The following is a 55,456-nucleotide window of genomic DNA, read 5'->3' as shown; positions in this document are numbered from 1 at the left end:
AGGAGGTCGTCATGGAGAACCCGACGGTGGTGCACGAGTCCTACGCCTTCGTTTGTATGTCGTGTGGTCGAGGCTGGGAGCGCGACTACGAGATCCACCACGCGACCGATCTGCACGGATTGCGTCTCTGCCGTTACTACTCCGAGGGGGCGCTGGTCCCGTCCCCGTTCACCAAGCCCGCATGCGAGCACTGCGAGGGCACCCGCCTGCGCATACTCCCGGCCGGCCGGGTCGCCTCGGCGACCGGCACCTCGGGTGCCGGGGCGGTCAGGGCCGGCAAGTCGATCAAGGCGGTGAAGCCGGTCAAGGCCGCGAAGGCCGACAAGCCGGCCGCGGTGCCCGCTCCGCGCGGGGCCTCGCGGTGGCACCTGCCGTCGTTGCACCGCTCCGCCTGATCCCGCTCCGGGTCGCCCGCACGCCGTCGCCCGCCCCCGCCGATACTCGGGGGCGGGCGCCGTCGCGCCGGCCGTAGGATTCCGGGTATGGCGGCCACTGGAACCACTGACATCACTGCGGGCGAGCGCGAGAAGGCGTTCTATGTCACAACGCCCATTTACTACGTAAATGACGCCCCGCACCTGGGCCACGCCTATACGACCGTCGCAGGCGACGTGCTCACCCGTTGGCACCGCCAGCGCGGCGAGAAGGTGTGGTTCCTCACCGGCACGGACGAGCACGGTCAGAAGATCATGCGCACGGCCGAGGCGAACGGCGTCACTCCGCAGGAGTGGTGCGACAAGCTGGTCACGGAGGCGTGGAAGCCCCTCTGGGAGCACCTCGAGATCGCCAACGACGACTTCATCCGCACCACCGAGAAGCGACACACCGACCGGGTCCAGGAGTTCGTCCAGGACCTGTACGACAAGGGCGAGATCTACAAGGGCGGCTACGAGGGCCCGTATTGCGTGGCGTGCGAGGAGTACAAGGCGCCGGGCGACCTGCTCGACGGCGAGGACGGGCAGAAGTTGTGCCCGATCCACAAGCGCCCGGTGGAGATGCTCAAGGAGGAGAACTACTTCTTCAAGCTCTCCGAGTACGGTCCCCGGCTGATCGAGTTCTACGAGGCCAACCCGGACTTCATCCAGCCGGCCTCGGCCCGCAACGAGGTCCTCCAGTTCGTCCGCCAGGGCCTGCAGGACCTGTCCATCTCGCGGTCCACGTTCGACTGGGGCATCCCGGTTCCGTGGGACCCCAAGCACGTCATCTACGTGTGGATCGACGCGCTGCTCAACTACGCCACCGCGGTCGGCTACGGCGCGGACGAGGCGAAGTTCGAGGGCACCTTCCCGGCGGACGTGCACCTGGTCGGCAAGGACATCCTGCGCTTCCACGCGGTGATCTGGCCCGCGATGCTGATGGCCAACAGCCTGCCGGTGCCCGGCCGGGTGTTCGCGAACGGCTGGCTGATGGTCGGCGGCGAGAAGATGAGCAAGTCGAACCTGACCGGCATCTCGCCCCAGCAACTCACCGACCACTTCGGCGTGGACGCCTACCGCTACTACTTCCTGCGCGCGATCCAGTTCGGCCAGGACGGGTCCTTCTCGTGGGAGGACTTCTCCGCGCGGTACACCTCGGAGCTGGCCAACGATTTCGGCAACCTCGCCTCGCGCGTGGCGGCCATGGTCGGCAAGTACTTCGCCGGCGCGCTGCCCGCCTCCACCGCCGACGGGGACGCCGAGGGCGCGCTGCACAGCGCGCTGATCGAGACCGTGTCGGTCGCCGACGACCGGGTCCGGGCGCTGGACTTCCAGGCCGGTCTGGACGCGGTGTTCGGCTACGTGAAGCTGGTCAACGGCTACATCACGGAGCAGGAGCCGTGGAAGGTGGCCAAGGACGACAGCCCCGAGGGCCGGGCCCGGCTGGCCACGATCCTGTACACCTCGGCCGAGTCGCTGCGTGCGCTCGCCGTGCTGCTGAACCCGGTGATGCCGGCGACCGCACAGAAGTTGTGGGACTCGCTCGGCGCCGAGCCGCACCTGGGCCCGCTGGCCGCGCAGCACGTGCAGGACGCGGGCCGCTGGGGGCAGTTGCCGGCGGGGGCGACGGTCACCAAGGGCGCGGTCCTGTTCCCGCGCCTCGAAGAGAAGAAGGACGCGTGATCCGTTGAGCAAGCGCAAGCGTCGGGACGGCGGGGCCCGGGACACCACCCCGCCGCCCGCGCCCGAGCCACTGCGGGTGCCCGTCTGGGACGCGCATACGCACCTGGACCTCCAGGAGGCGAGCGTGGCCGACGCGTTGGCGACCGCCGCCGAGGTCGGCGTGGACACGCTGGTCCAGGTCGGCATCGACGTGCCGTCCTCGGTATGGGCGGCCGAGACGGCCGCCGCACACGAGCGGGTGCACGCGACGGTGGCGCTGCATCCGAACGAGGCGCCGCGGATCGTGCTCGGCGACCCGGACGGCTGGTCCGGGCAGCGCCGGGCACCGGGCGGCGCGGCCGCGCTGGAGGCGGCGCTCGCCGAGATCGATCGGCTGGCCGCCCTGCCGCACGTGCGCGGGGTCGGCGAGACCGGCCTGGACTACTTCCGGACCGGCGACGAGGGTGTGGCCACGCAGCAGGAGTCCTTCCGCCGGCACATCGAGATCGCCAAGCGGCACCGCAAGCCGCTGGTGATCCACGACCGCGAGGCGCACGCGGACGTGTTGCGGATCCTGGCCGAGGAGGGCGCACCGGAACGGGTGGTCTTCCACTGCTTCTCGGGCGACGCCGAACTGGCGAAGACGTGCGCCGAACTCGGCTACGTGATGTCCTTCGCGGGCAACGTGACCTACCCGAGCGCACAGCCGCTGCGGGACGCGCTCGCCGTCGCGCCGATCGACCTGATCCTGGTCGAGACCGACGCGCCGTTCCTGACCCCGGTGCCGTTCCGCGGCCGACCGAACGCCCCCTACCTGGTGCCGATCACCGTGCGGGCGATGGCCGCGGTCAAGGGCCTGGCCGAGGACGAGTTGGCCGGCGCGCTCGCGGCCAACGCCGAACGTACCTTCGCGCGGCACTAGTTACCTCTGTTTGCCGCCCGTCACCCGGACGACCGGGGGACGGGCGGCGCACGCTCCGCGCCGGTGTACAGTCCGATGCTCGTCGGGCGGAACAGCGCCCCGGCGCCCGGATCACCCCCGGAACCAGTCCCCTCGGAATCCCTCAGGAGCACCGTTGAGTCGTTCCGCCGGCTCCGCCCGCAGGCGCAACACCGCCCGGGCGGGCAGGGGCGGCAGTCGCCCCGGACCCTCTCTGCGCACTCTCGTTCCGCAGGCCCTCGTGGTCGCCGTCCTGGTCGGCGGCACCACGGCCTTCGTCGCCTACGACAAGACGGTGAAGCTCGTCGTGGACGGCGAGGAGCGTACCGTGCACACGTTCGCCTCGAACGTCTCCGGGCTGCTCGACCGCCAGGAGGTCAAGGTCGGCGAGCACGACATCGTGGCGCCCGGACGCAAGGCGAGCCTGGAGGACGGCGACCGCGTCGCGGTGCGCTACGGCCGACTGTTGACGCTGACCGTCGACGGCCGGCCACAGCAGGTCTGGGTGACCGCGAAGTCGGTGGCCGAGGCGCTCGAACAGGTCGGCGTGCGGGCGGACGGCGCCTACCTGTCGGTCTCCCGCGACCTGCCGATCGGCCGGCAGGGGCTCAACCTGGACGTGCGCACCGAGCGGGCGATCACCTTCCTCGTCGACGGCAAGACGGTGCCGCTGCGGACCAACGCGGCGACCGTGCAGGCCGCGCTGGAGCAGGCCGGGATCTCGATAGGGCCGCAGGACCGGATCGACACGCCGACCGACTCGTATCCGCAGCAGGGCCAGACCGTCTCGATCCTGCGGGTCACCGGCACCACGGTGACCAAGGACGAGAAGATCCCGTTCAAGACCACCAAGCAGGACGACCCGACCCAGTACAAGGGCACCGACACGGTCGTCACCAAGGGCGAGACCGGACTGCGCCAGATCACCTACTCGTACGAGACGATCAACGGCGTCAAGCAGGAGCCGCGCAAGATCTCCGAGAAGGTGGTCAAGGAGCCGGTCACCCAAATCGTCAAGGTCGGCACCAAGGAGAAGCCGGACTCGGTGGCCGGGGCCGATCAGCTCAACTGGGGCGCGCTCGCGCAGTGCGAGTCGGGCGGCCGGGCGAACGTGGTGGACGCGTCGGGGACCTATCACGGGCTCTACCAGTTCGACGCGCAGACCTGGCAGTCGATGGGCGGCACCGGGGTGGCGAGTCAGGCACCGGCATCGGAACAGACATATCGGGCAAAGCTCATGTTCGTCCAGCGGGGGGCCAGTCCGTGGCCGCTGTGCGGCAGTAGGCTCTACTCGTGAGTGATCTTCCCGCGGGACCGGGACTGCTCGGTGCCGCGGACATCCGTGCGCTCGCCGAGGCCCTGGGTGTGCGCCCGACCAAGCAGCTCGGCCAGAACTTTGTGATCGACGCCAACACGGTGCGGCGCATCGTGCGCACCGCGGGCGTGCGACCCGAGGACGTCGTCGTCGAGATCGGCCCCGGCCTCGGCTCGCTGACCCTGGCCCTGCTGGAAAGCGCCGCACGGGTGGTCGCGGTCGAGATCGACCCGGTGCTCGCCCGCCACCTGCCGACCACCATCGCCGCCCGGATGCCCGAGCGGGCGGCCGACTTCGCGCTCGTGCACGCGGACGCGATGACGGTGACCGAGTTGCCCGGCCCGCCGCCCACCGCGCTGGTGGCGAACCTGCCGTACAACGTGTCCGTGCCGGTGCTGCTGCACATGTTGCAGACCTTCCCGTCGCTGGAGCGGCTCCTGGTGATGGTGCAGTCCGAGGTGGCCGACCGGCTCGCCGCGACGCCCGGCGGCAAGGTGTACGGCGTGCCGTCGGTCAAGGCCGCGTGGTACGCCGACGTCAAGCGCGCGGGCGCGATCGGGCGCAACGTGTTCTGGCCGGCGCCCAACGTCGACTCGGGCCTGGTCTCGTTCGTGCGCCGCGAGCCGCCGGAGACCACGGCGACCCGCCAGGAGGTGTTCGCGGTCGTGGACGCGGCGTTCGCCCAGCGGCGCAAGACGCTGCGGGCGGCCCTGGCGGGATGGGCCGGCTCCCCCGCCGGCGCCGAGCAGGCGCTGCGCGCGGCCGGGATCGATCCGCGCACGCGCGGGGAGGCGCTGGGCGTCGAGGCGTTCGCCAGGATCGCCGAGCACCGCCCCGGGGCCGGCGAGCGTCCCGCGGCGGGTGACCGTCCCGAGGCGGGTGACCGTCCCGACCCGGACGACCGCACGTCGCCGGGTGAAGCCGTACCTCCGGCCGGGTCGAACGAGCCCCGCGACTGAGGGCGCGCCGGCACCGTCGATACCATCGACGACGGTGCCGAGGAGTTCGCACGGCCCACGTCCGAAGAGGCCCGGCAGGGCCACGAAGGAGTTCCACGAGCCGTGTCTTCCGTCACCGTCAGTGTTCCCGCGAAGGTCAATCTGCAGCTCGCGGTCGGTGGGGTGCGGCCGGACGGCTTCCACGAGCTGGTCAGTGTCTTCCACGCCGTGTCCCTGTACGACGAGGTCACCGTCACGCCCGCGGACCGGCTGAGCCTGGCCTGCGAGGGCGAGGGCATCGACGAGGTCCCGTTGGACCACAGCAACCTGGCCGCGCGCGCGGCGATCCTGCTCGCCGACCGGCTCGGCCGCGAGCCGAACGTGCGCATCCACATCCGCAAGGGCATCCCGGTCGCGGGCGGCATGGCGGGCGGCAGCGCGGACGCGGCGGCGACGCTGCTCGCGTGCGACACGCTGTGGCGTGGCGACACGCCTCGCGAGATGTTGCGCCGACTCGGCGCCGAGCTGGGCAGCGACGTGCCGTTCTCCGACCTGGGCGGTACCGCGATCGGCACCGGGCGCGGCGAGCGGCTGGCCTCGGTGCCGACCACGGCGCGCTTCCACTGGGTGTTCGCGCTGGCCGACGGCGGGCTCTCCACGCCGGCCGTGTACGGCGAGTGCGACCGGCTGCGCGAGGCGGCGGGCGAGGCGGTCGGACGCCCCGCGCCGCGCGAGGAGCTGATCGCCGCGCTGCGCGCGGGCGATGCGCACGCGCTGGGCGCCAACCTGGTCAACGACCTGCAACCGGCGGCGCTGTCGCTGCGGCCCGCGCTGGGCGCGACGCTGGCCGCGGGGATGGCCGCGGGGGCGGTCGGCTCGCTGGTGTCCGGGTCCGGGCCCACCTGTGCGTTCCTGGCGCCGGACCGGGAGACCGCGCATGTGGTGGCCGAGCGGCTGACCGAATCGGGCACCTGCCGGGCCGCGCGGGTCGCGTTCGGCGCGGTGCCCGGGGCCCGGGTGCTGCCGCGCCGAGTCGTTCCGGTGGAGCGCGAGAACACGGTGTAGCGCGGACCGTTAGAGTTGGTCGAATGCGAGCGTTGCGGTACGGCGGTTCGGTCTGATGGCGAACCTGGTCAATCTTGAGTCAGTCGGCAAGGCGTATGTCATGCGCACCCTGCTCGACGAGGTGTCCCTCGGCGTGGCCGAAGGCGACCGGATCGGCGTCGTGGGCCGCAACGGGGACGGCAAGACCACGCTGATCCGGGTGATGGCCCAGCGGGAGCCGGTCGATTCCGGCCGGGTCACCCACGTGGGCGGGCTCAGCCTGGGCATCCTGAGCCAGCAGGACGACCTGGATCCGGCGGCGACCGTGCGCCAGGAGATCGTCGGCGACCGCCCGGAGCACGAGTGGGCGGGCGATGCGCGCATCCGCGACGTGCTGACCGGGCTGTTCGGCGGGCTGGCCATGCCCGGCTTCGAGAGCGGCATCGACTCGGTGATCGGCCCGCTGTCCGGCGGCGAGCGGCGCCGGATCGCGCTGGCGAAGCTGCTGATCGAAGAGCACGACCTGATCATCCTGGACGAGCCGACCAACCACCTCGACGTCGAGGGCATCGCGTGGCTGGCCGGCCACCTCAAGACCCGGCGCTCCGCGCTGGTCGTGGTCACCCACGACCGCTGGTTCCTGGACGAGGTCTGCACCCGCACGTGGGACGTGCAGGGCGGCAAGGTGCACGACTACGAGGGCGGCTACTCGGCGTACGTGCTGGCCCGGGCCGAGCGCTCGCGGATCGCGAGCACCGAGGAGACCAAGCGGCAGAACCTGGTCCGCAAGGAGCTCGCGTGGCTGCGCCGCGGTGCCCCGGCTCGCACCTCCAAGCCCAAGTTCCGGATCGAGGCGGCGAACGAGCTGATCGCCGACGAGCCGCCGCCGCGCGACACCCTGGCACTGCGCGGCTTCGCCAACGCCCGGCTGGGCAAGACCGTCTTCGAGCTGCTCGACGTGCGGATCGAGGCGGGCCCCAAGACGCTGCTGGAGCACCTGACCTGGAACCTGGGCCCGGGCGACCGGATCGGCCTGGTCGGGGTCAACGGCGCGGGCAAGACCTCGCTGCTGCGCGCGCTCAAGGACGCGGCGTACGAGGAGAAGCAGCCGGCCGCCGGCAAGGTCGTGGTCGGTCGTACCGTCAAGCTCGCCTACCTCTCCCAGGAGGTCGCCGAACTCCCGCCCACGCTGCGGGTCCTGGAGGCGGTGTCGCAGATCCGCGAGCGGGTCGAGATCGGCAAGGGCAAGGAGATGACGGCCGGTCAGCTGTGCGAGCAGTTCGGTTTCACCGGCGAGAAGCAGTGGACGCCGGTCTCCGACCTGTCCGGCGGCGAGCGGCGCAGGCTGCAGTTGCTGCGGTTGTTGATGGACGAGCCGAACGTGCTGTTCATGGACGAACCGACCAACGACCTGGACATCGAGACGCTGACCCAGCTGGAGGACCTGCTCGACGGCTGGCCGGGTTCGTTGGTGATCGTCAGCCACGACCGGTACTTCATCGAGCGCACCACCGACACCGTGCTCGCGCTGTTGGGCGACCGCACGCTGCGGATGTTGCCGGGCGGCATCGAGGAATACCTCAAGCGTCGCCGGGATGCGGTCGAGGCGGGGGCAACCGCCGCGCCGACCCGGCGCGGTGGCGGCGACACCCGCGCGGCCAAGAAGGAACTCCAGCGGGTGGAGCGGCAGTTGTCCAAGCTGGCCGATCGGGAGAAGAAGGTGCACGACGGCCTGGCCGAGCACGCCACCGACTTCGACAAGGTCTCCGCGCTGGACACCGAACTACGGGCGATCCGGGACGAACGCGACGAGTTGGAGATGCGCTGGCTGGAGCTCGCGGAGGAGACCGAGTAGCCGGATCCCGGGCGAATCCTCCCGGCGAAGAGTGCTCCGGCGGTTCATCGAATCGATATCCGGAGCGGGGTCGACGTGAGGGTTGTCCCGTACCCATGGGTCACATCCGCTATGTAGTCTGAGGAGACCGATACGGGTGTGCCGCAATGCGGCGCCTCGGAAAACGGGGCAACGTGCGGCGCGTTGGCAACTAGCTGCGTGGTGACGGGTGAGGTATCGGCTCCACGCACGGGGGAGTGTGGCAGATGCTCATCGCGGATATCGGGGACGGTGGACCCACGGGGGTGTCCTCGTCGGACATGCAGGCGCTGTCCGTCGGGCTGGAATCGATGGTGCAGTTCCAAAAGGACGTCCAGCGCGCGCTGGACGACCTGGACGCATCCACTGCGGCACCGCACAAGCTGGTCGACAACCGCGTGGAACTGGACGCCTCGGGCAACTTCGGTGAGGCGATCCGGCTGTGGTCCGCGTACGTCGACGTGCGCCAGGAGCTGATCGATCTGTCGACGCAGCTCAAGCGCCAGATCGAGGCGATGCAGATGACCGTCCAGTACGTGCGGGGCACGTACGAGGGCAACGAGGCGGAGTTCACCGCCAAGTACAAGGCTCTGCAAGAGGACTACGCGAACAACGCGCCGGCTCCCGCACCGCCGGCGAAGAAGCCCTGAGCGGCTCGGGATTCGACGTGACGGGAACTACGGGGACGGGGTGACGACATGCTGGATGCCGGCGGTGGCGGTGGCGGGTGGGGAAGTGGACCCACCAACTTCGAGGAATACTCGCACGAAGCGCTGAAGGGCATGATCGACGGCGCACGGCCTGCCGAACTGACGGCGTCGGGAAAGGCGTTGCTCGATGCCAAGGAGACGCTGGAGACGCTGACGACGGCACTGGAGACGCGGATCAGCCGCCTCGAGTGGACCGGGAAGTCCGCGGAGAGCTTTCGTGAGTGGACCGGCAAGGTCATGGTCGCGACCCGCAAGTTCGCCGAGCACTCGGGCAAGGTCGGCACCGCGATGGACCACGCGGGCAGCGAGCTGAGCTTCGCGCTGCTGACCATGCCGGAGGTGCCCGCGAACGCCAAGACGATCGTGGACAGCAACGGCGAGAAGCGGCTGGTCTGCCAGCCGGGGGACACCCCGGACAAGAAGGCCATGGTGGCCTCGGCGAAGACCGAGCTGGAGAAGGCGCGCCAGGAGGCCATCCGTCGGATGGAGAGCCTGAGCAGCACCTACACGGTGACCACCGAGACGCTGACCAAGCCGCCGGCCATCGACTTCCCGCCGCTGCCCGCGTTGCCGACGGTGTCGCACGGCGGCGGTGGTGGAACATCCAACGGCCCTCGCCGGACCTCGAATCACTCGACGGTCAAGACGACCGTGGGCAAGGACGGCGGGACACTGATCCCCGGCCACGGCCCTTCGGGCAACGGTGGCGACAACCTGATCGACGGGTCGAACGGCTCGGGGGTCGTCGGTTCGGTCGGCGGCGGCATCGACGGCGGCGGGTACGTGCCGCCGAAGGACACCGGTCTGCTCGGTCAGGAGCCGTTCCGGAACGGCCCCGCGACCTTGCCCGATCCCGGTCCGACGGCTCCGGGTCCGATCGGCACTCCGCCCGGCGGCGGCAACCCGCAGGGGCAGCCCCCCGGCCTGCCGATGTTCCCCGGCGGCAAGACCGGCGGCTTCCCGCCCGGTGGCAAGACGGGTGGCTTCCCGCCCGGCAAGTCCGGCGGTTCGAAGGCGCAGTTGACCTCGAACCCGACGGCCAACGGGCGCGGTCCGAACATGACCTCCAACGCCGAGGGCCTCACCGGCGGCCGGCCGACCGGGCGTGGCCCGACCGGCGGTGGCGCCGGTCACAACAACCCCGGCGGCGGCACCGGCCCGCGTGGCGCCGGTGGCGGTCGGCGGTTCACCGGGCAGAGCGGTGGCGTGGTCGGCGGGACTCCGCGTGCCGCGGGCGCGGGCCAGTTCTCCTCCGGCGGCAGCGGCCTGGCCGGCCGGGGCGCGGCGGGCATGCGCGGCGGCGGCGGGACGGGCACGGACGGCGGGCGCGACCAGCGCAACCGGCGGCAGCGCGCGGACTACCTGCACGAGGAGGAGGAGACGTGGGTGGGCGACCGCACCACGGCTCCGCCGGTGGTCGACTGATCGATCGGGTTCTGCCGGCGGGGGACCGATCGGGATTTGTCGACCGCGGCCGACCATGGGCCTGTCGGCAGGGGTCGATGCGTCGAGGTCGATGCGTCCGGGTCGGCTCGTCGGGGTCGACCGGCCGGGTGAGTACGGCCGAACAGCGGTGATAAGTCCGGGATTTCGGGTCGGCCCCATTCGCGATTGTCGCGAGTGGGGCCGATTCGTCGTATGGCGGGGCCGATTCCGCAGCGCTCCGCGGGAGTTCGGGGCCGGGCGAGCCGCGCGATACGCCCGTCTCGGCGGGTCTGGTGGGTGACCCGGCGGCATGACGGCATGACGGCACGGCGGCACGGCGGCACGGCGGCAGGGGAACGGGCCGGGAAAACCCCGGCGATCACGCGGTGATCCTTTGCGGACACGGAAAAGGCGAAGTTGCGGGTGTTTGGGCAAAACCGCGACGGGGGCCGAGGGTGGGCCGTACGCTGAATCCCGAGTGCCGGTGGTTGCCTGCGCGGCTGTTGGTCCATCCGATGCGTCTGGGCCGCAAGTGACGTCGCGGGCTGTGGGGCCACCGGGGTCGTGGGGCAATTGGAGCAGTCGCGTACGACCGCCGGGGTGGGCGTGGTGCGATGGGGGACGCCTGTCCGCACCGGCGTGTCGATGCCGCGTGTGGTCGGTGCACGATCCGATGCCGATCACGCTGCACCTGACCGAGGGGGGCTTGATGGGTCGGAGTTCTGCAGCGACGGACATTTCGGGAGCGGGTCTGCGGACCCTGGTCGTGGGGGCCGGGTCGGCGGGCAGCGCGTTGGCGCGAGATCTGTTGCGGACACCCGATTTCGGGTTGCGTCCGATCGGATTTCTCGACGACGACCCCGACAAGGACGGGATCCGGGTCGCCGACGCGGACAACCCGCAACATCTGCTTCCGGTTCTGGGCGGCCTGGCCGCCCTGACCGACGTGGCACTGGAGCATGGCATCGAGGTGGTCGTGCTGGCCATCCCGGGGCTTCCGCACGAGGAGTTTCGCAAAGTGGCCGCCGGGGCCGCCGCGATCGGCGCGGCCGTACGGTATCTGCCGTCCTTCCTGGTCGCGTTGCGGCGCGACGTGGTCGGCAGCGACATGCGCATGCTCGACGTCAACCGGCTGATCGGCCGGCAGGAACTGCATGTGGTCTCCGCGTCGGTGCGTGAGGTGATCGCGGGCCGCCGGGTGTTGATCACCGGCGCGGGCGGCTCGATCGGCAGCGAGTTGTGCCGTCAGGTGTACGGCTTCGGGCCGAGCCGGATGTACATGCTCGATCACGACGAATCCAACCTGCACCGTCTCCAACTGGACGTGTGGGGCGAGGCGTTGCTCGACGACGAGACGCTGGTCATCGCGGACATCCGGGATCGCCCGCGGATCGAGCAGCTCTTCCACGATCTCAAGCCGGAAGTGGTCTTCCACGCCGCCGCGCACAAGCACCTGCCGCTGCTGGAGCGGCATCCGTGCGAGGCGGTCAAGTCCAACGTGCTGGGCACGGAGAACCTGGTCCGGGCCGCGCTCGACGTGGGGGTCGAACGTTTCGTACTGATCTCCACGGACAAGGCGGCCGACCCGGTCTCGGTGCTCGGGGCGACCAAGCGGCTGGCCGAGTTGATCGTGCAGGCGAACACGCAGGCGCCCGGGGTGTTCGCGGGTGTCCGGTTCGGCAACGTGCTGGGCAGCCGGGGCTCACTGCTGTCCGTACTGGCCGAGCAACTGCGCGCGGGTGGCCCGGTCACCGTCACCCATCCGGACGTCACCCGGTTCTTCATGACGATCGAGGAGGCCGTGGGACTGGTCCTGGAGGCCGGTCGGATGGCCCAGGGCGGCGAGATCTTCGTGCTCGACATGGGCGAGCCGGTGCGGATCGTGGACCTGGTGCACAAGTTCGCCGAGCAGGTGAACCTGCCGAACGTACCGATCCGCTTCACCGGCCTGCGGCCCGGCGAAAAGCTGAACGAGGCGCTGTTCTCGACCACGGAGGAACGCCTGCCCACCGAACACCGGCGGATCCAGGCGACCGTGCCGCCGGGCCAGGCACTGGACGCGGTGGTGCGGCTGCCGGAGCTGTACGACGCGGCTGCGGTCAACGACACGAAGGCGGTGCGGGCGCTGTTGTCCGAACTGCTGCCGGGCTACGTCACGCCGGAGCCCGCCGGGGCCGAGGTGTTGTCGGCGCCGTACCCGGACGACTTCTAGAGGATCCTCGTGCGCCGGTGGGCGGTCTCCGTGCACCGGTAGACGATCTCGGCGCACGTCGAGTCGATCTCCGTAGACCTCGAGATGATCTCGGCGCACCTGGAGACGATCTCCGTTCACCTCGTGGACGGTGATCACGTGACCGGTGGGGCGAAGGGCGCAGTACGGTGACCATGAGGCCCCTGTGCTGCGAAAGGCGGATCCTCCATGATCGACCCCGAACTGAGGACGGCTCTGGACGCGATGCTCGGCGATCCGGAGCACTGGGTGCACGTGGGCACGGTGACCCCGACGGGGGAGCCGCACGTGACGCCCGTGATGCTCGCGTACGACGACGAGTATCTCTACCTCAGCCTCACCGGCCGCACCAAGAAGGCGAATCTGGAGCACGACCCGCGCGTGTGCCTGTCGATGGCGCGGGACGGCGACATCGCGCACGTCATCGTGTGGGGCGAGGTCGCCATGCGCGAGGACGAGTGGGCCCAGGAGCGCTGGGAGTTCGCCATGCGGCACATCCTGGGCGAGGCGGGCCTGGCCCAGCAGCGCCGCCCGCTCTCCCGCGAGGGCACGAGCCTGGGCGTGGTGACGCCGAAACGCTGGCGGGTCTTCGGACTGGGGCTGGGTCCGGGGTCGTAGGGGGCGGCGGCTGGGAGTTGCGTGGCTGCGCAGATCTATCCCTGGGCGGTGGGGCGAACGACGATGTCACCCACGTCGACCCCGTCCGGCTGCTCGATGGCGAAGGCGATGGCGCGAGCCACCGCGTCCGGCGAAAGAGCGATCTCCATCAGCTTGTCGACCTGGTCCCGCACAGCCGGATCCATGCGCTCCGCGAAATCCGTGCGGACGGCACCGGGTGAGACGACGGTCACGCGGAGGCTGTCGCCGGCCTCCTGGCGTAGGCCCTCGGAGATGGTGCGCACGGCGTTCTTCGTGCCGGCGTACACCGATTGGAGCGGCACGATGCGCAGTCCGGCGGTGGACACGACGTTGACGAAGTGTCCGAAGCCTTGCTCCCGGAAGACGGGAAGGGCGGCGGCGATTCCGTACAGGACGCCTTTGAGGTTGACGTCGATCATCTCCTCCCAGTCGTCGACGCGCAGGTCATCGAGACGGGAGAGCAAACCGACTCCGGCATTGCCGACGAGGACGTCGAGCTTGCCGTACCGATCGCGTGCCAGCTTGACCAGGCCGGACATGTCCGCTCGTCGCGTCACGTCCGTGCGAACCCAGGCGGCATCGCCGCCGGCCGTTTCGATGCGGGCGGCCAGAGCCTCGAGGCGCTCCGGACGGCGTGCCCCGAGGACGATCTTCGCGCCGCGCTCGGCAAGCAGAAGCGCGGTCGCCTCGCCGATGCCGCTGCCGGCGCCCGTGATCGCCACGACCTTGCCTTCGATTCCCGACATGATGATCGTCCTTCCGGAAGAGGAATGAGGGCGGGCCATGCCCATGCCCTAAAGTGAAAGTGGAGGCCCCGCCACTTCACCCAGGCTAAGTGGCGCCGCCTCCACTTAGCAAATGGTGACGAGGGGAGAGCCGCAGATGGCCCGAGACGCAGGACGCCCACTGCGGGCCGACGCGCAGCGCAACCGGGACAAGATCCTGGCCGCCGCGGTGCGCGTGTTCACCGAGGAGGGACTCGACGCGCACTTCGAGCGCATCGCCAGGGAAGCGGGCGTGGGAACCGGCACCCTCTACCGCAACTTCCCCACCCGGGAGGCCCTGATCGAGGCGGCCTACCGCAACGAAGTGGCCCGGTTGTGTGACGCTGTGCCCGGTCTCCTTGCCACGATGCCGCCGCCCGAGGCCCTGCGGGCCTGGACTCGCCGCTTCATCGACTACGCCACGGCCAAACTCGGCATGGCCGAGGCCCTGCGAGCCGTCGTCAATACGGGAGCCAACCCCTACGCCGACAGCCACGAGATGATTCAGGCCGCGCTCTCTGCCCTCATGGACGCCAATACCGCCGCCGGAACGATCCGGTCCGACATCAGCGCGACCGAGATGTTCGCCGCCCTCGCCGGTATCGCACTCACCTCGGCCAAGCCCGAGCAGCGAGGACAGGCCGAACGCCTCCTCGACCTCACCCTGGACGGACTGAAACCCGCGCCACCGCGGCTCCCCGAAGACTGACGGCACGATCCGGCCGAGTCGGTCGCGTCAGCCGTGGAGGGCCTGGTCGGCTTCCCGGTGGATCTCCGCCTGCGCGAACAACACCGAGGCCACGTAACACGGCAGGGCGATCAGCGCGGCGACCAGCACGACATCCTCGGCCTGAAACAAGCTGGTGGCGACCCCGACCAGGGCGAGCGCGAACGGCAACCACCGCCGCCAAGCCGCCAGTTCATACATACGAGCCACTCGCGCGGCCCGGACCAGCACGCCTCCGCCGATTCCGGACACCAGGACAATCGCGAGCAACTCCACGGCAGTACAGAGCCTTTCCGGCTTCGGAGACGACACGGTTGCCCCCAGCAAACCAGAAGTGGCCTGATTATGCGGTCGGTTCAAGCCGCGAGTGCTGTCGGTCAATCCCGATCGAGGTCCTCGGCCGCCCGACCGGCTCGAAGGCAGCGAACCGGATCCGCCTGCGGCACACGAAGAGCGAACCAGATTCGCTTGCCGCGCACGAGCGGCTTGCACCCGTGCGCCTGGGACAACTCCTCCAGCAGCGGTACACCTCGGCCGTGGTCGGCGAGCCCGCCCATCGGCAGCCCGGTCCGCGCCGGCAGGGCGCGGCTGCCGTCCTCGACGTCGACCACGATCCGTGCGCCGGGGCGGTCGTAGGACACTCGCACCCGGACCCGCGTCCGCGGGGCGTGCCGCACGGCGTTGGCAAACACCTCGGTGGTGAGCAACTCGCCCAGCCGGAGCAACTCTTCGTCCGCGATCCCGAGTCGAGTCAGTGCCGCCACGACGACCCCGCGCACGGCCGGGGCATACGGCGCGTCCGCCGTACACGTCAGCGAGGCGATCGGCACGCAGCCCTTGAGGATGGATGTGGACATGCGCGTCTCCAATGGGATCGATGCATGTCGCTTCGCGCAGAGTGGATAAGGCTCCACACAGCGTGAGCGGCTTTCGGTGGACGATAGTGCGCGCGCACATGTGCCCGCCAGGTTGCGCAGCTCGATCAGGTGGAACTTTCGTAACCGGACAAATGGAAGCGGACGTCCGACGTACCCTGCCGCAGGATTCGAGCCCATCGGATTGATCAGTGGGGGTGGTTCGGGATGGCTTTGACGCCTACCTACGCACGTCGGAGACTCGGCGCCGAGCTCCGGCGCCTGCGAGTTCGCGCGGCCTTGACCGGTGAGTCGGTCGCGGAGACATGCGGCTGGAGCCACACCAAGGTCGTCCGGATCGAGACGGCCAAGGTCTCCTTGTCGCGCCACGACCTCAGCCGGTTGTGCGGACTGTACGAGGCAACCGAGGATGAGACGGCACGTTTGGAGGGCTGGCGCGAGGACACTCGCGGCTCGCGCTGGTGGTTGGAGTACGAATCGATCCTCAGTGCCCGACTTCAGGAGTACATCTCGCTGGAGGCTCAGGCATCCTCCATTCACGCCGCAGGGTCGAGCGTGATGCCTGGATTGCTTCAGTCGAGAGGCTATGCACAGGCGCTGTTCGACACCGCCCCGTTGGTACCCGATCCCGATGAAGCCGACGTCCTTCTCGAAGTGCGGATGCGCCGCCAGAAACTACTGGCGGGAGATGTGACAGTCTCCGTAACGATGGCCGCGGCACTGCTCTACGTGTACACCGGTGGGCGGGAGGTCTTGCGCGGGCAACTCGAACACCTGCTGAAGATCGGTAAGTTGCCGAACGTCGAACTTCACGTCGTTCCGTTCGAGTCCGCGTCTCGACCGATCGAAGGAGGGATCACACTCTTCGACTTCGCAAGCGCTCACGAACCGAGCGTTGCCGTCTCGGAGCACCAAGGCGGTCTCGTGATTCGTGACGGCGACATCGAAGTCAGACGCTTCCGTCGCATTCTCGACCACCTGAAGATGCATGCCTTGTCGGCGGAGGCCACCGAGAGCTTGATCCGCCGACGACTGGAGGAACTGTGAGCAACGAGATCACCGGACCCTGGCGGACTTCGTCCTACTCGGCCGCCAGCAACGAGAATTCATGTGTGGAGGTGGCCCCGGCGCCCCTGGCCACCGCCGTACGGGACACCAAGTGCCGTGAGCGCGGCCATTTCTGCGTCCCCGCGGCGTCCTGGGCCACGCTCGTGCGAACCCTCAAGGGTGCGCGCGGCCGCTGAGCAGCGCACTTCGCCCGCAGCCGGGTCGTGGTCAGAACGGCGGTGCCAGTGTGCCGCCGTAGCGCGGTTTGCAGGTCGTGCACGGGATCGGGCGGCCCTCGTGGTCCTCGCCGCGCCAACCGCCCTTGCAGTCGCAAGGGGGTGGTGCCGCCGAGGTGGGTGTCGGGTCTCCGCCCAGGGATCGGCGGAAGGTCTCGCGCATCGTGGCGTGTATCGCGATCGCCTCGTCGAGGCGGTACAGCAGGACGGCCAGTGGTGAGCGGATTCCGGGGCCGGTGAGTGGTCCGCAGGTGCGGATGGTGTCGGCGAGATCGTGGATCAGGACGTCCCGGTCGGTGCGTTGGGCGAGCTTGAGCGCGACGCGGTGCAGGCCGGGCATCAGGAATTCGTGCGACTCGGGCGGGAGTTGTTCGACCAAGGCCTTCGCCGCTCGGAACGACGCGTTGTCCGGCGGGCTCGCGCGGGAGGGAGTGGGGGGAGACCCCGTTCCTTCCCTGATAGAGGTAACTACAGGGAGCGGCTCATCCGGGTGAACCGTTGAGGCGCCGTGGTGAGCGCTCGAGCGCCTGTGAGTGGTGTCGGGCGAAGGGCTCAACGGCTCGTCTCCGTGGGCAGTTGAGCCGATGCTCAACGGTCCGTCCGGATGATCCGTTGAGGGGATGAGCAGGGCGTACTCGCTGAGCGACGAGTTGCCGTTCCCGAGCCGATGGCCGCGGTGGACCTGAAGCAGGAGCCCGCGTCGCTGCAACGTGTCGAGGGCGCGACGAACAGTGGAGAGATGGAAACCACCGTCGTCGGCGAGTATGGCGTGCGTGACGCGGATGCCGGTGCCGTCGGACTTCGCGTAGGAAGCGAGCAACAGTGCGAACAACAGCAGCGTGCGCTTGAGCTCCGGATCACGGCGCACGGCACCCAACCACACGGCGCGACGCGCATTCGGGGGAATCCTGGCCGGATCGGTGGTCGAAGAGGGGTAGTTCAGGCATGCTTGTGCCTGAGGATGCGCCGGGACCACGGCGTTGCCTTTCGGTTGGTCCGCTGCGTTGTACAGCGGGTTGACTAGCGGCGATCACCTTCTGAGGGGTGATCGCCGCTTTCCGTAGTCGAACCGTAACGGCCGCTTAATCGCCGATGCCCAACTTTCACCCGATCGAGCGACCAACCATTTTTTGACGCCCCGTCACGGATGGGCGGGGCAGTCGATGTGGTCCTGAGGCGCACACCTGCACCCGTCGAACTGCCGTGGACGGGCTGGAGTCGTGTGGCCCTCCATCTGAACGTGACCCATCGGCGTCCCCGGCGCCCAGCCGCGGCGATTCCTCCGGGACCTTCGGTCCGGTTGCATCATTCCTGCTGGGACCATCTCTTGGATTGTTTTGCGGCGCGATGTCTAAGTGCTTGAGGCATAGATGTATCGACGCGAATCATCCGAAGATGCGAGGTCAATAGAATCTCATCAAAATCGGATTTTGGCATATCTGATATCCACGCGACGGCCCGCTCGACCCAGTAAGGAGACCCGGAGCCCATGGCCGACACAATGATTTTCTCGATGAGTTGCTCTGGTCTGGATCTGCCCGCAGGTTCCAGGCGGGGCCACTCTGAGACCAGCAGCTCGTGAACTGATCGAAAATCTCTCTCAAGGAGCGGCCACAGCGGAACGGGGTTCGAAATCGGAACCTTCGCCTTGATGTGCTCCTGCGAGCCTACGCCGATATCGCCGCTTTCGTCGACGCCGACCCATGTGCCATCCCCGCGATCGAATAGCGGAGTCCAATTTTTCATTGCTGTTCCCATGCAATATGCTCGGCGGGGATGCCGTGGTCCTTGAGGAATTTGTCGAACTGTTGTGCTATGGCCGGGGTCCAGTTCTCGCCGTAGTGCCCACTGTTCTCCGTCATTATGAATTTGCCATCCTTATCTCTGCTCAGAGTACCTCCGACGACCTTTCTCGGATTGCCATCGATGGTTGCTGCGAGCTGTTGATGAGGGCTTCCGTTCATATTCAAATGGGAAGAGGGCTTTCCGGTGACCAGGATTCCGCGTTCGGGGTCGAATACGTACTCCATTGCTCCTCTCTTCGGGAAATAGTTGAGGAAAGCGGCATTTGACTTGACTCTGTCACTCACCTCCAAAACTCCGGGGACGGGACCGCTTCCATCCTGGAGCCCGTACGGAGCCAGGCCAAGGGGGTCGAATTGCTCGGTCGGATTGGTGACATAGCCATGGTGATTTGGAGACGGCGCGAGGCCCAGCGGGTCCGGCGAGAGGTATTGCGCCGTTGCCGGCTCGTAGTATCTGAAGTAGTTGTACTCAAGCCCTGTTTCATCATCCAGATAGTGGCCGGGTCGGGGTATACGGCAAGGATTCGTCTGCCTGGGGTCATTGTGGGTTTGGTTTCCCCATAGGGACTGAAGCCGGACAGGAGTAGGGGGTCCATCCGTGTGGAGCAACCGCAGGACGGCTCCGACCCTGTCGGTCAAAATGGCAAACGATTGCGTGTCGTCTCCCTGCGGCTTTCGATTTTCGACGAGCAGCCGCCAACTGCTCGGAGCGTAATCCCACGTGGTTATATCTGAATTGTGATCCTGTTCGACCAGTTGAACGCCATCCCAGGAAAATATTATTTCAGTGCTTGATTCCACGTGCATCTTGCTAATTCGACGCGCCATCGGATCGTATGTATAGCGCCAGGTAGTGCCATCGGGTATAACAGTCTCTATGAGGCGATCTTCAGCATCCCAGGTGTAAGTCCATGTTTTCAACTTTCCGGACAGCGTTTTCTGGGTGCGTCGCACGATTCGCCCTTGTGCGTCGTGCGCATAGAAAATCTTCCCGGCCCTTGCTATGCGGGTTCCTACTACTTCGCGACTGCCTTGCGCTGTCTTGTCTTCCCCGGGCCAGGAGCCATTAGATTGATTCCCGGCAAGGTCATAAGCATACCGTTCGATCCACCCGTGACCCCTGACGGTCGTAACCCGACCGGACTCGTCCGAATCATACGTTGCCAAACCGGTAGTGCTGTCCTCTATCGTGGCAATCAAGCCGCCGGCTTGATAGGTGTATTTCCTGTGGTGGGCTTCTCGAACGCCTGAAGTCGGATCAAAAATTGCAGCCAGCGCACTGATGGGATTGTCGAGCGTGACCGATTCCTCGGTCAAGCGGTTCAAATTATCCCATGATCGATGAAATGTGATCCGCTTATCGAAGCGACGTTCTATTTCGCGACCGGCGGCGTCATGGGTGAATTCGAGAGTGCGGTCGGCAGTGCGCAGAGAAAGAGGCTGCCCGGCGGGATTCGATGACCATTCACTGATGTGGCCACCGGGGGTTTCTCGTCGCACCCGGCGACCGAGCAAATCGTACTCGTTCGAGAGGGTACGACCGTTGGTGGTCTCGGATGTGATGCGGCCGGTTGCGTCTCGCGTGAAGAGAAGGTCCACGTCTGGAGTGACGGCTTGGAGCAGGCGTCCTGCGGCGTCGTGGCGATAGGTTGTCGTGTGGGTGGTTGCTTCCTGGCGCTGGGAGACGACTTGCCCCACCGCATTGCGGACGTAGGAGACGATCTCGCCGGCGCCGTTGATCCGCTGGATCAGTCGGCCCGCTGCGTCGTGGCGGTAGGTGAGTTCTCGGCCGTTGAAGTCGGTTTCGGACGTGAGGCGGCCGGCCGGGTCGTATTCGTATTGCCAGGTCAGGCCCATGGGGTTGGTGACCTTGGTGAGGCGGAGTTCGGGGTCGTAGGTGAACTCCAGCCTGGCGCCGTCGGGGCCGGTTTGGGCGGCCGGGAGGTCGAAGTGGGTTGATTCGTAACTGGTGGTGAAGCCGGCCGGGTTCACGTGGTGGCGGAGGTTGCCTTCGGCGTCCCAGGTCCAGGATTCGTGGGTGCCGTCGGGGCGTTGGCGCCAGGCGGGCTTGCCTTCCACGGTCCAGGCGGTTCTGGTGGTGCTGCCCATCGGGTCGGTCAGGGTTGTGGCTCGGCCGAAGGCGTTGCGGGTGAGGCTTGTGGTGGCGCCGAGGGGGTCGGTTACCGACACCGGGAGGCCGGCGGGATCCGAGGTGACCTCGGTGGTGTGGCCCAGGGCGTTGGTGGTGGCCGTCAGGTGGCCGGACGGGTTGTAGGCGTAGGACGTGACGGCGCCCAGTTCGTCGGTGGCGGTGAGGAGGTTGGCGCGCTCGTCGTAGGTGTAGCGGCGCCGGCCGCCGTCCAGGCCGGTGACGAGGGTGGGGCGGCACAGGAGCGGGTCGAAGTCGGCGACGGTGAAGGTGCCGTTGGGGAGGACGATGCCGACTGTGTTGCCCAGGGCGTCGTACGAGTACCGCGTGGTGTGGCCGAGTTCGTCGGTGACGGCCACTCGGCGGTTGTAGGAGTCCCACTCCGTGAACCGGGTGCCGCCGAGGGGGTCGGTCTCGCGGACGACCTGGGACCAGTCGTTGTATTCGTATTCGCGGACCGCGCCGAGGGCATCGGTCATCCGGGTTGTTCGGGCCGCGTCGTCGTAGTCGAACGAGTTGTCCATGACGCCGTCGATGCCGGAGCCGCGTACGCAGCGGCCCGCCTCGTCGTATTCGTACTGGTACCAGGTGCCGTTGCGGTCGGTCCAGGACGTCATGCGGTGGTGGTCGTCGTAGGTGAAGCGGAGCGGGCGGCCGGAGGAGTTGACGACCTCCGACAGGTCGCCGGACTCGCCGTAGACGAAGGTGACCAGGGGGATCGAGGCCGTCGGGTCGTCGGATCTCATGTGGGTGACGGGGTCCGCGCCCAGCAGCCGAAACCCCGTGATCAGCCCGCCCGCCGTGTCCACCGCGACCCGGTACCCACCCGAGTGGGTGACCTCGAACGGCACGCCCGCGTCGTCGTAGAGATAGTCGATCCGGCTCCCGTTGCGATCGACCAAGGAGCGCACCGGTATTCGCCGCGAGAGCACCTCCGGCAGCGCCGCGAAGGACCAAATGCGGCCCCGCTGCGGATCGGTCACCGTGAACGTCCCGTTCGGCGCCCCGTCCCAGACCAGCGGCCACCGATAGCCGCCCATCGGCATGACCGGCTCGCCCGGCCGCGGCACCGGATATCGCAGCACCATCCCGTCGGCGGCCGTGAACGTGACCCTCTCCGCGCCCAGTTGCAGGTACTGGTCGAGCGTCGATGCCCACCGTTCGCCGAACCACCGCCCGCCGCCGAACGCCGTCCGGTGATGCCGCTCCAAGACCAACGGCAGCGCCCCCGCCAGCGTCACATCGGTCTGCGGCAGCACCATCTCGCCGGTGACCACGTCGATCGGCTCGCCCTCGCGCGTACACGCATCCGCACCCCGGCAGCGCGGGTTGTCCCGCTTGGCGATGGCCTTCTCGGCCTGCTCGGCGGGCGTCAACGCCTTGTTGCCGCCGCGCGTCGCCAACGTCAACGCCAGGTCGGGGGCGAGGTGGCCGAGGAAGCGCGCCGGGTTCTTCTTGAAGTCCTCCCACGAGGTGACGACGGTGTCCTGCGCGAACCCGATCGGGTCTCGGGCGATGCCGAGCATGCCTCCTGCGATGCCCTTCAGGTCCGTGGCGTAGGCGATCGGGTCCACGAAGATCCGGCCCGGGTCGAGCGTCCACGCGAAGCTCGCGAGTTCGAAGACCCCGGCGGCCCCACCCTTGACGAAGTCGATGCCCGCATTGCCGAGCGTCTTCCGGATGTCCGGGTCCAGATCCAGCACACCCGCCGACTTCCGCAGCTCCAACATCGCGTGCGCGTCGGCCTTTTCCACCCGCTCCCGGACCCGCTGCAACTGCGCCTGCGCCTCGCGCAACAGGTCGGCGCCCGGGTTTCCCTCGGGCTTGTGCGGTAGTTGCGGCAGGCACTCCTTGCCGACGCCGTTGGCCTTCTGTACATCCTGGTTGCGTTTGGCGAGGTCGTACGACTCCTGTTCCCTCGCCTGCGCCTCGATCAGCCAGAACGCCTGCTTGGCCTTGGGGATGATCTCGTTGGCGCACTCGCCCTGGGCGAACCGCAGCACCTCGGCGAACTCGCGCAGTTTCTTGGCGACGCTCGGGTATTCCTTGCCGTGCAGCTTCAGGACGTCGGTGACCAGCTTCAGATCCTTGCGGAACCCCTCGGCGGCATCGCCCCGCCAGAGGTCCTTGCCGTCGACCTTGCCCAGCCGGTCCTTGGCCTCCAGCGCCTGGACCGAGAACCGGGTGAACACGTCCGCGACGGTGTGCAGCACCTCCCAGTCACCCGGTATCAGCCCCCGAGGCTGCGAATCGGGCGTGAGCGGTTCGCCTGACACCAACACCGTGCAACCCCCGTCAGTCGGTCGATCCATCAGCCGGTCGGTCGGTCCGAGCAGTTCTTCAGCCGTCAGCCGTCAGCCGTCAGCCGTCAGTTCGTCAATCCGTCGTACTCATGTCGTCGCCCGCGTGGATCGAGGCCGCGCCACCCGGCGTGAAGAACCTGGCCTCGGCGTCCCGTTCCGCCGCCTCGTACTGCTGTGCGGCCATCTCCAGCGAGATCGCGATGCTCTCGCCGAGGCTGACCAGCGCGGCCATTGCCTGGGCGGACTTGAGTACGATCTCGCCGGCCTGGTACGGCGAGGTGTAGTGCTTTTGCAGCGCCGCCAGTTGCCCCTGCAACGGCTGCTGCTTCTGGGCGATTTCCCGGGCGATCAGCAGCGCGTCGATCAATTCGGTACTCGCCCCGCGCACGAACGCGCTGTCGACCTTGAATCCGTCGTCACCCACCCGTGGCCTCCGTCTCCGGCTCGCCGTTCCACAGACTCGCCCGCAGCCGCACCGGTTGCGGGCCGGCCAGGTCCACCGCGATGTCGTAGCCCGCAGGCAGCAGCCGCACCAGGTCCCCGCCCTCCGTGGCGAACCAGTCGCACGCCCCGCCGACGAACAGCGCCAACTGCTCCTCGGAGGTGAAGACCGGTACGACCCCGCCACCGGGCGGCCCGATCGCGGCAAAGCCCACCTGCTCCAACCGCTCGCAGTACAACCGGGCCGCGAGCAACGCGGCCAGCAACGCGGGCGGATCGCCGTCCCCCGCGAGCAACCGGGCAATCTCCCGCTCCAGCGGCGAAGCAGCGCCGGCGCCTGACGCGCCCAACCCATCCGACGCCTCCGGCCCGCCCGATCCACCCGACCGGTCCGACGTACCCAACCCGCCCGACCCACGCGAAGCCTCCGGCCCACGCGAAGCCTCCGGCCCACGCGAAGCCTCCGGCCCGCCCGAAGCGCCCCCGCCCCCCGGTTCGATCATGTGTGCGCCCCCGCCTCTCGACCGAGCGTCACCCTAGCGAATTCGTTCACATCCGCGTCACCGACCGGTTGCCCACAGCTACCCGTTCCCGGGCGAACCGCACCGCAGGCTGCTACTAGGCTGGCCGAGCAGACCAGCGTGCCCCTTGATCAAGGAGAAACTCGTGCCGTCCATCGACGTCATCCACGCCCGGGAGATCCTGGACTCCCGAGGGAACCCCACGGTTGAGGTCGAGGTCGTCCTCGACGACGGCAGCTCGGGCCGTGCCGCCGTACCGTCCGGCGCTTCCACCGGTGCCTTCGAGGCCGTCGAACTGCGGGACGGCGACGAGGCCCGGTACGGCGGCAAGGGTGTGCAGAAGGCCGTCGACGCGGTCAACGAGCGCATCTACGAGGAGATCGCCGGCACCGAGGCCGACGACCAGCGGCTGATCGACCAGGCGATGATCGACCTGGACGGCACCGAGAACAAGGCCGAGCTCGGCGCCAACGCGATCCTGGGCGTCTCGCTTGCCGTCGCGCACGCCGCCGCCGAATCGGTGAACCTGCCGCTGTTCCGCTACCTCGGCGGCCCGAACGCGCACGTGCTCCCGGTGCCGATGATGAACATCCTCAACGGTGGTGCGCACGCCGACACCAACGTGGACATCCAGGAGTTCATGATCGCGCCGATCGGCGCGGAGACCTTCGCCGAGGCGGTGCGCTGGGGCACCGAGGTCTACCACTGCCTCAAGTCCGTGCTCAAGGCCCGCGGCCTGGCCACCAGCGTCGGCGACGAGGGCGGCTTCGCGCCGAACCTGGAGAGCAACCGCGCCGCGCTCGACCTGATCGTCGAGGCGATCGAGATGGCCGGCTACACCCCGGGTTCGGACATCGCGCTGGCCCTGGACGTGGCCGCGAGCGAGTTCCACTCGGACGGCGCGTACGTGTTCGAGGGCGCCAAGAAGACCTCCGCCGAGATGTCGGCGTACTACGCCGAGCTGGTCCAGGCGTACCCGCTGGTGTCGATCGAGGACCCGCTGGACGAGAGCGACTGGGAGGGCTGGGTCGCGCTGACCGCGCAGCTCGGCGACAAGGTCCAGCTGGTCGGCGACGACCTGTTCGTGACCAACCCGGAGCGGCTCGCGCGCGGCATCGAGGAGAAGGCGGGCAACGCGCTCCTGGTGAAGGTCAACCAGATCGGCACCCTGACCGAGACCCTGGACGCCGTGTCGCTCGCCCACCGCAACGGCTACCGGTGCATGATGAGTCACCGGTCCGGCGAGACCGAGGACACCACGATCGCGGACCTCGCGGTGGCCACGGACTGCGGCCAGATCAAGACGGGCGCCCCGGCGCGCTCGGAGCGGGTGGCGAAGTACAACCAGCTGCTGCGCATCGAGGAGATCCTCGACGACGCGGCGGAGTACGCCGGCCGTGGCGCGTTCCCGCGCTTCGACGGCTGACACCGGGTCGAGCGGAACACCGCCGGCGCCGAATCGACGGAACGGCGGGAGGACGGGTGAGCGAGCAGCGCGAGGGCGGCCGCAGGACGACCGCTCCGATCGGGGCCGCTCGCGCGTCCCGGGCCGTCGCACCGCCGCGTCAGGCGCGCGGTGACCGTCCGGCACGCGGAGAGCGTCCGGCGGCACCGGCCACGCCGAAGGTCGTCGCCGCGGTCGGGTCCATCAGGGACTCGGCCGCGGCGGCGCGCCTGGGTCGGCTGCGCCGGCGCGGCGGCGGCAAGTGGATCGTGCTGACCCTGGTGGTGCTGAGCCTGGCCGTCGCGCTGGTGTACCCGCTGCGGCAATACCTGGACCAGCGGGCCGAGGTGGACGACCTGCGCGAGAGCACCCGCAAGCAGCAGGCCGAGACCGAACGTATGCGGTCCGACCTGGAGCGCTGGAACGACCCGGCGTATGTACGCCAACAGGCACGCGAGCGGCTGCACTTCGTCTACCCGGGGGACACCGCCTACCTGGTGGTGCCGCAGCCGGGCGATCCGGGCAACCCGGCGCCGCCCACGCCCGCCCGGGCCGGTTCGCCGCCGTGGTACCGCGACCTGTGGGAGTCCACGCGCGACGCGGACGGGGCCGGCATGCCGACCGCGAGCGCGACGCCCACACCCACCAGGACGCCGGCCGCCTCGATCGGGTAGCCCGCCGATTCCCGCGTCGTGCGGGACCGGGACCGCACGCGTCGAGCGAGTCCGGGACGGCATCCGGATCGAACGTCGGTCCGAGTCACTCAGCGAAGCAGGAATACTTCCCTTCATGGATCAGCACGACATCGACGCCGTCAAGGCGCAGCTCGGCCGTACCCCGCGTGGTCTGCGCGGCGTCGCACACCGGTGCCCGTGCGGGCTGCCCGACGTCGTGGAGACCGCTCCGCGCCTGGAGGACGGCTCGCCGTTCCCGACGCTGTACTACCTGACCTGCCCGCGGGCGGCCTCCGCGATCGGCACGCTCGAGGCGAACAACGTCATGCGCGAGATGAGCGCGCGCCTGGCCGAGGACGAGGACCTCGCGGCCCGCTACGCCGCCGCGCACGAGGACTACATCGCCCGCCGGGACGCGATCGAGGTGCTGGAGGGCTTCCCGTCGGCCGGCGGCATGCCGGATCGGGTCAAGTGCCTGCACGTGCTGGCCGGCCACGCGCTGGCCGCCGGGCGCGGCGTCAACCCGCTCGGCGACGAGACGTTGGACGCGCTGCCCGACTGGTGGGCCAAGGGCCCGTGCGTGTGTGTGGACGAGCCGGCCGACGCCGCAGCCCCGGAGGACGAGACCCGATGACCCGACGCGTCGCCGCGATCGACTGCGGCACCAACTCCATCCGCCTGCTCGTCGCCGACCTGGACCCGGCCGCCGGGACGCTGGTCGACCTGGACCGCCGGATGCGGATCGTCCGGCTCGGCCAAGGCGTCGACCGGACCGGCCGGCTGGCTCCCGAGGCGCTGGAGCGCACCTTCGCCGCGTGCCGCGAGTACGCCAAGGCGATCGGCGAACTGGGCGCCGAGCGGGTGCGTTTCGTGGCCACCAGCGCGAGTCGGGACGCGGAGAACCGGGAGGTGTTCCGGGCCGGCGTGCGCGAGATCCTGGGCGTCGAGCCCGAGGTGATCTCCGGCGACGAGGAGGCCGCGCTGTCCTTCGCCGGGGCCACCCGGGAACTCGCCGGGACCGGCGCCGTCGAGACGCCGTACCTGGTGGTCGACATCGGCGGTGGGTCCACCGAGTTCGTCCTGGGCACCGATCGGCCCGAGGCGGCGCGGTCGGTGGACATCGGCTGCGTCCGGATGACCGAGCGGCACCTGCGAGCGGACCCGCCGACGCAGGACCGGATCGCCGCCGCGACCGCCGACATCGAGGCCGCGATCGCCCGGGCCGCGGAAGTGGTCCCGATGGACCGCGCCCGGACTCTGGTCGGCCTGGCGGGCTCGGTGACCACGGTCGCGGGCATCGCGCTGGAGTTGCCCGAGTACGACTCGACGGCCATCCACCACTCGCGTTTGACCCTCGACCAGGTCCGCACGGTGACCGCCCGCCTCCTGGCGAGCACGCACGCCGAACGGACGGGCATCCCGGTGCTGCATCCGGGTCGGGTGGACGTGATCGGCGCGGGTGCACTGGTGCTGCGCACGATCATGGAACGCACCGGCCTGACCGAGGTCGTGGTCAGCGAGCACGACATTCTGGACGGCATCGCCTGGTCTTCGGTGGAAGCCCCCGGTGCGGTGGGTGACTGGTAGCCGTGCCCCGAGCGCACCGCCACGGGCCGGTCCGAGGTGTCAGAGATTTCGGTAGTCGTCGCGGCGGTCGCCGACCTTGACCACGAGAATGACCAGCTCACCGTCTCGAACGTCGTAAGCGATGCGGTAGTTGCCGACTCGAAGTCGATACAGGCCGGAGGGGCCGGTGAGCTTCTTGATGTCGGCATCCTCGCGATAGGGGTCGTCACCCAGTGCGGTCAGCGCAGCCAGAATCCGCATTGCCGCAGGCCGGTCGATGGCTCGCAGTTGGCGTTGCGCGGCGGTGGTGAATCGGAACGCGTACTTCATGCGCTGCTTTCGCCGCGCTCGGTGAAAAGATCCGCCAGCAACTCGGCCATCGTCACGCTCGGGCCGCCCTCGGCCAGGACCGCCTCGGCCTCGCGCGCCAGCATTTCGTCGGCGGCTTCCTCCAGCGCGTCGAAGTCCGCAATCGGTACCAGCGCGGCCACCGGAGTCCCATTGCGGGTAATTACCGTCGAGGTGCCGTTTTCGGCACGATTGATGTGGTCCGCGAGGTGTGCGCGGGCTTCGCGTATGGTCACTGCGCTTTCGGTCATACCTCGCAGTGTACGCACGAGTGTGTACACGCGCTTCGCCGTCGTCCGGGGATTTTTGGCCGACAGGGAACCAAGGAACCATGTCCAACGTTCGGACACTCGAAAAAGTTTGTGAATCCCTTCACATGGTCCGGGAGGCAAAACTTGGCCATGTGAGGCCGTTTTCCCCTTGTCGGACCGGTCGGGTGGCGGTATCGCCTTCGAATGCGGGGGTTGCCGCCGGTTCGAGGTGGAGATCACATTGCGCCGTCCCCGGGGTCCTCGGGCAGGATCGACGCAGGTCATCGGGACCGGGTCGGCGGACGAGCCGGCCGAAAACGGTCGAGTGGATCTTCCTCGACGGCACACCGTGCACAAATGCACAAGCAAAAGGACGAAGGGTACCAGACGACCCCTTCGGTACTGCGCGCGGCCTCAGGGCACCGGTGGGTTCGATCGGTGGATACTTCCAAACATGAGCAACACGGATCGCCCTCGCATCCTTATCGTCGGCGGCGGCTACGTTGGTCTGTACGCCGCGCAGCGCATCCTCAAGAAGATGCGCTACGGCGAAGCGACCGTCACGGTCGTCGACCCGCGGTCGTACATGACCTACCAGCCCTTCCTCCCGGAAGCGGCCGCCGGCAGCATCTCACCGCGCCATGTCGTGGTGCCGCTGCGCCGTGTCCTGCCCAAGGCCGAGATCGTCAACGGCCGGGTCACCTCCGTCGACCACGACCGCAAGGTCGCGCTGGTCGAGCCGCTCGCGGGCGACTCCTACGAGCTCGGCTTCGACTACATCGTCATCGCACTCGGCTCGATCTCGCGGACCTTCCCGATTCCCGGCCTGGCCGAGAACGGCATCGGTCTCAAGACCATCGAAGAAGCCATCGCGCTGCGCAACCACGTGCTCGGGCAGCTCGACCTGGCCGACTCCACCACCGACGCGGAGATCCGCCGCAAGGCGCTGACCTTCTGCTTCGTCGGCGGCGGGTTCGCGGGGATCGAGGCGCTGGCCGAGGTCGAGGACATGGCGCGCGACGCGGTGCGCTACTACAAGAACCTCAAGCGCGAGGACATGCGCTTCGTGATGGTGGAGGCGGCCAACCGCATCCTCCCCGAGGTCGGTCCGGAACTCGGCGCCTGGACGCTGGAGCGCCTCAAGGCCCGGGACATCGAGTTCCACCTGGAGACGTCGCTCAAGTCCTGCGTCGACAAGCACTGCGTGCTCTCCAACGACATCGAGTTCGACGCCTCCACGATCCTGTGGACGGCGGGCGTCAAGCCGAACCCGGTGTTGTCGGAGTACGGCCTGCCGCTCGGCCCGCGCGGCCACGTCGACACCCGCACCACCCTCCAGGTGGTCGGCATGGACAACGTGTTCGCCGCCGGCGACAACGCGCAGGTGCCGGACCTCGCCGCGGGTGAGGGTGCCTGGTGCCCGCCGAACGCGCAGCACGCGGTGCGGCAGGCGCGGGTCCTGGGCGACAACGTCGTCTCGGTGATGCGTGGGTTCCCGCCGAAGGAGTACAAGCACAAGAACCTCGGCGCGGTGGCGGGTCTGGGCCTGCACAAGGGCGTCGCGGTGATGTTCGGCAAGTTCAAGCTCAAGGGGCTGCCCGCCTGGTTGTTCCACCGCACGTACCACGGGGCGATGGTGCCGACGTTCAACCGGAAGTTCCGGGTGTTCGCCGACTGGACGCTGTCGGCCTTCTTCCGCCGGGAGATCGTCTCGCTCGGGGCGATGGAGCACCCGCGGGACGAGTTCGCCGAGGCGGCACTGCCGGCGCCGCGACCCGCGGTCGAGCCTGCCGCGAAGGCCTAGCTTTCGGCAGGGGCCCGGCACACGCACCTGGTGCGTGTGCCGGGCCCCTTTGCGTTCGTCCTCAGACCGTTCGGGCGGCTTCGAAGCGTTTCATGCGTTCGAGGACGAGGTCCGAGGTGGGGGAGAGCATCTCGTCGACGATTTTGCCGTCGGCGAGGAAGAGCACCCGGTCCGCGTAGGACGCGGCGTTGGGATCGTGGGTGACCATCACGATGGTCTGGCCGCTTTCGCGCACCGAGGTACGGAGGAAGCCCAATACCTCGGCGCCCGAGCGCGAGTCCAGGTTGCCGGTCGGCTCGTCGGCGAAGATGATCTCCGGCTTGCTCGCCATCGCGCGGGCACACGCCACGCGCTGCTGCTGACCGCCGGACAGTTCGCTCGGGCGATGCTTGAGCCGGTTCCGGAGGTCGACCGTCTCGATCACGTGGTCCAGCCACGCCTGATCGGGCTTCACGCCCGCGATGTCCATCGGCAGGGTGATGTTCTCCAGCGCGGTCAGCGTCGGCAGCAGATTGAACGACTGGAAGACGAAGCCGACCTTCTCTCTACGCAGCAGGGTCAACTGCTTGTCGCTCAGCGAGGACAACTCCACGTCGCCCAGCCGGACCGAGCCCCCCGAGATCGAGTCCAGGCCCGCCATGCAGTGCATCAGCGTGGACTTGCCCGACCCGGACGGGCCCATGATCGCGGTGTACTCGCCCCGCCGGAATCCGACCGAGACGCCGTCGAGCGCTGTCACCTGCGTCTCGCCCGTGCCGTAGACCTTGGTCAGGTCGGTGGCGACGGCGGCGGCGGGCGCGCCGTTCGTCCCGACGCCCCTGTTGGGTTCGGTGGCGGTCACAGGAGACCTCTTTCGTCGCGATCGGATCCGATGCGGGGGGCGGCGTACGCACTCCGTTGGTGCCGGACGACGAAGGTCCGGATCCGGACGATGGTGATCACCGCATGACGGTCGATCCGAGCGGACCCTCGACCCGGTGGTCCTACCCGGGTTCGGCCGCCGAATGCGGGATGTCCCCTGCTCAGCCGCCCCAAAACGCCCATTCGGGATCATCCGTATTGCATGCGGACGGGTCGCCTTCCGTTGCTCTCCGCGATCGAACAGGCCGACGGAAGGGGTCCGCAGGCCCTCGAAACGCTTGGGGCACACCCGGTGCGCCGAGGCCGCTACGCTCAGCATCGCCCCCGGGTGGTGGAACGCAGACACGAGGAGCTTAAACCTCCTTGGCCGCAAGGCCGTGCGGGTTCGAGTCCCGCTCCGGGGACAACTCGAAGTAGCGGTTGACCTGCAAGAACGCCGTTTCGTCGCGGAGTTGCGACAGTGGGCCTCGGTGGTCTGGACCACCAACCGGATGCTTTCCCGGGCCCGCGGGCCACCCTCACTCGCGCATAGCGCAGGGTGTTCCCGTGCTGACAGCGATCGGGTTCACGATGGATACCATCCGACTTTTTATGACCGGACAGTGACCGCGGGCACAAAACGCGTGTCCGGACACGTTGTAGGGGAAAGATGGAAGCCCCGAGCGCTTTACTCGGGGATTACTCTCTTGAGCCACGACCCCCACCCGGGGGCATGGAGGAGATGACATGAGGAGCAGCAACCCGGTGCTCACGCGGCGGGGGGCGTTCGAGACCGGCCGGCAGGAGCAGGCCGGTTACGGAGCGCCGCAGCCCGGGCCGCAGGGCGCCCCGTACGGTGGGCCGCAGCAGCCGCCGATGCAGCCGATGACCCCCGAGCAGCTTCAGGAGATGTACCGGGCGCAGTCCGCCGGTCCGCTCCAGACCGGCCGGATGACCATCGACGACGTGGTCGCGCGTACCGCGATGACGCTGTTGACGGTCGTCGTCACCGGTGCGCTGTCGTGGGCATTCCTGCCGTTCGAGAACTTCGGCTGGGCGGTCGGTGCCGCGCTCGCCGCGTTCGTCGTCGCGATGGTCGTGACCTTCAAGCGTGAAGTCAGCCCCGCACTGGTGCTGACCTACGCCGCGCTCGAAGGTGTGTTCCTCGGCGCGATCAGCCACGCGTTCGAGCAGCAGTACAGCGGCATCGTGGTGCAGGCGGTGCTCGGCACGGCCTCCGTCTTCGTCGGTGTGCTGGTGGCGTACAAGTCCGGCTGGATCAAGGTGACGAGCCGATACGTGCGGATCGGCATGGCGATCGCGATCGGCTTCCTGATCCTCACCGTCGTCAACCTCCTGGCGATCCTGATCGCCGGTGGCGACGGCCTCGGCCTGCGCAGCGGTCCGCTCGGTATCGTGATGGGCATCCTCGGCATCCTCATCGGCGCCTTCTTCCTGTCGCTCGACTTCAACGAGATCGAGCAGCTGGTCGCCCAGGGCGTGCCGCAGCAGGAGTCGTGGCGGGCCGCGTTCGGTCTGACCGTGACCCTGGTGTGGATCTACCTGGAGGTCCTGCGCCTGCTGTCGATCCTGCGGGACTGACGCAGCGCCGCGTGACGGCCCGACATACGAAGTGGCGGTGCCCCCGGCAAGGGGCACCGCCACTTTTGCGTATGCGGAATGCGCGGATCCGCGGAGTCGACAGTGGTGGCGAGTGGTCAGCGTGGCAGGGGTCTTCGACGGTGGATCGGCGGCGCGGCGGCCTGGAGGCGGGGGATCAGCTGACCCCGCCCGGCGCGTGCCGGCGGCGGTCGTGCTCGCGGACGATGGCGAGGGCGTGCCCGTGTCCGAGGTTGTGCTCGCCCTGGAGCCAGGAGACCCGGTCCTCGAACCGGGAGAAGGCCGGACCGGCCTCGATTTCCTTGAACCAGTCGGGGAGTTCGCGGCCGGTGCAGACGGGCACCCGAGCCACGAGGTTCCGGTGGGTCTCTTCGGAGAAGTGCAAGGACATAAGCGCCTCCGGTGAGCGTTCCGTTACCCGAGCGTGCATGACGGGCGAACGGTTGGCAAGCGGTCGAAGCCGACCCGCACGCGGTGTGCGCACTGGGTACGCTCCGGTTATGTCGTCCCGCATCCCCATCCCCCCGGTCGGGAAACCGTCCGTTTCCCTCACGGTTGACGTGGGCCCCTTCGTGAAGGAGTCCGGCGCGGTCGCCGACCGACTCCGGCACCTGTCCGAGGCCCGGTTGAAGGCGCCGCTGACCGCCCGTCAGGAGACCTCGCCGAGCCGGGCGGGCGCGGCCCTCGCGCTGGCCCAGTGTCTGGCCGACCTGGCGGCCGCGGTCGAGGGCGAGCCGCTGCGCGAGATCCCGGATCTGGGCGTGTTCGTGGTGGGCGATCAGGTCGCGGTCACCTCCGGCGATCTCGCCTCGGCGCTGGGGCCGTTGGCCGAGGAGCACCCGCTGATCCTGCAGGACGGCGAGCCGACGACGGCCGGTGACGTGGTGCGTCGGGCGCGGGAGATGGTGCGCGAGTTGTCGGCGGCGATCTGAGCGACGCGGGGTGCGGCCGGTGTCCGCCGGGCAGGGCCCAGGGCCCGCCGCGGGTGCCGCTTCGTGGTGCTCGGCGCGGGATCGAGGACGACCCTAGGCCGGCGGTCGGACGTACAGACGGTCGGCCAGGGCGTACGTGGTGTCCTCGTCCATGCCGAAGGTCAGGGTCCAGCCGCCACCGATCTCGGAGGTGCCGAGCAGGCGCACCGGCCGGCCCAGGGACAGTGCGACGTCGATCAGCGATGCGGCCTCCGGGTCGCCCGGCATCACCACCAGCGAGCTGCCGTCGGCGAAGTCGAGCACGTCCAGCCCGCCGGCGCCGCCGGGCGAGCCGGTGCGCACGCGGGTGATCGGGGTCGCGCCCGCGACCAGGCCGGTGAGGTACTCGCCGGTGAGGTGGGTGGGCAGCAGCGGGGTCAGGTTCTCCGACGGGTGTGGACGGCGACCGGTCGCGTCGTCGTCCGGGTCGACCCGGTCGGGGAAGTCGTCGCGCCCGGGCCCGGGGACGGTCAGCGGTGGTCGCTCGGCGTCCCGGCTGCGGAAGAGATGATCGAGGAACGCCTGGTCCCAAATCTCCGTGGTGGCACGGGCGCGGAGCCGCCGGGACAGTCGGCGCACGACGGCGGTCACCGCGACGGCGCATGCGGCGGTGATCAGGACGGGGACGATGTAAGCGTTCGGCATGACGTGATCCGCAACCCTTGGCCAACCCGAGGAAGAGCTTCTTCCTCCAGGGTCGCGCCGTCCGCGGCCGGCCGCCAGAGCGTGACGTCCCGAGTGGGCGGGACCTCGGGCCGACCCGGTCGGGTGGTGAGCGGCGAAGCCCGCCCGGGTCGTCCGGACGGGCTTCGCGCGGGTGTCGAATCGGGTCGGTGGTCGGGTCAGCTCAGGCGTTCGAGGACCATGGCCATGCCCATGCCGCCGCCGACGCACATGGTCTCCAGGCCCCACTGCTTGTCGTGCCACCGCAGGGAGTTGATCAGCGTGCTGGTGATCCGCGCGCCGGTCATCCCGAACGGGTGGCCGATCGCGATCGCGCCGCCGTTGACGTTGACCTTGTCCAGGTCGAAGCCCAAGTCCCGGTAGGAGGGGATGACCTGTGCGGCGAACGCCTCGTTGATCTCCACCAGGTCGATGTCCGCCGAGGTCAGGCCCGCGCGGGCCATCGCGATCCGGGAGGCCTCGACCGGGCCGTAGCCCATGATCTCCGGCGATAGGCCGGACACGGCGGTGGAGACGATCCGGGCGAGCGGGGTCAGGCCCAGCTCGCGCGCCTTGGTGTCCGACATCACGATGACCGCGGCGGCGCCGTCGTTGAGCGGGCACGCGTTGCCCGCCGTCACCGTGCCGTCCGGGCGGAAGACCGGCTTGAGCCCGGAGATGCCCTCCAGCGTGGTGCCCGCACGCGGACCGTCGTCCTTGCTCACCACGGTGCCGTCCGCGAGCGTGACCGGCGTGATGTCCTCGGCCCAGAAGCCGTCGGCGATCGCCTGCTCGGTGCGGTTCTGCGAGCGGACCGCGAACTCGTCCTGCTCGGCCCGGGAGATGCCCTTGTGCTGGGCCAGGTTCTCGGCGGTGAAGCCCATCCCGATGTAGACGTCCGGGAGCAGACCCTGCTCGCGCGGGTCGGCCCAGGTCGAGCCCTTCTCGACGGCCTCGGTGGTGCGGGTCGCGGCGTCGGCGAAGAGCGGGTTCCTGGTGTCCGGGATCGAGTCGCTGCTGCCCTTGCCGCGGGTGCTGGTGACCATTTCGACACCGGCCGAGATGTACGCGTCGCCCTCGCCCGCGCGGATCGCGTGCATCGCCATCCGGGTGGTCTGCAGCGACGACGAGCAGTAGCGGGTGATGGTGGTTCCGGGCAGGTGGTCGTAGCCCAGCATGACCGCGACGTTGCGGCCCATGTTGAAGCCCTGCTCGCCGCCGGGCAGACCGCAGCCCAGCATCAGGTCGTCGATGTCCTTGGGGTCCAGCGCCGGGACCTTGTCCAGGGCGGCGCGGACCATGAGCGCGGTCAGGTCGTCCGACCGCAGGTCCTTCAGGGAACCCTTGAAGGCGCGACCGATCGGGGAGCGGGCGGTGGCGACGATGACTGCTTCGGGCATCGGGACTCCTTGTTGGTCTTTGCGGCCGTCGGTACGAGGACCCCGAAGGGACTCTCGTCGGTGCGGAAGCGCAACTGACGCTGAAGTTACTGCCTGGTAGCCGAAAGTGGGAGGGGTGGATCATGCGACCTGCCCCACGCCATAACTGACGCCCAGTCAGATTTCTTCCGCCACATTACCCCGGGCGTCCCCGAACGGGGTTGGCGCAGTCCGCTCGACCTTCGCATCACCCTCGGCGGCGGCGTCCGGCTCGGCATCGGACTCGGCGTCCGGATCCACCGTCGCGGGGGTGGGGATCTGCTGCCTGCGGCGGTGGCGCAGCAGTGCCCACCGGCCGCGCGGGCCGCGCTCGCGCCCGCCGACGTCGGTGCCGGTCACCTCGGTGCCGCCCTCGGCGGCGGCCTCGATCGCGGCCTGCGCGATCGGCAGCACGCCCTCGCCGCGGAAGCTGTCCGGGCTCAGCTCGTCCAGCGGCCACAGGTCCAACGCGGCGCACAGGGACGGCAACGAGGCCATCGCGGCGGTCGCGTAGCCCTCGACCGAGGGGTGGAAACGGTCCGGACCGAACATCGCCTTGGGCCGGGCCAGGAATTCGGGCCCGAGCAGCGAGCCGAGCGAGACGGTACGGCCGCCCGCCTCGACCACGGCGATGGTCTGCGCGGCGGCCAGGTTGCGGCTCCACTGCCGGGCCAGGTAGCGCAGCGGCTGCGCGATCGGCTCGATCGTGCCCAGGTCGGGACACGTGGCCACGACCACCTCGACGCCGGAGGCGATCAGTCGGCGGGTGGCCTGTTCGAGGTGGCGCACCGACTCGGCCGGGCGCATCCGGTGGGTGACGTCGTTCGCGCCGATCATGATCATCGCCACGTCGAGTTCGTGCCGCAGGGCGAGAGTGACCTGACGCTCCAGGTCAGAGGACTGGGCGCCGGAGAGGGCGACGTTGACCAGCCGTACCGGCACCTCGGCGACGGCGGCCAGGCCGGAGGCGAGCAACGCGCCGGGGGTCTGCATCGGGTCCTCGACGCCGAGGCCGGCGGCGGTGGAGTCGCCGATCATCGCGAACGTGATCGGCTCGCCGGGCAGATCGCCGTACATCCCGTCGGCGCTCGGCGGGTCGCCGTCGGGTTCGCCCACCGTGCGGCGGGCCATCTTCGCCTCGGTGTACAACACCGCGAACATCGCCCCGGTCAGCACTCCCACGCCGCCGCCACCGAAGGCCGCGGCCGCCGCCACCCGGCGGGCCATCCGAGTGCGCATCATCGCCGGGCACCGCGGCCGGCCGTCGTGTACAAGACCTAGGGCTCCTCCCCGTCGCGGACTCCACACCGACCCTAACCGACCGTCAGGTTCGTCGGCGGACAGCGGGGCGCGGTGCGGCGCGCGGCGTGGGCGCGGCGTGGGCGCGGTCGAGGCCGCAGCGCCGTGTCCGGCGGGAAGGCGCCGACTAGGCTGGGAGAAGTTAGCGCAATGTGAGGATTTTGGGCCATCCGGCCCCGGCTGATGCGCACTCATGGCGGAGGTTCCGTGCGGTACCACGAATCCATGCTCGACCTGATCGGGGACACCCCCCTCGTCAAGCTCAACTCCGTCACCTCGGGGTTGTCGGCGACGGTGCTGGCGAAGGTCGAGTACTTCAACCCGGGCGGCTCGGTCAAGGACCGGATCGCCGTGCGGATGATCGACGCGGCCGAACAGTCGGGCGCGTTGCGTCCGGGCGGCACGATCGTCGAGCCCACCTCCGGCAACACCGGAGTCGGGCTGGCGATGGTGGCGCAGCGACGTGGATACAAGTGCATCTTCGTCTGCCCGGACAAGGTCAGCATGGACAAGATCAATGTCATGCGGGCCTACGGGGCCGAGGTGGTGGTCTGCCCGACCGCGGTCGACCCCGAGCACCCCGACTCCTACTACAACGTCTCGGACCGGCTGGTGCGCGAGACGCCCGGCGCGTGGAAGCCCGACCAGTACTCCAACCCGGAGAACCCGCAGTCGCACTACCTCTCCACGGGTCCCGAGTTGTGGGAGCAGACCGACGGTCGCATCACGTGCTTCGTGGCCGGCGTCGGCACCGGCGGCACCATCTCCGGGACCGGACGCTTCCTCAAGGAGGTCTCCAACGGCGGCGTGCGCGTGGTCGGCGCCGACCCGGAGGGCTCGGTGTACTCCGGCGGCAGCGGCCGGCCGTACCTGGTCGAGGGCGTCGGTGAGGACTTCTGGCCGACCGCGTACGACAGCGCGGTGCCGGACGAGATCATCGCGGTGTCCGACCGCGACTCGTTCCTGATGACGCGCCGGCTCGCCCGCGAGGAGGGTCTCCTGGTCGGCGGCTCGTGCGGGATGGCCGTGGTCGCGGCGCTGCGTGCGGCCGAGCGGCTCGGGCCGGACGACGTGGTCGTGGTGTTGTTGCCGGACTCCGGGCGCGGCTACCTCAGCAAGATCTTCAACGACGAGTGGATGGCCGACTACGGCTTCCTGGACGCGGACCCGAACGAGGCCACCGTGGCCGACATCATGGCCCGCAAGCAGGGCGACCTGCCCGCCCTGGTGCACGTTCATCCGGAGGAAAGCGTCGGCGACTCGATCGCGATCCTGCGCGAGTTCGGGGTCAGCCAGATGCCGGTGGTCAAGCCCGGGGCGGGTCACCCGGACGTGATGGCCGCCGAGGTGGTCGGCTCGATCGCCGAGCGCGACCTGCTGGACGCGCTGGTGTCCGGTCGTGCCTCGGCGGGCGACCCGCTGGAGAAGTTCATGTCGGCACCGCTGCCCGTGGTCGGCTCCGGTGAGCCGATCGCACGGCTGGCGCGGGTGCTGGAACAGGCCGACGCGGCGCTGGTGCTGGTGCACGGCAAGCCGCAGGGCGTGGTCACCCGGCAGGACCTGCTGGGTCACCTGGCGGGCTGAGTCGGCCGTGTTTCGCCACCGGGGCGGCGACGTCACCGGATCGGTTCGCTCCGGACACGCCCACGTAGTCGATGCGTAACACCGCCTCGACACCGTGGGGGTTCGGCGGGGAGGACCGCGAGGGGACCGCTCCGGTGGCGAGAGGCGGTAGGGACATGACGGCGATGCCGATGCGGGGCCGAGCCCGGCTCACCGTGGTGGGTGCGGTCGGCGCGGACGAGTGGCCGTCGCACGTACGGGTGCGGGTGGCCCGCGCCGAGGATGCCGCGCGGGTGCGGGCGATGCACGAGCGGTGCTCTCCGGAGACCCGCCGATTGCGCTACTTCACCTCGGCGCCCCGGCTGCCGGAGGCCGCGCTGAGCCGGTTGCTGGTGCCGGAGCACGGGGTGAGCCTGGTGGCGGTCGCGCCCGACGGTGCGATCGGCGCGCTGGCCACCCTGTTCCACCCGGCGTCCGAGCCGGTCGCCGAAGTGGCGCTGCTGGTCGAGGACGGGTGGCAGCGGCACGGGCTCGGTACCACGATGCTGCGCTCGCTGGTCGAGCACGCGGCCGTGCGCGGGGCGAGCGACCTGCGGGCGCACGTGTTGCCGTGGAACCGGCGCATGCTCGCCCTCTTCGACCGGGCCGGGCTGGTCAGTCGGCGCGGCTACGAGGACGGCGTGGTGCTGGTGGAGGCCGAGGTGCCGCCGGGGGTGCTCGCGCCGGGGCGTTGTGCGTGAGGGGCTGCGGCCGGCCCGGTGTGGGTCAGTGCGGGCGACCGGGTGCGCTCGGCCCCGCGTGGGTGAGGCCGGCTCGTCGTGGGTTTCCGGAGATGCCCGATCCAGGCGGGGGATATCGGGGCGAATATCCGATTTGCGGCTGAGTATTTGCCTCTGAGGCAAGTTAATTGCCTCGCTGGCCGGGTCTGCCTAGCCTCGAAGCATGGTCGCCTCTCCAAGCTACGACACCGACGAGCCGGAATCGACACCCGCCGAGGCGGTGCCGACCGGGCTCGGTGATCGGTTGCGTGCGGCCCGTCGGGCGAACGGCTTCAAGCTCGACGAGGCCGCGCAGCTGACCAAGCTCTCCGTCGCCTATCTCTCCCGGCTCGAACACGAGCGCCGACAACCGTCGTTGCCCGCACTGTTGACGTTGGCCCGGGCCTACAACACCACCGTTTCCGAACTGCTCGGCGAGGACAGCGCGTCGGCCGAGCCGGTGGTTCGCGCCCGCGCGGCCGAGCCGGTCGAGGCACACGGCTGGACCTACTGGCGCGTGGGCAGTCCGCGCCGCGGCATGCAGGCGCTGCGGGTACGGGTGCCGGCGGGCCGGGCGGACGGGCCCGGGCGGGTGCATCCGGGCGAGGAATGGCTGTACGTGCTGACCGGTCAGCTCCGGTTGACCCTGGACGGGGCCACCCATCTGCTCGCGCCCGGCGACGTGGCGCACTTCGACTCGGGCCTGGCGCATCGGATGGAGTCCGCCGACGCCTACCTGCCCGTCGAGTTCCTGATGGTCCATGCGGCGCCGGCGCTGGTCGCGTTCTCACCGTGCCTGCCCGCTCATGTCTGAGCCGCTCGTGTGTGAGCCGGCCCGGGGCCGAGCCCGTTCAAGTCTGAGGAGTTCGCCGTGATGGAGAGCGAGAAGAGCCGGGCGAACGGGATGTGGATCCGGATCGCGATCTACATTCTCGGATTCTCCGTCGTGTTCGGGGCGCTGATGTTCACCGCGGTGACCTACGGCCACCGCTGAGCGCGCGGCGCGTCAGCGCGCCGGCGGCCGGTCGCGGGCCCGTAGGCTCGCGCTCATGGAAAACGCGACTTCCTCGGACACCACGACCCGCTACATCCGGCTCAACCTCGAAATCGTGCTGGAGGTCACCGACGCCGACGCGCTGCGGGCCGCGGCGCTGGACAGCGTCAAGGCGGACGATGAGCTGTCACCGGGCGACCGGGCCGACGCGACCGCCGCCATCGAGAGCGACCTGGCCGAGTCGGTCTCGTACCTGATCGACCCGTTCAGCCTCGTCGAGGACATCGCCGGCACGGAACTGAGCGAGGCGGGCTGGCAGTCCGAGGGCGCCGAGTACCTGCCCGAGGACGACGACGAGGACGACGAGGACGCCTGACGTCCCGACGGTTCGTGCCCCGGTCGACCGGGCGCGGCCTCGACCTCCGCAGACCGTACGCAGACCCCTTCGTCCCCCACGCCCCGCGAAGCCTCGGCTTTGCGGGGCGTCGATCGTCGGGGCGGGGTCGGTCGGGTCGGTCCGGTCCGGCTCGGGCGGGTCGGGCGGGCTCGTGGCGCGGGTGGTGCGCGGGCGCCTGCCACCGGCGTACGGCGCAAGCGTGCTTCCCCGCAGGGGTGAATCGGCGGCCAACCGGACGGTGGCGCGTTGCTCATCGTCGCGGGCTTCGTTGTCCCACGTGCCGCATCCGTTCGTGCGGCACTGTGACATGGAGGAAGAATGAACACGGTCAAGAAGGCGGCCATCATCACCGCCGCAGCCGGTGGCATCCTTGCCGCGGGCATGGGTGCTGCAAACGCCAGCTCCGAGGCGGACGGCGCTGCCGTCGGCTCGCCGGGTGTCGCCTCGGGCAACAACATCCAGGTTCCGGTGCACATTCCGGTGAACCTGTGCGGCAACAGCATCAACGTGGTCGGTTTGGTGAACCCGGCGTTCGGGAACGTCTGCATCAACCACGGCTGAGCTTGAAGCTTCGGTGGGCGCTGTGCTGGGTGACCGGTACGGCGCCCTCTGTCGTCTTTGGTTCGCCTCAAGCGCCGGCGGGGCTGGGTGGCCTCATGCGCCGGCCGGGCTGGTTCGCCTCATGCGCCGGCGGGGCTGGGTGGCCTCATGCGCCGGCCGGGCTGGGTTCGCCTCATGCGCCGGCGGGGCTGTTTGGCCTCATGCGCCGGCCGGGCTGGGTTCGCCTCAAGCGCCGGCGGGGCTGATTTGGCCTCAAGCGCCGGTCGGGCTGGTTGATGGGTGGGGTTGGGCCGCCGGCCGGGCTGGGGTGGCTCGGCCGGCGGGGTGGGTCAGGCGTGGGTGCCGCCGTCTATGCGGAGGGATGTGCCGGTGACGAATTTGCCGTCGTCGGAGGCGAGGGCGGCGATCATGCCGGCGATGACGTCGGGGTGGGCCATGCCCTCGCCGATGATCGGCATCAGCTTGCCGAAGAGTTCCCAGTCGGCGTCGTCGGGGACCTGGTTGGGGGTGTCGTCGACGATGCCGCTGGAGATGCTGCCGGGGGCGACGTTGACCGCGCGCAGGCCCTGGCGGCTGTATTCGAGGGCGATCGCGTGGGTGAACGCGTCGATCGCGCCCTTGCTGGCCGCGTAGGCCGCCATGTACGGGTGGGCGAAGCTCGCCGACGTGGAACTGAAGTTGATGACGACGCCGTTGCCGGTCTCCAGGAGCGGGGGCAGCGCGGCGCGGGTCATCAGGAACGTGCCCGTCAGGTTGACGGTGATGATCTGGTTCCACTTGTCGAGCGGGAACGTGTGGGTGTGTCCGGCGCGCAGGATCCCCGCCGCGTTCACCAGCACGTCCAGGCCGCCCAGGCGCTCGACCACCTCGGCCACGCCGGCGCCGACCGCGTCCTCGTCGGAGACGTCCAGGACGCCTGTGCTCAGCCGGGCGTCCACGCCCTTCTCCGCAGCCATCGCGCGGGTCTTCTCCAGCCCGTCGGCGTTGACGTCCGCCGCGTGTACCGTGCCCGCCTCGCTCAGCAGCCGCAGCACCGTGGCCTGGCCTATGCCCGAACCGCCACCGGTGACGATGATGCGCCGATCCTGGAACCGCTCCACAGTGTTTCCTCCTTGGACGGGGTGTACGGGTCCCATCACAAGCGGTTCCGATGCGCAGGAGCAAGCCTCCTGAACGGTTGGCCGGCAGTGAAATGAAACATGTTCCAGTTCACTTTCGCGGCCGATCGGATTAATTCGCCCGGATTGCGTGACGAATCGATCGGGAAGGGGTCACACCTCATGTGAGGGGAGCCCCCACCTCTCACGAAGCGGCGAAAGACGAGGTTCCAGCCATGGCAGACTCACCCGTCCGCACACCCGACACGACCACCACCGCCCGTCCGGAGCGGACCGAGCGATCGACGTCCGGTTCCGGACATCTCACCGAGGTCACCGCTCTGGCCACGGACCGAGGGCGGACCTCGATCGCCGACGGAGTGGTGGCCAAGGTCGCCGGGCTGGCGGCGCGCGAGATCCCGGGCGTGTACGCGCTCGGCACCGGGGTCTCCCGGGCCTTCGCCGCGATGCGCAAGGCGGTGCCGGGCGGTCGTCCGGACGTGGCCCGCGGAGTCAGCGTCGAGGTCGGCGAGAAGCAGTGCGCGGTCGACCTGAGCCTGGTGGTGGAGTACGGCGCACCGATCGCCGAGGTCGCCGCGGCGGTGCGCGAACACGTGATCGAGTCGATCGAGCGGATGACCGGCCTGGAGGTGGTCGAGGTGGACATCTCCGTGGACGACATCCACATCGAGCAGGACGACGAGGACACATCCACGCGCAACCTGGAGTGAAACCCGGCCGGGCGTTGGAATGAGCCCCGGCCCCTGGTGGGTCCGGGGTGGGTCCGGGTGGGCTTCCGGGCCGGCGGCGCCGAGGATACGCACGAAGGGCGGGACCGGATCACCCCGGGCCCGCCCTTTTGTGTGCACGGTGCGCAACTGTGTGAGAGCGCGGCAGGGTCGCGCGGTCCGAGGCGATGCCGTCCGGGGCCGTGCCTCTCGCGGCTCGTCGGCCGCGGCCCGCTGCTCGGCGCAGCCGTCAGCGTCGGCGGCCGCGCAGGCTCAGGCCGACCGTGCCCAGCACGATCGCGACGATCGAGGCTGCGAACACCGACCAGGACATCGTGGTCAGCGAGTCGGTGAACACGTCGTAGACGGCCTCGATGCCGTCCCGGTTCAGCGTGTTGCGGGTGGCCAGGTCGTCGGCGACCGGCCCGCTCGCGGCGGAGACCAGGAGCAGCAGCAGGCCGCTGGTGAGGAAGAGGCCGACGCCGGTCATGATCAGCGCGCGGAACCGGTTCACCGCGACCGCCAGGCCGACCAGCAGCAGCACGACGGTCAGAATCGGCAGCCACCTGCCCGCGTCGTCGACGGCACGGAACGCGTCCCGGCCCTGCTCGGCCTCGGAGGCGTGCGGCAGTTGGGCCAGGTCGATCGGGATGCTGGTGGGCAGCGCCGCCTTCGACACCGGGATCCCGGCCTGGTTCAACCGGGGCACGATCGCGTCGAGCGGGCTCTTGAGGTTGACCACCACCCGGTCGCCGTCCGTCGTGACGTTCTTGCTGTCCCGGCCGAGGATGGACGACATCACCACGTCGTGCGCGGTGGCGATGCCGTCCTTCCAGACCGCCTTGAACGAGGGCTTGCCGATCTCCTCGGCCACCGCGCTCTGCACCACGCCGCGCGGCACCTGGCCGCGTACGCCCGGCGGGAGTTGCTTGATCACCTCGTCCGTCATCAGCCGGGCGACCTCGCTGCGGATCGCCGGCTCGTCGATCAGCGCGACCGCGTTGTCGGTGAACCCCTGCTCGGAGACCACCTCCCAGCGCAGCCACAGCGCGGACAGCGCCGGGATCGTCAGCAGCACCGCCAGCACCAGGCTGATCCCGGCGACGGTGCCGCGCAGCGCGCCGTAAGCGGGACGCGAGGGCGGTCGAGGCGGAGGGTTGTGGGAGCCGCCGCCCGGACCGCCCGGCTGGTACGGACCGCCCGGGGTGTAGGCGGGTGGCGGGGCGGGCGTGGACGCATAGGGCGGGGGCGGGGGCGGGTAGCCGCCACCCTGGCCCGGATACGAGCCCGGGGACGAGTGCATCGCGCTTCCTCCGTCGTTGTAGTCGAACCGCCGTGGTCGAACCGCCGTGGAATCGGCCCGGCACCCGAGAATCTCACCCGTACACCGCTGCCACTGCCCCGCGTGCGGTGTTGTACCTGTTCGGTGACAGCGTCCCGGCTCGGTACCGGTGATCCGCACGTCGGCCCGGGTCGGTAAGGGCGCTCCACACACCCGGGCATAGCCTGCGGGGATGGACACTGTGGACAACGCGCCGCAAGCCGGCCGCCGGCGACCCCGGGTAGGCCATATCCAGTACCTCAATTGCCTGCCCATCTACTGGGGCCTGGCCCGCACGGGCTCGTTGGTGGATCTGGACCTGACCAAGGACACTCCGGACAACCTCAACGACGCCCTGGTGCGCGGCGACCTCGACATCGCGCCGATCAGCGTGGTCGAGTACCTGCGCCACGCGGACGACCTGGTGGTGCTCCCGGACATCGCGGTGGCCGCCGACGGACCGGTGATGTCGGTGATGCTGGTCAGCCAGGTGCCGATCGACCGACTCGACGGTGCGCGGGTCGCGCTCGGTTCGCAAAGTCGCACCGGGGTTCGACTGGCCCGGTTGTTGCTGGAGGAGAAGTACGGCGTGCGGCCCGAGTTCTTCACCTCGGCGCCGGACCTGGGCCTGATGATGCAGGAGGCGGACGCCGCGGTGGTGATCGGCGACGTCGCACTGCGCGCGACGCTGTACGACGCGCCGCGGCTGGGCCTGCTGGTCTACGACCTCGCGTACGAGTGGAAGCAGTGGACCGGGCTGCCGTTCGTGTTCGCGGTGTGGGCCGCGCGTCGCGACTTCCTGGAGGCGTATCCGGCCGAGGTGCACGCCGTGCACCAGGCCTTCCTGGAGTCGCGCGACCTGTGCATGCAGGAGGTGGACAAGGTCTGCGAGCACGTGGCCCGGTGGGAGGCGTTCGACGCGGCCACGCTGGAGCGCTACTACACCGAGGCGTTGGACTACTCGCTCGGCGAGCGACACCTGCGGGGGATGGCCGAGTTCGCCCGGCGCACCGCGCACGACACCGGGTATCCGGCCGACGTGCGGGTGCGGCTGCTCGACGCCCCGCAGGTTTCGTGAGCGCGCCGGATAGGCTCGTTCACGAGCATTCGTGCCGCGCCCACGCGCTGGGCGCTCGTTCGCTCGACGCGCACTCGTCGTACGCGCACCCGTTCCACTCGTATTCGTTCCATGCGGAGGCTTCCCCGTGATCAGCGATCTCCAGCCGGTCCTGGACCGGGCCGCCGGCGGTGGGCGGATCACGCCCGACGAGGCACTCGCCCTGTACGTGCACGCCCCGCTGCATGCGCTCGGCCGGGCCGCCGACGCCGCGCGGCGCATGCGCTACGCGGACACCGTCGACATCGCGACGTACATCATCGAGCGCAACATCAACTACACGAACGTGTGCGTCACCGCGTGCAAGTTCTGCGCGTTCTACGCTCCGCCCAAGAGTGAGAAGGGCTGGGTCCGGGAGATCGACGACATCCTGCGCCGGTGCGCGGAGACGGTCGAACTCGGCGGTACGCAGATCATGTTCCAGGGCGGGCACCACCCCGACTTCGGCGTCGAGTACTACGAGCGCTCGTTCGCCGCGATCAAGGCCGAGTTCCCGCAGCTGGTCATCCACTCGCTCGGGGCCTCCGAGGTCGCGCACATGGCCAAGGTCTCCGGAGTGGGCATCGAGGAGGCCATCACGCGCATCCACGCGGCCGGCCTGGACTCGTTCGCGGGCGCCGGCGCGGAGCTGCTCCCGGAGCGCCCGCGCAAGGCGATCGCGCCGCTCAAGGAGTCCGGCGAACGCTGGCTGGAGATCATGGAGACCGCGCACGGGCTGGGCGTGGAGTCCACCTCGACGATGCTGATGGGCACCGGCGAGACCAACGCCGAGCGGATCGAGCACCTGCGGATGATCCGCGACGTGCAGGACCGCACGGGCGGTTTCCGGGCCTTCATCCCGTACACCTACCAGCCGGAGAACAACCACCTGAAGGGCCAGACGCAGGCCACCCTGCTCGAATACCTGCGCCTGATCGCGGTGGCCCGCCTGTTCCTGCACAACGTCGCGCACATCCAGGGCTCGTGGCTGACCACGGGCAAGGAGGCCGGTCAGCTCACCCTGCACTACGGCGCGGACGACCTGGGCTCGGTCATGCTGGAGGAGAACGTGGTCTCCTCCGCGGGCGCCAAGCACCGCTCCAACCGGATGGAGCTGCTGCACCTGATCCGCGCCGCCGGCCGGATCCCGGCCCAGCGCGACACCACGTACAACCACCTGATCGTGCACGACGACCCGGCGAACGACCCGGTCGACGACAAGGTGATCTCGCACTTCTCCTCCACGGCCCTCGCCGGCGGCACCGCCCGCACCGGACTCGAGGTCGTCGACGCCCGCTGAAACCGGCTTGGGATGATGGGCGCATGTCTTCGACGCTGCATGTTGCGCCCGTTGTCCTGTCGATGGTCGATGCGGAGCCCATTCGCGACGGCGCCGTGCTCGTGGAGGACGGGCGGATCGTCGCGGTGGGCCCGCGGGGCGAGTTGGGCTCCGCGGGCGCCCGTGAGCGGGTGTGGCGCGGGGTGCTGATGCCGGGGCTGGTGAATGCGCACGCGCATCTGCAGTACACCGACTTCGGGGATCTCGCGCTGTCCGGGCTGGCCTTCCCGGAGTGGATTCGCACGTTGATCGAGCGGCGGGCCGACTTCTCCGAGGTGATGTGGCAGGAGAGCGCGCGCCGCGGGGTGCACCACATGTTGCGGTCGGGGACCACGGCGGTGGCGGACGTGGTCACCGACCCGTGCGTGCTCGTGCCGGTGGGCCGGTCGGGGCTGCGCGGGATCAGCTACGTCGAGGTGATCGCGGACGACGCGATGTGGGCCGGCGGGCGGCGGGCGGCCTTCCTGGACACGCTGGACGGGGCGAGCGGCGGGCGGGTGTTGGGCGTGTCGCCGCACACCCCGTTCACGGTCGGCACGGCGGTGTTCAAGGAGTGCGTCGCGATCGCGCGCGAGCGCGGGCTGCGGCTGCACCCGCACCTGGCGGAGACCGCGCACGAGGCCGAGTTCATCCGGCACGGCACCGGTCGGTTCGCCGAACTGAACCGGGCCTCCGGGATGGCCCTGGAACTGCTCGACGGCGGCAGCGGCGGCGGCCCGGCAGCCTACCTGGCCGGGTTCGACGGGCTGGGCCCCGACGTCCACGTCGCGCACGGCGTGCACCTGGCCGCCGACGATCGCGCGCTGCTGCGCGAACAGGGCACGGCGGTCGCGCTGTGCGTGCGCTCCAACACGATCCTGGCGGCGGGGGAGCCGGCGGTCGCCGACTACCTGGCCGAGGGCGCGCCGCTCGCGCTGGGCACCGACTCGCTCGCCTCCTCGCCGTCCCTGGACATGTGGGAAGAGGCGGCGGCGGCCCGGGAACTGGCGATCCGGCAGGGCTACCGCTCGGACGACCTGGACCGGCGCCTGGTCGAGGCGGTCACGGTCGGCGGCGCGGCGGCGATGGGCGGCCTCGACGGCGCCGGCACGCTGCGCCCGGGCGGCCTTGCCGACCTCGCGGTGTTCGACGTGCCGACGCAGGGCGACCCGTACGCGGCGCTGCTGGCGCACGGCACCGGGTCGTGCGTGGCCACGGTGCTCGGCGGGCGGCTCGTGCATCGGCGCTGACGGCGGGTCGAGGGGCGGCGGGGTGACGGGTCCGCGGGGCGAGGTGTCGGGTCGACCGGCGGCGGGTCCGCGGGCCGTGCGCCGACCGGGCGCACGATCGTTTTTGCACGACCACGCATAGCCGGGCGAACCCCGGGCAGGCGCCTGGTCGGAACGACACGGTCGCAGAACTCACCTTTCCGACCCGGGCCCTGCCTGCTCGGGATGATTGAGGAGGCACACCATGTCCGTCGGTACCCGAATTCGCTCCATCGTCCATGCCATGACGCCGCGTCGTCGGCGAGGCCGTCGCACCGGCGGCGGCGGTGGTGGCGTGGGCATCGGTGCCCGCATCGGCCGCGTCGGCGGCGGTGTCGGAGCCAACAAGCGTGGCGTCGGCGGTGGCGTCGGGCGTCGATGAGCGCACCGCGCCGACACGGCGCACACCGGGCGGGTCGCATGCGGTACGCGACCCGCCCGGTGCGTTGCGTGCCCCCTGGGCCCGGCGGCGGGTCCGGGCGCGAGATGATGGCCGGGTGACCCGAGCCTCCCTGGACAAGCAACCGCGTGAAGTCGCGTCGATGTTCGACGCGGTCGCGGCGCGCTACGACCTGACCAACACCGTGCTGTCGATGGGCCAGGACCGGTCCTGGCGCAAGGCCGTCGCGCGCGCCGTGGACGCCCGCCCGGGAGAGCGTGTACTCGACCTCGCGGCCGGCACCGGCACCTCCTCGCTGCCCTTCCGGGACGCGGGCGCGGAGGTGGTGCCGTGCGACTTCTCCGTGGGCATGCTGCGCGAGGGCAAGCGCAAGCACCCGGAGTTGCCCTTCACCGCGGGCGACGCGACCAGGCTTCCGTTCAAGGACGCCACGTTCGACGCGGTGACCATCTCGTTCGGCCTGCGCAACGTCAGCGACACCGAGGGCGCGCTGCGCGAGATGTTGCGGGTGACCCGACCGGGCGGGCGACTGGTGGTCTGCGAGTTCAGCCGGCCCACCTGGCGCCCGTTCGAGACCGTGTACGTGGAGTATCTGATGCGCGCGCTGCCGGCGGTGGCCACCGCGGTCAGCAGCAACCCCGACGCGTACGTCTACCTGGCCGAGTCGATCCGCGCGTGGCCCGATCAGGCGGGCCTGGCGGCGCTGGTCGGCAAGGCGGGCTGGGCGCACCCGGCCTGGCGCAACCTCACCGGCGGGGTCGTCGCGCTGCACCGGGGTTTCCGACCGTGCGAGTGAGCCACGGGCCGTTCCGTGCCCGGCGAGTGGCCACGGGCCGGCCGCCCACCCGCTCCTCATAGACTTGTCCGGCCGGAACCGTCCCGGTTTCGGTACTGCCGCAGAGACTTCCAGGGGAGTCGTCCGTGACCGACCAAGCGCCCGTCACAACCACCAAGCGCGCCGACTCGACGCATGAGGCCGACGTCATCGTGGTCGGGGCCGGTCCGGCCGGATCGACCACGGCGTATCACCTGGCCAAGTCCGGCGTCAGCGTGATCCTGCTGGAGAAGACCGAGTTCCCCCGGGAGAAGGTCTGCGGCGACGGGCTCACCCCGCGCGCCACCAAGCAGCTGATCGCGATGGGCGTGGACACCTCGGTCGAGGCCGGTTGGCTGCCGAACAAGGGTCTGCGGATCCTCGGCGGCGGCATGCGCCTGGAACTGGACTGGCCCGACCTGGCCAGCTACCCCGCGCACGGCCTGGTCCGCAAGCGGGCCGACTTCGACGAGATCCTGGCCCGCCAGGCGGCCTCCGCCGGTGCCAAGCTGTACGAACGCGCCAACGTCACCGGTCCGATCCTGGACGACCGCACCGGCCGGATCGTCGGCGTCAACGTGCGGATGAACGGCGCCAAGGAGGAGACCGTCTTCCGCGCGCCGATCGTGGTCGCCGCCGACGGCAACTCGACCCGGCTCTCGCTCGCGATGGGCCTGCACCGCCGCGAGGACCGCCCGATGGGCGTCGCGGTGCGCACCTACTTCAAGTCCCCGCGCAGCGACGACGACTACCTGGAGTCGTGGCTGGAGCTGTGGGACCGGCGCGACGGCCAGGAGAAGCTGCTGCCCGGCTACGGCTGGGTGTTCGGCATGGGCGACGGCACCTCGAACGTGGGCCTGGGCCTGCTGAACACCTCCTCCGCGTTCAAGGACATCGACTACCGCGACCTGCTCAAGGGCTGGGTCGCGGGGATGCCCGAGGAGTGGGGCTACACCGACGAGAACCAGGAGGGCCCGATCCGGGGCGCCGCGCTCCCGATGGGCTTCAACCGCCAACCGCACTACACCAAGGGCCTGTTGCTGGTCGGCGACGCGGGCGGGATGGTCAACCCGTTCAACGGCGAGGGCATCGCCTACGCGATGGAGTCCGGCGAGATCGCAGCCCAGGTGATCACCCAGGCGGTGGCCCGACTCACGCCCGAGGGCCGCGAGCGCGCGTTGCACGACTATCCGCGCATCCTCAAGCAGACCTACGGCGGTTACTACACGCTCGGTCGGGTGTTCGTGAAGCTGATCGGCGACCCGCGGGTGATGAACTTCGCCACCAAGCACGGCCTGCCGCACCCGATGCTGATGAAGTTCGTGCTCAAGATGCTGGCCAACCTGACCGACCCGCGCGGCGGCGACGCGATGGACCGGATCATCAACGGCATGGTGCGGATCGCGCCCGCGGCGTGACACGGGTGCGGGCGTGCGGGTGCGGGCGTGCCGCCCGGACCCGCATGACGCGTGCGTAGTAGGGGCGGGCGGGACGCGCACCTGGTGTCGGTGTGGTGCGCGCGCAGTGGTGGTGTGCTTGGCTCGACGGGCGCACCATCACCACGACTCCCTACGACTTCGGAGGACTGCTCCCATGCAAGACGCCCGCGACATGCGCGACTTCATCGCCGGACTGCCCATGTGCGAGCTGCATCTGCACATCGAGGGCACGCTGGAGCCCGAGCTGAAGTTCGCGCTGGCCGAGCGCAACGGGATCGAACTGCCGTACTCCTCGGTCGAGGAGATGCGTGCCTCGTATCGGTTCGACAGCCTTGCGTCCTTCCTGACGGTCTACTACGAGGGCATGCAGGTCCTCGTGCACGAGCCGGACTTCTACGACCTGGCCATGGCGTACCTGCGCAAGGCCGCCGCGCAGAACGTGCGGTACGTGGAGATGTTCTTCGACCCGCAGGCGCACACCGGACGCGGCGTGCCGTTCGACGTGGTCGTACGCGGGCTCACCCGGGCGATCGGGGACGCGCGCCGCGAACTGGGCATCCGGGCCCAGTTGATCATGTGCTTCCTGCGCGACTTCCAGGCCGAGTACGCGATGGCCACGCTGGTGCAGTCGCTGGCGTACCGGGAGTGGATCGTGGGCATCGGGCTCGACTCCGACGAGCGCGGCAACCCGCCGGCCAAGTTCGCCGCGGTGTACGCGCGGGCCCGGGCCGAGGGCTTCCGGCTCACCATGCACTGCGACGTCGACCAGGAGAACAGCGTCGAGCACATCCGTCAGGCGATCGAGGACATCGGTGTGGACCGGATCGACCACGGCTCCAACGCCCTGGAGGACCCGAAGCTGGTCGCGGCGATCAAGGAACGCGGGCTCGGTCTGACGGTGTGTCCGGTCTCCAACTCCTTCGTGGTGGACGGGATCAAGGAGCAGGAGATCCGGCGGATGCTGGACGAGGGCATCCTGGTCACGATCAACTCGGACGACCCGGCGTACATGGACGCCTACGTGCAGGAGAACCTCGAACGCACCCAGGCCGTCCTGGGCCTGAGCCGGGCCGAGGTGGCCCGCTTCGAGTACAACGCGTTCGCGATCGCGTGGCTGCCGGAAGACCTGCGGGACGGGTACGTGGCGGAGTTGGACGCCTGGGTGGCGGCGGCGGGCTGACGCCGGAGGTGGGCTGACACCGGGCGTCGGCTGATATCGGATGTGGGCGTAACTCCCGTGCCCGGCAAGGGAGTACGGCCGTCCCGTCCGGATGTGGCTTTCAGTTCGGCGGAGTTGTCCAGGTGTTCGGGGCCGCGCAGTTTCCGAAGGCCATCGAGGAGAACATCGGCCTGGTAGGTCGGCGCCACCGTGCGCACGGCCTTGCGTCGGCGCAGGGGCAGGAACTCGTTGGTGACCCTCGTGCGGACGTAGGCGTCCGGTCGGTCGAGGGAACCGATGCGTTTCCAGCGCACGAGTGCCTTCGTCAGGGCTTCCTGGACGAGGTCTCGCGCCAACTCCCGATCCCCGCACGGCAGTGCGGCATAGCGCGGCAAGGCCGGCAGTCGAGCCGCCGCGAAGCCCTCGAACCGCATTCTGTCGTCTCCTTGCCCGACGGCCTTCCCTACTGCACATGCGAGTCCGGGCCGATCCGCTGTGCCGGCTGCGCCGATATCGCGGTCGGGTTCGGCTCGACCACTACTACGCATTGCGTGGTACCGTGCAACGCACAAGAGCTGGAGGGGTCATGGATCCGAGTCAGTTGCTCAAGGGAGTGCTGGACCTCGCGGTGCTTGCCGTGCTGCGCGAGGAGGACGGCTACGGCTACGACGTACTGCGCAGGTTGCGCAAGGCCGGCCTCGACGACGTCGGCGACGCGTCGGTCTACGGCACGTTGCGGCGGCTGTACAACGCCGGGCTCCTCACGTCCTACGTGGTGGCCAGCGACGAAGGCCCGAACCGCAAGTACTACGCCTTGAACGAGCCCGGCCGAGAGCGGTTCCGGGAGTCCACCGACACGTGGAACTCGTTCGCCCGGACGATGTCGGAACTGGTGGGGGAGACCCGATGAAGGACACCGCACTGCACCCCGTCGCGGAGGACTACCGCGTCGAGGTCGCCCGCGTTCTGGCCGACCTGCCGGCCGCCGAGGCGGAGGAGATCCTGGACGACGTCGAGGTGAACCTCAGCGAGGTGGTCGCCGAACTCGACGGCGCGGTCACCTCCGAGTCGCTGCGCGCACGTCTGGGCACCCCGCACGAGTACGCGGCCGAACTGCGCGCGGCGGCCGGCTATCCGCCGCTGACGCCGACCGGGCCGGGCCGCCTGTCCGGCTTCGGCAAGGTCGAACTCCTTTGCCTGGGACTGATCGTCGTGCTCGGCGCGGCGTTCGTGACCGGGATCGCCATCGGTTCCGAGAAGGAGGAGGCGAACCGGTGGTGGATCTTTCCGTGTCTGCTGGGCCTGGCTGTGGAAGCGCTGAACGCATTGTGGTTGCGCGGCCGTGATCCGGGGCTGCCCGAGGTCGCCGCGCTGTCGGTCACCCGCCGCGCGAGGGCTCTCGGGGAGTCCTTGCGCACCGGCCGATGGGCGGAGCCGGTGCGCTTCCTGATGGGTCTGCAAAGTGCCTGGTGGGTGGCGCGGGCGCTGATCGTGGCCGTGCTCGCGTGGGTCGTGGCCGGCGGCGTGTGGTGGCCGGTGGTTGCCGGCTTGCTGGCACTGGTCGGGTCGTTGTGGCTGGGCCCGCGCGCGGCGCGCGATCGGCGACTGGTGTGGGTGGCGGTGCCGATCAACGCGTTCCTGATCGGGGCCGGGATCGGGATGCTCGCCGCGGGGCAACTGAAGCCGGACGACAGCTCGATGGAGTCCGTGAGCTACGGTCCGCCGCCGTACACGCCGAATTACCACACCATGGAGGGCCGCCAACTGGACGCCGGCACCCTGCTGGGCACGCTGGACGGGGAACGACTGCAGAACATCTATCCCTTCGACGCGCAGGGTCGTCCGCTCAAGGACGTACTGCTCTTCGATCAGAACGGCAAGCAACTCGGGCTCGCCCCCACCGACTACGACTATCGGTGTGGGCCCGCGGGACCGAACCTGGTGCGCAACCGCGACAGCCTGCCGTTCCCGCAGCCGCGAGTGGTCGTGGAACCGGGCGCGGCCGGTTGCCGCGTCGAGGAGGGCACGGCGCCCTTCACGATCGCGATCCCGGTGCGACCGGGGGCACAGCCCTCGGCGAACCCGGTACCGGGCGGGGCGACGCAGCCCGGTGGGGCGACGCAGCCGGGCGGGGCGACGCAGCCTGGTGGGCAACTGCCGCAGGGGGCGCCGTCGCCGGGTGCGCCGGGTGCGACCGGTGCGCCGAACCCGGTGAGTCCGCCGGCGGGTCCGGTGAATCCGACCACCCCGCCGGTGCCGCCGAACTCGGGTCCGCCTGCCTCGCCGGCGAACCCGAAGACCGGGGAGTCGGCGAACGCACCTGCACAGGGCGGGAGTTGAGGGTCGAGGCGGGCCGGCCCGACTCGGGCCCCGACTCGAATCCCGGCGCGCGGCCTGGCGCGGGGGCCTGGCTCGGGCCCCGGCGCGCGGGCCCCGGGTCGGGAACCGAGTCGGGCTCCCAGTCGGGCCCGGCTCAGGTCGTGACGGGGCTTCGGGTGCCGGGGCCGACTTGGTCCTGACGCGGGCTCCGGCTCGGGGTCCGACGTGGGCCCGAGGCGGGTCTGACGCGGGTTCGAGGCGGGCCGTGACGCGGGCGTCGACCCGGGCTCCGAGTCGGGTTCCGGGATCGGCAGTCGTCGGGCGCTCGGGCTCGGGCGGTTGGGTGCGGTGCCGGTCGGTGATGTGCGGGCCGGGCGTCCGGGTCGGCCGGCTGTATGGCCGGGTGGATCGTACGTCCGGGCGACCGTACGCCCGGGCCGGGCGGTGCGCTTGGTCTCGGTTTGCGTGCGGTGGATCGGTACCGGGCGGCCGGGGAGGGTGGATGGCGAGTGGGTGGCAGGACGACGGCAGGACGACGGCAAGGGCGTTCATCGAGCGTCGAGTGGGCGTTGAACGCACCGTGGGACAAAGGCCGGACGACTTCAGCCCCGGCCGCCGCTCGGTAGCTCGTGACGCATCAGTAAGGTCTCTTATCCATGCTGACGTTTCGTGTTCTGGGAGCGCTCGAGGCGTGGGACGGTGACCGACCGGCCGACCTGCGCGGCCCGCGCCATCGGGCCGTTCTCGCACGGCTCGTCCTGGCGCGGGGGCACGTCGTACCGGTCGACCGGTTGATCGAGGACCTGTGGCACGGCGAGTCGCCGCACCGCGCGCTCGGCTCGGTACAGACCTTCGTGTCGCACCTGCGCCGGGCGCTCGAACCCGACCGCGCGCCGCGCACACCCTCGACGGTGCTGGTGACCGCACCGCCGGGCTATGCCTTCCGGGTCGGCACGGACGAGGTCGACGCGTGGCGCTTCGAGGCGTTGGTACACCGGGCCGGCGGCCTGCTGGCGGCCGGCGCCGCCGCGGAGGCGCTGCGCGAGTTGACCGCGGCGCTGGACCTGTGGCGGGGGCCGGCATACGCGCAGTTCGCCGACGAACCGTGGGCGCGGCCGGAGGCGGCCCGGCTGGAGGAGTTGCGCCTGGTCGCGGTCGAACGCCGGGCCGAGGCCGGCCTCGCGATCGGGCAGGCGTCCGGGATCGTGCCGGGTCTGGAGGCGCACGCGGCCGCACACCCGCTGCGCGAGGAGAGTTGGCGGCTGC

55 protein-coding genes, 1 tRNA gene and 1 pseudogene (1 of these 57 running past the window's edge) are annotated in these 55,456 nt (G+C 69.8%); 39 read left to right on the top strand and 18 right to left on the bottom strand.

Annotated elements, in window-relative coordinates:
* The first annotated feature begins 11 nt into the window (after positions 1 to 11).
* The 11 genes from ACFZBU_RS23300 (at position 12) to ACFZBU_RS23250 (ending at position 13,171) form a co-directional block, all read left to right on the top strand.
* On the top strand, positions 12 to 395 hold the full coding sequence (locus ACFZBU_RS23300) for a hypothetical protein (RefSeq protein ID WP_391585520.1): 384 nt from the start codon (positions 12 to 14) through the stop codon (positions 393 to 395).
* An 87-nt stretch (positions 396 to 482) separates the two neighbouring features.
* Positions 483 to 2,099 (top strand): methionine--tRNA ligase, encoded by a 1,617-nt coding sequence (gene metG, locus ACFZBU_RS23295; RefSeq protein ID WP_391585519.1) that lies wholly within the window; start codon positions 483 to 485, stop codon positions 2,097 to 2,099.
* Between the two features lie 4 nt (positions 2,100 to 2,103).
* The gene (locus ACFZBU_RS23290; RefSeq protein WP_391585518.1) at positions 2,104 to 3,000 is read left to right on the top strand and encodes a TatD family hydrolase; all 897 of its coding nucleotides are present in this window, start codon (positions 2,104 to 2,106) and stop codon (positions 2,998 to 3,000) included.
* 154 nt (positions 3,001 to 3,154) lie between these two features.
* The gene (locus ACFZBU_RS23285; protein WP_391585517.1) at positions 3,155 to 4,315 is read left to right on the top strand and encodes a ubiquitin-like domain-containing protein; all 1,161 of its coding nucleotides are present in this window, start codon (positions 3,155 to 3,157) and stop codon (positions 4,313 to 4,315) included.
* Positions 4,312 to 5,292 carry a 16S rRNA (adenine(1518)-N(6)/adenine(1519)-N(6))-dimethyltransferase RsmA gene (gene rsmA, locus ACFZBU_RS23280; protein WP_391585516.1) on the top strand — a complete coding sequence of 327 codons (981 nt, stop codon included), beginning with the start codon at positions 4,312 to 4,314 and terminating at the stop codon, positions 5,290 to 5,292. The genes ACFZBU_RS23285 and rsmA overlap by 4 nt, the downstream gene beginning before the upstream one ends.
* A 102-nt stretch (positions 5,293 to 5,394) precedes the next feature.
* On the top strand, positions 5,395 to 6,336 hold the full coding sequence (locus ACFZBU_RS23275; protein ID WP_391585515.1) for a 4-(cytidine 5'-diphospho)-2-C-methyl-D-erythritol kinase: 942 nt from the start codon (positions 5,395 to 5,397) through the stop codon (positions 6,334 to 6,336).
* A 52-nt stretch (positions 6,337 to 6,388) separates the two neighbouring features.
* Positions 6,389 to 8,170, top strand: a complete 1,782-nt coding sequence (locus ACFZBU_RS23270; protein WP_391585540.1) for an ABC-F family ATP-binding cassette domain-containing protein — start codon at positions 6,389 to 6,391, stop codon at positions 8,168 to 8,170.
* Between the two features lie 245 nt (positions 8,171 to 8,415).
* Positions 8,416 to 8,838, top strand: coding sequence for a hypothetical protein (locus ACFZBU_RS23265; protein WP_391585514.1), 423 nt, complete (start codon positions 8,416 to 8,418; stop codon positions 8,836 to 8,838).
* Positions 8,839 to 8,886: 48 nt separating this feature from the next.
* Positions 8,887 to 10,323 (top strand): WXG100 family type VII secretion target, encoded by a 1,437-nt coding sequence (locus tag ACFZBU_RS23260; RefSeq protein WP_391585513.1) that lies wholly within the window; start codon positions 8,887 to 8,889, stop codon positions 10,321 to 10,323.
* A 709-nt stretch (positions 10,324 to 11,032) separates the two neighbouring features.
* A complete protein-coding gene (locus tag ACFZBU_RS23255; RefSeq protein ID WP_391585512.1) occupies positions 11,033 to 12,535 on the top strand; it encodes a polysaccharide biosynthesis protein in 1,503 nt (500 codons plus the stop codon).
* A 207-nt stretch (positions 12,536 to 12,742) separates the two neighbouring features.
* Positions 12,743 to 13,171, top strand: a complete 429-nt coding sequence (locus ACFZBU_RS23250) for a pyridoxamine 5'-phosphate oxidase family protein (RefSeq protein WP_391585511.1) — start codon at positions 12,743 to 12,745, stop codon at positions 13,169 to 13,171.
* A 35-nt stretch (positions 13,172 to 13,206) separates the two neighbouring features.
* Here ACFZBU_RS23250 and ACFZBU_RS23245 read toward each other — a convergent pair whose 3' ends face one another.
* Entirely contained in the window at positions 13,207 to 13,938 is a 732-nt protein-coding gene (locus ACFZBU_RS23245) for an SDR family oxidoreductase (RefSeq protein ID WP_391585510.1), read from the bottom strand.
* Positions 13,939 to 14,074: 136 nt separating this feature from the next.
* On the opposite strand from ACFZBU_RS23245, the gene ACFZBU_RS23240 reads away from it, so the two are divergent.
* On the top strand, positions 14,075 to 14,665 hold the full coding sequence (locus tag ACFZBU_RS23240; RefSeq protein WP_391585509.1) for a TetR/AcrR family transcriptional regulator: 591 nt from the start codon (positions 14,075 to 14,077) through the stop codon (positions 14,663 to 14,665).
* Between the two features lie 27 nt (positions 14,666 to 14,692).
* On the opposite strand, the gene ACFZBU_RS23235 is transcribed toward ACFZBU_RS23240, so the two are convergent.
* Both ACFZBU_RS23235 and ACFZBU_RS23230 read right to left on the bottom strand, forming a co-directional pair.
* Entirely contained in the window at positions 14,693 to 14,959 is a 267-nt protein-coding gene (locus tag ACFZBU_RS23235; protein ID WP_391585508.1) for a hypothetical protein, read from the bottom strand.
* Between the two features lie 101 nt (positions 14,960 to 15,060).
* Complete coding sequence (locus tag ACFZBU_RS23230; protein ID WP_391585507.1) at positions 15,061 to 15,540, bottom strand: ATP-binding protein; 480 nt, start codon at positions 15,538 to 15,540, stop codon at positions 15,061 to 15,063.
* Between the two features lie 225 nt (positions 15,541 to 15,765).
* On the opposite strand from ACFZBU_RS23230, the gene ACFZBU_RS23225 reads away from it, so the two are divergent.
* Both ACFZBU_RS23225 and ACFZBU_RS23220 read left to right on the top strand, forming a co-directional pair.
* Positions 15,766 to 16,605, top strand: a complete 840-nt coding sequence (locus tag ACFZBU_RS23225) for a helix-turn-helix domain-containing protein (RefSeq protein WP_391585505.1) — start codon at positions 15,766 to 15,768, stop codon at positions 16,603 to 16,605.
* Positions 16,602 to 16,802, top strand: a complete 201-nt coding sequence (locus ACFZBU_RS23220; protein ID WP_391585504.1) for a DUF397 domain-containing protein — start codon at positions 16,602 to 16,604, stop codon at positions 16,800 to 16,802. The genes ACFZBU_RS23225 and ACFZBU_RS23220 overlap by 4 nt, the downstream gene beginning before the upstream one ends.
* 31 nt (positions 16,803 to 16,833) lie before the next feature.
* On the opposite strand, the gene ACFZBU_RS23215 is transcribed toward ACFZBU_RS23220, so the two are convergent.
* The 5 genes from ACFZBU_RS23215 to ACFZBU_RS23195 all read right to left on the bottom strand — a co-directional run bounded on the left by ACFZBU_RS23215 (position 16,834) and on the right by ACFZBU_RS23195 (position 23,889).
* Complete coding sequence (locus tag ACFZBU_RS23215) at positions 16,834 to 17,220, bottom strand: hypothetical protein (protein WP_391585503.1); 387 nt, start codon at positions 17,218 to 17,220, stop codon at positions 16,834 to 16,836.
* Between the two features lie 926 nt (positions 17,221 to 18,146).
* Positions 18,147 to 18,599 carry a hypothetical protein gene (locus tag ACFZBU_RS23210; protein WP_391585502.1) on the bottom strand — a complete coding sequence of 151 codons (453 nt, stop codon included), beginning with the start codon at positions 18,597 to 18,599 and terminating at the stop codon, positions 18,147 to 18,149.
* Positions 18,584 to 23,107, bottom strand: a complete 4,524-nt coding sequence (locus ACFZBU_RS23205; RefSeq protein ID WP_391585501.1) for a DUF6531 domain-containing protein — start codon at positions 23,105 to 23,107, stop codon at positions 18,584 to 18,586. The genes ACFZBU_RS23210 and ACFZBU_RS23205 overlap by 16 nt, the downstream gene beginning before the upstream one ends.
* A 64-nt stretch (positions 23,108 to 23,171) precedes the next feature.
* Positions 23,172 to 23,522: a hypothetical protein gene (locus tag ACFZBU_RS23200; RefSeq protein ID WP_391585500.1), complete on the bottom strand. Its 351-nt coding sequence runs from the start codon at positions 23,520 to 23,522 to the stop codon at positions 23,172 to 23,174.
* Positions 23,515 to 23,889, bottom strand: coding sequence for an SseB family protein (locus ACFZBU_RS23195; RefSeq protein ID WP_391585499.1), 375 nt, complete (start codon positions 23,887 to 23,889; stop codon positions 23,515 to 23,517). The genes ACFZBU_RS23200 and ACFZBU_RS23195 overlap by 8 nt, the downstream gene beginning before the upstream one ends.
* 316 nt (positions 23,890 to 24,205) lie before the next feature.
* Here ACFZBU_RS23195 and eno point away from each other — a divergent pair, with 316 nt between their 5' ends.
* The 4 genes from eno to ACFZBU_RS23175 all read left to right on the top strand — a co-directional run bounded on the left by eno (position 24,206) and on the right by ACFZBU_RS23175 (position 27,765).
* Positions 24,206 to 25,486: a phosphopyruvate hydratase gene (gene eno, locus ACFZBU_RS23190; RefSeq protein ID WP_391585498.1), complete on the top strand. Its 1,281-nt coding sequence runs from the start codon at positions 24,206 to 24,208 to the stop codon at positions 25,484 to 25,486.
* Between the two features lie 56 nt (positions 25,487 to 25,542).
* Complete coding sequence (locus ACFZBU_RS23185; protein WP_391585497.1) at positions 25,543 to 26,178, top strand: septum formation initiator family protein; 636 nt, start codon at positions 25,543 to 25,545, stop codon at positions 26,176 to 26,178.
* A gap of 115 nt (positions 26,179 to 26,293) precedes the next feature.
* The gene (locus ACFZBU_RS23180; RefSeq protein WP_391585496.1) at positions 26,294 to 26,812 is read left to right on the top strand and encodes a DUF501 domain-containing protein; all 519 of its coding nucleotides are present in this window, start codon (positions 26,294 to 26,296) and stop codon (positions 26,810 to 26,812) included.
* Positions 26,809 to 27,765 (top strand): exopolyphosphatase, encoded by a 957-nt coding sequence (locus ACFZBU_RS23175; RefSeq protein ID WP_391585495.1) that lies wholly within the window; start codon positions 26,809 to 26,811, stop codon positions 27,763 to 27,765. Before ACFZBU_RS23180 ends, ACFZBU_RS23175 begins: the two co-directional genes overlap by 4 nt.
* Positions 27,766 to 27,804: 39 nt before the next feature.
* Here the strand turns inward: ACFZBU_RS23175 and ACFZBU_RS23170 are convergent, their stop codons facing one another.
* Positions 27,805 to 28,074, bottom strand: a complete 270-nt coding sequence (locus ACFZBU_RS23170) for a type II toxin-antitoxin system RelE/ParE family toxin (RefSeq protein ID WP_391585494.1) — start codon at positions 28,072 to 28,074, stop codon at positions 27,805 to 27,807.
* Positions 28,071 to 28,343, bottom strand: coding sequence for a type II toxin-antitoxin system Phd/YefM family antitoxin (locus ACFZBU_RS23165; RefSeq protein ID WP_391585493.1), 273 nt, complete (start codon positions 28,341 to 28,343; stop codon positions 28,071 to 28,073). Before ACFZBU_RS23165 ends, ACFZBU_RS23170 begins: the two co-directional genes overlap by 4 nt.
* Positions 28,344 to 28,797: 454 nt before the next feature.
* On the opposite strand from ACFZBU_RS23165, the gene ACFZBU_RS23160 reads away from it, so the two are divergent.
* Positions 28,798 to 30,147 carry an NAD(P)/FAD-dependent oxidoreductase gene (locus ACFZBU_RS23160; RefSeq protein ID WP_391585492.1) on the top strand — a complete coding sequence of 450 codons (1,350 nt, stop codon included), beginning with the start codon at positions 28,798 to 28,800 and terminating at the stop codon, positions 30,145 to 30,147.
* Positions 30,148 to 30,208: 61 nt separating this feature from the next.
* Here the strand turns inward: ACFZBU_RS23160 and ACFZBU_RS23155 are convergent, their stop codons facing one another.
* Entirely contained in the window at positions 30,209 to 30,988 is a 780-nt protein-coding gene (locus ACFZBU_RS23155) for an ABC transporter ATP-binding protein (RefSeq protein WP_391585491.1), read from the bottom strand.
* 342 nt (positions 30,989 to 31,330) lie between these two features.
* Here ACFZBU_RS23155 and ACFZBU_RS23150 point away from each other — a divergent pair.
* Positions 31,331 to 31,412 (top strand) — tRNA-Leu (locus tag ACFZBU_RS23150).
* Positions 31,413 to 31,734: 322 nt separating this feature from the next.
* Positions 31,735 to 32,589, top strand: coding sequence for a Bax inhibitor-1/YccA family protein (locus tag ACFZBU_RS23145; protein WP_391585490.1), 855 nt, complete (start codon positions 31,735 to 31,737; stop codon positions 32,587 to 32,589).
* A gap of 175 nt (positions 32,590 to 32,764) precedes the next feature.
* On the opposite strand, the gene ACFZBU_RS23140 is transcribed toward ACFZBU_RS23145, so the two are convergent.
* Positions 32,765 to 32,998, bottom strand: a complete 234-nt coding sequence (locus ACFZBU_RS23140; RefSeq protein WP_355531872.1) for a DUF4287 domain-containing protein — start codon at positions 32,996 to 32,998, stop codon at positions 32,765 to 32,767.
* A gap of 169 nt (positions 32,999 to 33,167) precedes the next feature.
* Between ACFZBU_RS23140 and ACFZBU_RS23135 the strand changes: the two genes are divergently transcribed.
* On the top strand, positions 33,168 to 33,539 hold the full coding sequence (locus ACFZBU_RS23135; RefSeq protein ID WP_391585489.1) for a hypothetical protein: 372 nt from the start codon (positions 33,168 to 33,170) through the stop codon (positions 33,537 to 33,539).
* Between the two features lie 93 nt (positions 33,540 to 33,632).
* Here ACFZBU_RS23135 and ACFZBU_RS23130 read toward each other — a convergent pair whose 3' ends face one another.
* The 3 genes from ACFZBU_RS23130 to ACFZBU_RS23120 all read right to left on the bottom strand — a co-directional run bounded on the left by ACFZBU_RS23130 (position 33,633) and on the right by ACFZBU_RS23120 (position 36,901).
* Positions 33,633 to 34,223 carry a hypothetical protein gene (locus tag ACFZBU_RS23130; RefSeq protein ID WP_391585488.1) on the bottom strand — a complete coding sequence of 197 codons (591 nt, stop codon included), beginning with the start codon at positions 34,221 to 34,223 and terminating at the stop codon, positions 33,633 to 33,635.
* A 197-nt stretch (positions 34,224 to 34,420) separates the two neighbouring features.
* Complete coding sequence (locus tag ACFZBU_RS23125; RefSeq protein WP_391585487.1) at positions 34,421 to 35,641, bottom strand: acetyl-CoA C-acetyltransferase; 1,221 nt, start codon at positions 35,639 to 35,641, stop codon at positions 34,421 to 34,423.
* Between the two features lie 156 nt (positions 35,642 to 35,797).
* The gene (locus ACFZBU_RS23120) at positions 35,798 to 36,901 is read right to left on the bottom strand and encodes an SGNH/GDSL hydrolase family protein (RefSeq protein WP_391585486.1); all 1,104 of its coding nucleotides are present in this window, start codon (positions 36,899 to 36,901) and stop codon (positions 35,798 to 35,800) included.
* Between the two features lie 264 nt (positions 36,902 to 37,165).
* On the opposite strand from ACFZBU_RS23120, the gene ACFZBU_RS23115 reads away from it, so the two are divergent.
* The 6 genes from ACFZBU_RS23115 (at position 37,166) to ACFZBU_RS23090 (ending at position 41,231) form a co-directional block, all read left to right on the top strand.
* On the top strand, positions 37,166 to 38,542 hold the full coding sequence (locus tag ACFZBU_RS23115; RefSeq protein WP_391585485.1) for a cystathionine beta-synthase: 1,377 nt from the start codon (positions 37,166 to 37,168) through the stop codon (positions 38,540 to 38,542).
* 155 nt (positions 38,543 to 38,697) lie between these two features.
* Positions 38,698 to 39,261 (top strand): GNAT family N-acetyltransferase, encoded by a 564-nt coding sequence (locus tag ACFZBU_RS23110; RefSeq protein WP_391585484.1) that lies wholly within the window; start codon positions 38,698 to 38,700, stop codon positions 39,259 to 39,261.
* Between the two features lie 202 nt (positions 39,262 to 39,463).
* On the top strand, positions 39,464 to 40,093 hold the full coding sequence (locus ACFZBU_RS23105; RefSeq protein WP_391585483.1) for a helix-turn-helix domain-containing protein: 630 nt from the start codon (positions 39,464 to 39,466) through the stop codon (positions 40,091 to 40,093).
* Between the two features lie 57 nt (positions 40,094 to 40,150).
* Positions 40,151 to 40,273 (top strand): hypothetical protein, encoded by a 123-nt coding sequence (locus tag ACFZBU_RS23100; RefSeq protein WP_391585482.1) that lies wholly within the window; start codon positions 40,151 to 40,153, stop codon positions 40,271 to 40,273.
* Positions 40,274 to 40,328: 55 nt separating this feature from the next.
* Positions 40,329 to 40,649, top strand: coding sequence for a hypothetical protein (locus ACFZBU_RS23095; RefSeq protein WP_391585481.1), 321 nt, complete (start codon positions 40,329 to 40,331; stop codon positions 40,647 to 40,649).
* Between the two features lie 339 nt (positions 40,650 to 40,988).
* Positions 40,989 to 41,231 carry a chaplin gene (locus ACFZBU_RS23090; RefSeq protein WP_391585480.1) on the top strand — a complete coding sequence of 81 codons (243 nt, stop codon included), beginning with the start codon at positions 40,989 to 40,991 and terminating at the stop codon, positions 41,229 to 41,231.
* Positions 41,232 to 41,560: 329 nt separating this feature from the next.
* Here ACFZBU_RS23090 and ACFZBU_RS23085 read toward each other — a convergent pair whose 3' ends face one another.
* Positions 41,561 to 42,331: an SDR family NAD(P)-dependent oxidoreductase gene (locus tag ACFZBU_RS23085; RefSeq protein ID WP_391585479.1), complete on the bottom strand. Its 771-nt coding sequence runs from the start codon at positions 42,329 to 42,331 to the stop codon at positions 41,561 to 41,563.
* A gap of 233 nt (positions 42,332 to 42,564) precedes the next feature.
* Between ACFZBU_RS23085 and ACFZBU_RS23080 the strand changes: the two genes are divergently transcribed.
* A complete protein-coding gene (locus ACFZBU_RS23080; protein ID WP_391585478.1) occupies positions 42,565 to 43,059 on the top strand; it encodes an Asp23/Gls24 family envelope stress response protein in 495 nt (164 codons plus the stop codon).
* A 247-nt stretch (positions 43,060 to 43,306) separates the two neighbouring features.
* Here the strand turns inward: ACFZBU_RS23080 and ACFZBU_RS23075 are convergent, their stop codons facing one another.
* Positions 43,307 to 44,359: a hypothetical protein gene (locus ACFZBU_RS23075; RefSeq protein ID WP_391585477.1), complete on the bottom strand. Its 1,053-nt coding sequence runs from the start codon at positions 44,357 to 44,359 to the stop codon at positions 43,307 to 43,309.
* 211 nt (positions 44,360 to 44,570) lie between these two features.
* Between ACFZBU_RS23075 and ACFZBU_RS23070 the strand changes: the two genes are divergently transcribed.
* From ACFZBU_RS23070 to add, 7 genes are all read left to right on the top strand, one after another.
* Entirely contained in the window at positions 44,571 to 45,455 is an 885-nt protein-coding gene (locus ACFZBU_RS23070) for a menaquinone biosynthetic enzyme MqnA/MqnD family protein (protein ID WP_391585476.1), read from the top strand.
* Positions 45,456 to 45,582: 127 nt separating this feature from the next.
* Positions 45,583 to 46,773: a cyclic dehypoxanthinyl futalosine synthase gene (gene mqnC, locus ACFZBU_RS23065; RefSeq protein ID WP_391585475.1), complete on the top strand. Its 1,191-nt coding sequence runs from the start codon at positions 45,583 to 45,585 to the stop codon at positions 46,771 to 46,773.
* A 23-nt stretch (positions 46,774 to 46,796) separates the two neighbouring features.
* Positions 46,797 to 48,041 (top strand): amidohydrolase family protein, encoded by a 1,245-nt coding sequence (locus ACFZBU_RS23060; protein ID WP_391585474.1) that lies wholly within the window; start codon positions 46,797 to 46,799, stop codon positions 48,039 to 48,041.
* A gap of 223 nt (positions 48,042 to 48,264) precedes the next feature.
* Positions 48,265 to 48,441: a hypothetical protein gene (locus ACFZBU_RS23055; protein ID WP_391585473.1), complete on the top strand. Its 177-nt coding sequence runs from the start codon at positions 48,265 to 48,267 to the stop codon at positions 48,439 to 48,441.
* Between the two features lie 115 nt (positions 48,442 to 48,556).
* Positions 48,557 to 49,255, top strand: coding sequence for a demethylmenaquinone methyltransferase (locus ACFZBU_RS23050; protein WP_391585472.1), 699 nt, complete (start codon positions 48,557 to 48,559; stop codon positions 49,253 to 49,255).
* A 95-nt stretch (positions 49,256 to 49,350) separates the two neighbouring features.
* Positions 49,351 to 50,691: a geranylgeranyl reductase family protein gene (locus ACFZBU_RS23045; RefSeq protein WP_391585539.1), complete on the top strand. Its 1,341-nt coding sequence runs from the start codon at positions 49,351 to 49,353 to the stop codon at positions 50,689 to 50,691.
* Positions 50,692 to 50,866: 175 nt separating this feature from the next.
* Complete coding sequence (add, locus tag ACFZBU_RS23040; RefSeq protein ID WP_391585471.1) at positions 50,867 to 51,892, top strand: adenosine deaminase; 1,026 nt, start codon at positions 50,867 to 50,869, stop codon at positions 51,890 to 51,892.
* Positions 51,893 to 52,101: 209 nt separating this feature from the next.
* Here add and ACFZBU_RS23035 read toward each other — a convergent pair.
* Positions 52,102 to 52,305: pseudogene (locus tag ACFZBU_RS23035) on the bottom strand (sigma factor); the annotation flags it as partial.
* 152 nt (positions 52,306 to 52,457) lie between these two features.
* Between ACFZBU_RS23035 and ACFZBU_RS23030 the strand changes: the two are divergent.
* The 3 genes from ACFZBU_RS23030 to ACFZBU_RS23020 all read left to right on the top strand — a co-directional run.
* Complete coding sequence (locus ACFZBU_RS23030; RefSeq protein ID WP_020549346.1) at positions 52,458 to 52,781, top strand: PadR family transcriptional regulator; 324 nt, start codon at positions 52,458 to 52,460, stop codon at positions 52,779 to 52,781.
* A complete protein-coding gene (locus ACFZBU_RS23025) occupies positions 52,778 to 54,211 on the top strand; it encodes an HAAS signaling domain-containing protein (protein ID WP_391585470.1) in 1,434 nt (477 codons plus the stop codon). The genes ACFZBU_RS23030 and ACFZBU_RS23025 overlap by 4 nt, the downstream gene beginning before the upstream one ends.
* 635 nt (positions 54,212 to 54,846) lie before the next feature.
* A protein-coding gene (locus ACFZBU_RS23020; RefSeq protein WP_391585469.1) for a BTAD domain-containing putative transcriptional regulator crosses the window boundary here: on the top strand, positions 54,847 to 55,456 show its 5' end (the start). The gene runs 1,826 nt beyond the window's last position; only the first 610 of its 2,436 coding nucleotides appear in the window; its start codon is at positions 54,847 to 54,849; its stop codon lies beyond the right edge, outside the window.

The organism is Embleya sp. NPDC008237 (genome assembly GCF_042956465.1).
GTDB lineage: Bacteria > Actinomycetota > Actinomycetes > Streptomycetales > Streptomycetaceae > Embleya.
The sequence above is the reverse complement of the archived record's forward strand: the minus strand, read 5'-3'. Positions and strand labels throughout refer to the sequence as shown.

Excerpts from the sequence above, each read along its gene's own strand:
- ACFZBU_RS23110 (WP_391585484.1), top strand. The coding sequence starts at position 38,698 with ATGACGGCGATGCCGATGCGGGGCCGAGCCCGGCTCACCGTGGTGGGT.
- ACFZBU_RS23170 (WP_391585494.1), bottom strand. The coding sequence starts at position 28,074 with ATGAAGTACGCGTTCCGATTCACCACCGCCGCGCAACGCCAACTGCGA.
- ACFZBU_RS23160 (WP_391585492.1), top strand. The coding sequence starts at position 28,798 with ATGAGCAACACGGATCGCCCTCGCATCCTTATCGTCGGCGGCGGCTAC.
- ACFZBU_RS23175 (WP_391585495.1), top strand. The coding sequence starts at position 26,809 with ATGACCCGACGCGTCGCCGCGATCGACTGCGGCACCAACTCCATCCGC.
- ACFZBU_RS23165 (WP_391585493.1), bottom strand. The coding sequence starts at position 28,343 with ATGACCGAAAGCGCAGTGACCATACGCGAAGCCCGCGCACACCTCGCG.
- ACFZBU_RS23070 (WP_391585476.1), top strand. The coding sequence starts at position 44,571 with ATGGACACTGTGGACAACGCGCCGCAAGCCGGCCGCCGGCGACCCCGG.
- add (WP_391585471.1), top strand. The coding sequence starts at position 50,867 with ATGCAAGACGCCCGCGACATGCGCGACTTCATCGCCGGACTGCCCATG.
- ACFZBU_RS23145 (WP_391585490.1), top strand. The coding sequence starts at position 31,735 with ATGAGGAGCAGCAACCCGGTGCTCACGCGGCGGGGGGCGTTCGAGACC.
- ACFZBU_RS23210 (WP_391585502.1), bottom strand. The coding sequence starts at position 18,599 with ATGGGAACAGCAATGAAAAATTGGACTCCGCTATTCGATCGCGGGGAT.
- ACFZBU_RS23250 (WP_391585511.1), top strand. The coding sequence starts at position 12,743 with ATGATCGACCCCGAACTGAGGACGGCTCTGGACGCGATGCTCGGCGAT.
- ACFZBU_RS23075 (WP_391585477.1), bottom strand. The coding sequence starts at position 44,359 with ATGCACTCGTCCCCGGGCTCGTATCCGGGCCAGGGTGGCGGCTACCCG.
- ACFZBU_RS23095 (WP_391585481.1), top strand. The coding sequence starts at position 40,329 with ATGGAAAACGCGACTTCCTCGGACACCACGACCCGCTACATCCGGCTC.
- metG (WP_391585519.1), top strand. The coding sequence starts at position 483 with ATGGCGGCCACTGGAACCACTGACATCACTGCGGGCGAGCGCGAGAAG.
- ACFZBU_RS23120 (WP_391585486.1), bottom strand. The coding sequence starts at position 36,901 with ATGATGCGCACTCGGATGGCCCGCCGGGTGGCGGCGGCCGCGGCCTTC.
- ACFZBU_RS23225 (WP_391585505.1), top strand. The coding sequence starts at position 15,766 with ATGGCTTTGACGCCTACCTACGCACGTCGGAGACTCGGCGCCGAGCTC.
- ACFZBU_RS23130 (WP_391585488.1), bottom strand. The coding sequence starts at position 34,223 with ATGCCGAACGCTTACATCGTCCCCGTCCTGATCACCGCCGCATGCGCC.
- ACFZBU_RS23230 (WP_391585507.1), bottom strand. The coding sequence starts at position 15,540 with ATGTCCACATCCATCCTCAAGGGCTGCGTGCCGATCGCCTCGCTGACG.
- ACFZBU_RS23240 (WP_391585509.1), top strand. The coding sequence starts at position 14,075 with ATGGCCCGAGACGCAGGACGCCCACTGCGGGCCGACGCGCAGCGCAAC.
- ACFZBU_RS23260 (WP_391585513.1), top strand. The coding sequence starts at position 8,887 with ATGCTGGATGCCGGCGGTGGCGGTGGCGGGTGGGGAAGTGGACCCACC.
- ACFZBU_RS23255 (WP_391585512.1), top strand. The coding sequence starts at position 11,033 with ATGGGTCGGAGTTCTGCAGCGACGGACATTTCGGGAGCGGGTCTGCGG.
- ACFZBU_RS23205 (WP_391585501.1), bottom strand. The coding sequence starts at position 23,107 with ATGGATCGACCGACTGACGGGGGTTGCACGGTGTTGGTGTCAGGCGAA.
- ACFZBU_RS23105 (WP_391585483.1), top strand. The coding sequence starts at position 39,464 with ATGGTCGCCTCTCCAAGCTACGACACCGACGAGCCGGAATCGACACCC.
- ACFZBU_RS23090 (WP_391585480.1), top strand. The coding sequence starts at position 40,989 with ATGAACACGGTCAAGAAGGCGGCCATCATCACCGCCGCAGCCGGTGGC.
- ACFZBU_RS23055 (WP_391585473.1), top strand. The coding sequence starts at position 48,265 with ATGTCCGTCGGTACCCGAATTCGCTCCATCGTCCATGCCATGACGCCG.
- ACFZBU_RS23060 (WP_391585474.1), top strand. The coding sequence starts at position 46,797 with ATGTCTTCGACGCTGCATGTTGCGCCCGTTGTCCTGTCGATGGTCGAT.
- ACFZBU_RS23265 (WP_391585514.1), top strand. The coding sequence starts at position 8,416 with ATGCTCATCGCGGATATCGGGGACGGTGGACCCACGGGGGTGTCCTCG.
- ACFZBU_RS23025 (WP_391585470.1), top strand. The coding sequence starts at position 52,778 with ATGAAGGACACCGCACTGCACCCCGTCGCGGAGGACTACCGCGTCGAG.
- ACFZBU_RS23180 (WP_391585496.1), top strand. The coding sequence starts at position 26,294 with ATGGATCAGCACGACATCGACGCCGTCAAGGCGCAGCTCGGCCGTACC.
- ACFZBU_RS23125 (WP_391585487.1), bottom strand. The coding sequence starts at position 35,641 with ATGCCCGAAGCAGTCATCGTCGCCACCGCCCGCTCCCCGATCGGTCGC.
- ACFZBU_RS23140 (WP_355531872.1), bottom strand. The coding sequence starts at position 32,998 with ATGTCCTTGCACTTCTCCGAAGAGACCCACCGGAACCTCGTGGCTCGG.
- ACFZBU_RS23030 (WP_020549346.1), top strand. The coding sequence starts at position 52,458 with ATGGATCCGAGTCAGTTGCTCAAGGGAGTGCTGGACCTCGCGGTGCTT.
- ACFZBU_RS23245 (WP_391585510.1), bottom strand. The coding sequence starts at position 13,938 with ATGTCGGGAATCGAAGGCAAGGTCGTGGCGATCACGGGCGCCGGCAGC.
- ACFZBU_RS23080 (WP_391585478.1), top strand. The coding sequence starts at position 42,565 with ATGGCAGACTCACCCGTCCGCACACCCGACACGACCACCACCGCCCGT.
- ACFZBU_RS23300 (WP_391585520.1), top strand. The coding sequence starts at position 12 with ATGGAGAACCCGACGGTGGTGCACGAGTCCTACGCCTTCGTTTGTATG.